50 protein-coding genes and 1 riboswitch (2 of these 51 cut by a window edge) are annotated in these 57,011 nt (G+C 72.1%); of the genes, 23 read left to right on the forward strand and 27 right to left on the reverse strand.

Annotation, left to right across the window (positions count from 1 at the left end):
* From ACIQPR_RS25220 to ACIQPR_RS25240, 5 genes are all read left to right on the forward strand, one after another.
* Positions 1-630, forward strand: partial view of a Ppx/GppA family phosphatase gene (locus ACIQPR_RS25220; protein ID WP_403652154.1) — the 3' portion only. Its footprint begins 396 nt before the window's first position; only the last 630 of its 1,026 coding nucleotides appear in the window; its start codon lies off the left edge, out of view; its stop codon occupies positions 628-630.
* Positions 631-901: 271 nt separating this feature from the next.
* A complete protein-coding gene (locus ACIQPR_RS25225; RefSeq protein WP_403652157.1) occupies positions 902-2,128 on the forward strand; it encodes a PP2C family protein-serine/threonine phosphatase in 1,227 nt (408 codons plus the stop codon).
* 85 nt (positions 2,129-2,213) lie between these two features.
* A complete protein-coding gene (locus tag ACIQPR_RS25230; RefSeq protein WP_403652160.1) occupies positions 2,214-3,860 on the forward strand; it encodes an ATP-binding protein in 1,647 nt (548 codons plus the stop codon).
* Between the two features lies 1 nt (position 3,861).
* Positions 3,862-4,311: a response regulator gene (locus ACIQPR_RS25235; protein WP_403652162.1), complete on the forward strand. Its 450-nt coding sequence runs from the start codon at positions 3,862-3,864 to the stop codon at positions 4,309-4,311.
* A 142-nt stretch (positions 4,312-4,453) separates the two neighbouring features.
* Entirely contained in the window at positions 4,454-4,942 is a 489-nt protein-coding gene (locus ACIQPR_RS25240; RefSeq protein ID WP_403652165.1) for a MarR family winged helix-turn-helix transcriptional regulator, read from the forward strand.
* A 111-nt stretch (positions 4,943-5,053) separates the two neighbouring features.
* Here ACIQPR_RS25240 and ACIQPR_RS25245 read toward each other — a convergent pair whose 3' ends face one another.
* Positions 5,054-6,247, reverse strand: coding sequence for a PP2C family protein-serine/threonine phosphatase (locus ACIQPR_RS25245; RefSeq protein ID WP_403652168.1), 1,194 nt, complete (start codon positions 6,245-6,247; stop codon positions 5,054-5,056).
* 65 nt (positions 6,248-6,312) lie between these two features.
* Positions 6,313-7,464 (reverse strand): PP2C family protein-serine/threonine phosphatase, encoded by a 1,152-nt coding sequence (locus ACIQPR_RS25250; RefSeq protein ID WP_403652171.1) that lies wholly within the window; start codon positions 7,462-7,464, stop codon positions 6,313-6,315.
* Positions 7,465-7,624: 160 nt separating this feature from the next.
* On the opposite strand from ACIQPR_RS25250, the gene ACIQPR_RS25255 reads away from it, so the two are divergent.
* The 3 genes from ACIQPR_RS25255 to ACIQPR_RS25265 all read left to right on the forward strand — a co-directional run bounded on the left by ACIQPR_RS25255 (position 7,625) and on the right by ACIQPR_RS25265 (position 10,073).
* Positions 7,625-8,110, forward strand: a complete 486-nt coding sequence (locus ACIQPR_RS25255; RefSeq protein WP_403652174.1) for a MarR family transcriptional regulator — start codon at positions 7,625-7,627, stop codon at positions 8,108-8,110.
* A 287-nt stretch (positions 8,111-8,397) separates the two neighbouring features.
* Entirely contained in the window at positions 8,398-9,270 is an 873-nt protein-coding gene (locus ACIQPR_RS25260; protein WP_403652177.1) for an alpha/beta fold hydrolase, read from the forward strand.
* 59 nt (positions 9,271-9,329) lie between these two features.
* The gene (locus ACIQPR_RS25265; RefSeq protein ID WP_403652179.1) at positions 9,330-10,073 is read left to right on the forward strand and encodes a class I SAM-dependent DNA methyltransferase; all 744 of its coding nucleotides are present in this window, start codon (positions 9,330-9,332) and stop codon (positions 10,071-10,073) included.
* Between the two features lie 10 nt (positions 10,074-10,083).
* On the opposite strand, the gene ACIQPR_RS25270 is transcribed toward ACIQPR_RS25265, so the two are convergent.
* Positions 10,084-10,581: an ATP-binding protein gene (locus ACIQPR_RS25270; RefSeq protein ID WP_403652181.1), complete on the reverse strand. Its 498-nt coding sequence runs from the start codon at positions 10,579-10,581 to the stop codon at positions 10,084-10,086.
* A gap of 171 nt (positions 10,582-10,752) precedes the next feature.
* On the opposite strand from ACIQPR_RS25270, the gene ACIQPR_RS25275 reads away from it, so the two are divergent.
* From ACIQPR_RS25275 to ACIQPR_RS25295, 5 genes are all read left to right on the forward strand, one after another.
* A complete protein-coding gene (locus ACIQPR_RS25275; RefSeq protein WP_403652184.1) occupies positions 10,753-11,115 on the forward strand; it encodes an STAS domain-containing protein in 363 nt (120 codons plus the stop codon).
* An 85-nt stretch (positions 11,116-11,200) separates the two neighbouring features.
* The gene (locus ACIQPR_RS25280; protein WP_403652187.1) at positions 11,201-11,974 is read left to right on the forward strand and encodes a maleylpyruvate isomerase family mycothiol-dependent enzyme; all 774 of its coding nucleotides are present in this window, start codon (positions 11,201-11,203) and stop codon (positions 11,972-11,974) included.
* A gap of 53 nt (positions 11,975-12,027) precedes the next feature.
* Positions 12,028-13,260, forward strand: a complete 1,233-nt coding sequence (locus ACIQPR_RS25285; RefSeq protein WP_403652190.1) for a 4-hydroxybenzoate 3-monooxygenase — start codon at positions 12,028-12,030, stop codon at positions 13,258-13,260.
* A 296-nt stretch (positions 13,261-13,556) separates the two neighbouring features.
* On the forward strand, positions 13,557-14,657 hold the full coding sequence (locus tag ACIQPR_RS25290) for an LLM class flavin-dependent oxidoreductase (protein ID WP_403652193.1): 1,101 nt from the start codon (positions 13,557-13,559) through the stop codon (positions 14,655-14,657).
* Positions 14,654-16,036 (forward strand): NtaA/DmoA family FMN-dependent monooxygenase, encoded by a 1,383-nt coding sequence (locus tag ACIQPR_RS25295; protein WP_403652196.1) that lies wholly within the window; start codon positions 14,654-14,656, stop codon positions 16,034-16,036. The genes ACIQPR_RS25290 and ACIQPR_RS25295 overlap by 4 nt, the downstream gene beginning before the upstream one ends.
* A 55-nt stretch (positions 16,037-16,091) precedes the next feature.
* On the opposite strand, the gene ACIQPR_RS25300 is transcribed toward ACIQPR_RS25295, so the two are convergent.
* The 4 genes from ACIQPR_RS25300 to ACIQPR_RS25315 all read right to left on the reverse strand — a co-directional run bounded on the left by ACIQPR_RS25300 (position 16,092) and on the right by ACIQPR_RS25315 (position 18,984).
* Positions 16,092-17,069, reverse strand: coding sequence for an ArsR/SmtB family transcription factor (locus tag ACIQPR_RS25300; protein WP_403652198.1), 978 nt, complete (start codon positions 17,067-17,069; stop codon positions 16,092-16,094).
* Positions 17,070-17,210: 141 nt separating this feature from the next.
* Complete coding sequence (locus ACIQPR_RS25305) at positions 17,211-18,035, reverse strand: DUF1684 domain-containing protein (protein ID WP_403652201.1); 825 nt, start codon at positions 18,033-18,035, stop codon at positions 17,211-17,213.
* A 141-nt stretch (positions 18,036-18,176) separates the two neighbouring features.
* On the reverse strand, positions 18,177-18,347 hold the full coding sequence (locus tag ACIQPR_RS25310; protein WP_403652204.1) for a hypothetical protein: 171 nt from the start codon (positions 18,345-18,347) through the stop codon (positions 18,177-18,179).
* A gap of 148 nt (positions 18,348-18,495) precedes the next feature.
* Positions 18,496-18,984, reverse strand: coding sequence for a beta-class carbonic anhydrase (locus ACIQPR_RS25315; protein ID WP_403652206.1), 489 nt, complete (start codon positions 18,982-18,984; stop codon positions 18,496-18,498).
* A 276-nt stretch (positions 18,985-19,260) separates the two neighbouring features.
* Between ACIQPR_RS25315 and ACIQPR_RS25320 the strand changes: the two genes are divergently transcribed.
* On the forward strand, positions 19,261-20,103 hold the full coding sequence (locus ACIQPR_RS25320) for a DUF427 domain-containing protein (protein WP_403652209.1): 843 nt from the start codon (positions 19,261-19,263) through the stop codon (positions 20,101-20,103).
* 84 nt (positions 20,104-20,187) lie between these two features.
* On the opposite strand, the gene ACIQPR_RS25325 is transcribed toward ACIQPR_RS25320, so the two are convergent.
* A complete protein-coding gene (locus tag ACIQPR_RS25325; protein ID WP_403652212.1) occupies positions 20,188-21,237 on the reverse strand; it encodes a hypothetical protein in 1,050 nt (349 codons plus the stop codon).
* A gap of 206 nt (positions 21,238-21,443) precedes the next feature.
* Positions 21,444-21,517: riboswitch (cobalamin riboswitch) on the forward strand.
* Between the two features lie 57 nt (positions 21,518-21,574).
* Here ACIQPR_RS25325 and ACIQPR_RS25330 point away from each other — a divergent pair.
* Together ACIQPR_RS25330 and ACIQPR_RS25335 are read left to right on the forward strand one after the other, a co-directional pair.
* Positions 21,575-21,790, forward strand: a complete 216-nt coding sequence (locus ACIQPR_RS25330; protein ID WP_403652215.1) for a CbtB domain-containing protein — start codon at positions 21,575-21,577, stop codon at positions 21,788-21,790.
* A gap of 36 nt (positions 21,791-21,826) precedes the next feature.
* Positions 21,827-22,693 (forward strand): CbtA family protein, encoded by an 867-nt coding sequence (locus ACIQPR_RS25335; RefSeq protein ID WP_403652218.1) that lies wholly within the window; start codon positions 21,827-21,829, stop codon positions 22,691-22,693.
* A gap of 95 nt (positions 22,694-22,788) precedes the next feature.
* Here ACIQPR_RS25335 and ACIQPR_RS25340 read toward each other — a convergent pair whose 3' ends face one another.
* Complete coding sequence (locus tag ACIQPR_RS25340; protein ID WP_403652221.1) at positions 22,789-25,551, reverse strand: hypothetical protein; 2,763 nt, start codon at positions 25,549-25,551, stop codon at positions 22,789-22,791.
* Between the two features lie 132 nt (positions 25,552-25,683).
* Between ACIQPR_RS25340 and ACIQPR_RS25345 the strand changes: the two genes are divergently transcribed.
* The gene (locus tag ACIQPR_RS25345; RefSeq protein WP_403652225.1) at positions 25,684-27,696 is read left to right on the forward strand and encodes a radical SAM protein; all 2,013 of its coding nucleotides are present in this window, start codon (positions 25,684-25,686) and stop codon (positions 27,694-27,696) included.
* A gap of 70 nt (positions 27,697-27,766) precedes the next feature.
* Here ACIQPR_RS25345 and ACIQPR_RS25350 read toward each other — a convergent pair whose 3' ends face one another.
* From ACIQPR_RS25350 to ACIQPR_RS25365, 4 genes are read right to left on the reverse strand one after another with little or no spacing between them, the layout of a single operon-like run.
* Positions 27,767-28,369 (reverse strand): response regulator, encoded by a 603-nt coding sequence (locus tag ACIQPR_RS25350; RefSeq protein WP_403652228.1) that lies wholly within the window; start codon positions 28,367-28,369, stop codon positions 27,767-27,769.
* Entirely contained in the window at positions 28,366-29,493 is a 1,128-nt protein-coding gene (locus ACIQPR_RS25355) for a sensor histidine kinase (protein ID WP_403652231.1), read from the reverse strand. The genes ACIQPR_RS25350 and ACIQPR_RS25355 overlap by 4 nt, the downstream gene beginning before the upstream one ends.
* A gap of 34 nt (positions 29,494-29,527) precedes the next feature.
* On the reverse strand, positions 29,528-30,265 hold the full coding sequence (locus tag ACIQPR_RS25360) for an ABC transporter permease (RefSeq protein ID WP_403652688.1): 738 nt from the start codon (positions 30,263-30,265) through the stop codon (positions 29,528-29,530).
* A gap of 5 nt (positions 30,266-30,270) precedes the next feature.
* Positions 30,271-31,176 (reverse strand): ABC transporter ATP-binding protein, encoded by a 906-nt coding sequence (locus ACIQPR_RS25365; RefSeq protein ID WP_403652235.1) that lies wholly within the window; start codon positions 31,174-31,176, stop codon positions 30,271-30,273.
* A 270-nt stretch (positions 31,177-31,446) separates the two neighbouring features.
* Here ACIQPR_RS25365 and ACIQPR_RS25370 point away from each other — a divergent pair, with 270 nt between their 5' ends.
* Entirely contained in the window at positions 31,447-34,023 is a 2,577-nt protein-coding gene (locus ACIQPR_RS25370; RefSeq protein WP_403652237.1) for an AAA family ATPase, read from the forward strand.
* Between the two features lie 33 nt (positions 34,024-34,056).
* On the opposite strand, the gene ACIQPR_RS25375 is transcribed toward ACIQPR_RS25370, so the two are convergent.
* From ACIQPR_RS25375 to ACIQPR_RS25440, 14 genes are all read right to left on the reverse strand, one after another.
* Positions 34,057-34,905, reverse strand: a complete 849-nt coding sequence (locus tag ACIQPR_RS25375) for an ABC transporter permease (RefSeq protein ID WP_403652240.1) — start codon at positions 34,903-34,905, stop codon at positions 34,057-34,059.
* Positions 34,902-35,885, reverse strand: coding sequence for an ABC transporter ATP-binding protein (locus ACIQPR_RS25380; RefSeq protein WP_403652242.1), 984 nt, complete (start codon positions 35,883-35,885; stop codon positions 34,902-34,904). Before ACIQPR_RS25380 ends, ACIQPR_RS25375 begins: the two co-directional genes overlap by 4 nt.
* A gap of 14 nt (positions 35,886-35,899) precedes the next feature.
* The gene (locus tag ACIQPR_RS25385; RefSeq protein ID WP_403652245.1) at positions 35,900-37,006 is read right to left on the reverse strand and encodes a thiopeptide maturation pyridine synthase; all 1,107 of its coding nucleotides are present in this window, start codon (positions 37,004-37,006) and stop codon (positions 35,900-35,902) included.
* Positions 37,003-39,432 (reverse strand): lantibiotic dehydratase, encoded by a 2,430-nt coding sequence (locus tag ACIQPR_RS25390; protein ID WP_403652248.1) that lies wholly within the window; start codon positions 39,430-39,432, stop codon positions 37,003-37,005. Before ACIQPR_RS25390 ends, ACIQPR_RS25385 begins: the two co-directional genes overlap by 4 nt.
* A complete protein-coding gene (locus ACIQPR_RS25395) occupies positions 39,429-41,285 on the reverse strand; it encodes a TOMM precursor leader peptide-binding protein (protein ID WP_403652251.1) in 1,857 nt (618 codons plus the stop codon). Before ACIQPR_RS25395 ends, ACIQPR_RS25390 begins: the two co-directional genes overlap by 4 nt.
* A gap of 13 nt (positions 41,286-41,298) precedes the next feature.
* Positions 41,299-42,723, reverse strand: coding sequence for a nitroreductase family protein (locus ACIQPR_RS25400; RefSeq protein WP_403652254.1), 1,425 nt, complete (start codon positions 42,721-42,723; stop codon positions 41,299-41,301).
* A 76-nt stretch (positions 42,724-42,799) separates the two neighbouring features.
* Positions 42,800-43,777 (reverse strand): lantibiotic dehydratase C-terminal domain-containing protein, encoded by a 978-nt coding sequence (locus ACIQPR_RS25405; RefSeq protein ID WP_403652257.1) that lies wholly within the window; start codon positions 43,775-43,777, stop codon positions 42,800-42,802.
* On the reverse strand, positions 43,770-46,409 hold the full coding sequence (locus ACIQPR_RS25410; RefSeq protein WP_403652260.1) for a lantibiotic dehydratase: 2,640 nt from the start codon (positions 46,407-46,409) through the stop codon (positions 43,770-43,772). Before ACIQPR_RS25410 ends, ACIQPR_RS25405 begins: the two co-directional genes overlap by 8 nt.
* Positions 46,409-47,971 (reverse strand): SagB family peptide dehydrogenase, encoded by a 1,563-nt coding sequence (locus ACIQPR_RS25415; RefSeq protein ID WP_403652263.1) that lies wholly within the window; start codon positions 47,969-47,971, stop codon positions 46,409-46,411. Before ACIQPR_RS25415 ends, ACIQPR_RS25410 begins: the two co-directional genes overlap by 1 nt.
* On the reverse strand, positions 47,968-49,620 hold the full coding sequence (locus tag ACIQPR_RS25420; RefSeq protein WP_403652265.1) for a TOMM precursor leader peptide-binding protein: 1,653 nt from the start codon (positions 49,618-49,620) through the stop codon (positions 47,968-47,970). Before ACIQPR_RS25420 ends, ACIQPR_RS25415 begins: the two co-directional genes overlap by 4 nt.
* Positions 49,613-51,619, reverse strand: coding sequence for a hypothetical protein (locus tag ACIQPR_RS25425; RefSeq protein WP_403652268.1), 2,007 nt, complete (start codon positions 51,617-51,619; stop codon positions 49,613-49,615). The genes ACIQPR_RS25420 and ACIQPR_RS25425 overlap by 8 nt, the downstream gene beginning before the upstream one ends.
* A gap of 121 nt (positions 51,620-51,740) precedes the next feature.
* Positions 51,741-51,908: a thiomuracin/GE37468 family thiazolyl RiPP peptide gene (locus tag ACIQPR_RS25430; RefSeq protein WP_403652271.1), complete on the reverse strand. Its 168-nt coding sequence runs from the start codon at positions 51,906-51,908 to the stop codon at positions 51,741-51,743.
* Positions 51,909-51,976: 68 nt separating this feature from the next.
* On the reverse strand, positions 51,977-53,041 hold the full coding sequence (locus tag ACIQPR_RS25435; RefSeq protein ID WP_403652274.1) for an LLM class flavin-dependent oxidoreductase: 1,065 nt from the start codon (positions 53,039-53,041) through the stop codon (positions 51,977-51,979).
* A gap of 181 nt (positions 53,042-53,222) precedes the next feature.
* Positions 53,223-54,002 carry an SDR family NAD(P)-dependent oxidoreductase gene (locus tag ACIQPR_RS25440; protein ID WP_403652277.1) on the reverse strand — a complete coding sequence of 260 codons (780 nt, stop codon included), beginning with the start codon at positions 54,000-54,002 and terminating at the stop codon, positions 53,223-53,225.
* 88 nt (positions 54,003-54,090) lie between these two features.
* Between ACIQPR_RS25440 and ACIQPR_RS25445 the strand changes: the two genes are divergently transcribed.
* The 5 genes from ACIQPR_RS25445 to ACIQPR_RS25465 all read left to right on the forward strand — a co-directional run.
* On the forward strand, positions 54,091-54,327 hold the full coding sequence (locus ACIQPR_RS25445) for a hypothetical protein (RefSeq protein ID WP_381239260.1): 237 nt from the start codon (positions 54,091-54,093) through the stop codon (positions 54,325-54,327).
* Entirely contained in the window at positions 54,327-54,704 is a 378-nt protein-coding gene (locus ACIQPR_RS25450) for a toxin Doc (RefSeq protein WP_403652280.1), read from the forward strand. Before ACIQPR_RS25445 ends, ACIQPR_RS25450 begins: the two co-directional genes overlap by 1 nt.
* Positions 54,705-54,762: 58 nt before the next feature.
* Positions 54,763-55,719: a GlxA family transcriptional regulator gene (locus tag ACIQPR_RS25455; RefSeq protein WP_403652283.1), complete on the forward strand. Its 957-nt coding sequence runs from the start codon at positions 54,763-54,765 to the stop codon at positions 55,717-55,719.
* Between the two features lie 157 nt (positions 55,720-55,876).
* On the forward strand, positions 55,877-56,875 hold the full coding sequence (gene gap / locus ACIQPR_RS25460; RefSeq protein ID WP_403652285.1) for a type I glyceraldehyde-3-phosphate dehydrogenase: 999 nt from the start codon (positions 55,877-55,879) through the stop codon (positions 56,873-56,875).
* A 66-nt stretch (positions 56,876-56,941) separates the two neighbouring features.
* On the forward strand, positions 56,942-57,011 hold the 5' portion of the coding sequence (locus ACIQPR_RS25465) for a P1 family peptidase (RefSeq protein WP_403652288.1). The gene runs 998 nt beyond the window's last position; 70 of the gene's 1,068 nt are visible here — the first part of the coding sequence; the start codon lies at positions 56,942-56,944; its stop codon lies beyond the right edge, outside the window.

Raw genomic sequence — 57,011 nt, forward strand, 5'->3', positions numbered from 1 at the left:
TTCGACATCGGGGGAGGCTCCTTCGAAGTGGCGTTCGGGCGTGGGCGGTTGCCGGACTTCGTGGCGTCCCTGCCGCTCGGCGCGGGCCGGCTGACCCGGGACTTCCTGCCGGATGAGGACCGGCCGCCCGAGCAGACCGTCAAGGCGATGCGGCGTGAGGTGCGGCACCAACTGCGGGACGTGGCGGCGCGGATCCGCTGGGAGGGGCCGCGCACCACGGTGGTGACCTCGCGCACCTTCCAGCAGCTGGCCCGGCTGTGCGGTGCCGCGCCCGGTCGCCAAGGTCCGTTCGTGGAGCGGAGGTTGGTGCGGTCGGAGCTGCGGGTGGGCCTCGACCGGCTGGCCGCCCTCGCGGCCTCCGAACGGGCCCTGCTCCCCGGTGTCTCGGCGCCGCGGGCCGCGCAGAGCCTGGCCGGAGCCGTGGTCGGGCACACGGTGATGAAGCTGACGGGCATCAAGACCGTCACCGTCTGCCCCTGGGGCATCCGCGAGGGAATCCTGCTGCGCTACATCGAGGACGGCGGGGCGTGGTGGACCGAGCTGACCCGCCGCAGCGCCGACGCGGAACCGGCGGGAGGGGCCGCGCTGCGGATCGCGCCGGGGCCGCGCCCGACGAGCGCGGAGGGCTGACGCGCCGGACTCCGCCCACCCGGCCGCCCCTTGGCGCCGAACCGCGCGAACCTCCGCCTCTCCTACGGTTCGGCGACGAAGGAGGCGGTTCGGCGCCGATCCCGGGCGGCCCGTCGTACCCTCGACAACGCCGGTCGCCGGGCGCGTCGAGCGGCTCCGGTGCCGGGCTCGCCGACCGGGTACGGGACGTCCCCGCCTACCGGTATGCTCTCGACAGTTGTCTGACGGCAACTATGTTCACGGGAGCCGGCGCGGTGGGGAGGGCAGGGCCATGGTGGTGCCACGGCCACGGGCCGACGACCTGCTGTCGGTGGGTGGCGAGGGAGCCGGGCCGGAGACCTGGGTCGCCTGGCAGCCCTCCGTCCTGCTGGTCGAGGACGACGCGGGCGACGCGCTGCTGGTCGAGGAACTGGTCGCCGACAGCGCGCTGAAGATACGCCTCCAGTGGGTGCGGTCGATGACCGAGGCCGCCGAGGCGCTCGCCGCCGACGTACCGGACTGCGTCCTGCTCGACCTGCATCTGCCGGACGCCCAGGGCCTGGAGGCGCTCTCCCGGGTACGGGCGGGCGCCGAACGGGCCGCCGTCGTGGTCCTCACCGGTCTCGCCGAGGAGGAGACCGGACTCGCCGCCGTCGCCGCCGGGGCGCAGGACTACCTGGTCAAGGGCCGCGTCGAACCGGGCCTGTTCGGACGCTCGGTGCGCTACGCGATCCAGCGCAAGCAGGCCGAGCGGGCCGCCGTCGCCCTCCAGGCCAGCCGGATGCAGGCCCAGGAGAACGCCCGCCTGGAACGCGGGCTGCTGCCCAGGCCGCTGCTGCGCGGCGAGGGCGTCGAAGCGGTGGCCCGCTACCGTCCCGGCCGCGCGCAGGCGCTGCTGGGCGGCGACTTTTACGACATCGTGCAGAGCGTCGACGGCACGGTCCACGCGATGGTCGGTGACGTCTCCGGACACGGCCCCGACGAGGCCGCCCTCGGCGTCGCGCTGCGGATCGCCTGGCGCACGCTCGTGCTCAGCGGTGTCACGGGCGCCGAACAGGTGGCCCGGCTGGAGGAACTTCTCGTCGCCGAGCGCATCCGCAGCGAGATCTTCGCCACCCTGGTCTGCCTCACCGCCGCCCCCGGCGAGCGCACCGCCCGCGTGGTGCGGGCCGGCCACCACGGACTGCTGATGCGGGACAACGGCGGTGTGGAATGGGTGGAGGTGCCCGGCGGCCCGGCACTGGGCGTGGTCCCCGGCCTCGGGGACTGGCCGGTCGCCGACCTCGACGTACCGGCGGGCGCGGCCGTGGTCCTCTTCACCGACGGACTCTTCGAAGGGCACGTCGGCCGGGGCTCGGAGCGCCTGGGGGAGGACGGCCTGCTGCGGCTCGCCCGGGAGCGGGCCGCACTGGCCCCGGCGCCGTTCGTCGACGAACTGATCGCCAGTGCCGAGGCCCTGGCCGAGACCCGGGGCGGGCTGGCGGACGACGTGGCCGTGATGCATCTGCACTGGACATGAGACAGCCGCCCCGGACGTGATTCACCCGGCCGGGAACGAGCAGGCGGGACGAGAGGGTGCCGGAACGAGACGAACGGTGAGGAACATGGCGGGCAGAACGCGGATCGGGCGCCGGCTGACGGTGCAGGGATGGTTCTTCCTCGCGCTCTCGCTCATGGTGCTGCTGGTGGTCGTCGGCACCGCGATCGGCGCCAACCTGCTGAGCCGGACGGCCGACGTCACCGACGACCTGCTCCAGCGCGTGCAGCCCGCCCAGACCGAGGCGTACCGATTGCAGGCCGCACTGGTCAACCAGGAGACCGGTGTCCGCGGCTACGCGATCGCCGCCGACAAGCAGTTCCTCGCCCCGTACACCAGCGGCAAGCAGGACGAGGCCCGCTCCGCGGCCAGGTTGCGCGCCCAACTCCGCGACCGGCCCGCACTGCTCGCCGATCTGCGGGCGGTGGAGCGCGCCGCCGCGGCCTGGCGGCAGGACTACGCCGAGCCGCTCGCCGCCGCCGTCACCCCCGGCCGGCCGGGCACCGTCGACCAGGCCACCGTGGACAGCGGCAAGCACAGGTTCGACCGACTGCGCTCCCTCTGGGCCAAGCAGAACACCGACCTCGCCGGAGCCGTGAAGGAGGGCCACGCCCACCTCGCCCACCAGCGGACCGTACGCGACCTCGTCCTGAGCGCCTTGGTCGCCGCCTTCCTGCTCACCGGCGTCGCCCTCGCCGTCCTCGTACGCCTGCTGGTGACCCGTCCCCTGGAGGCGCTGACCAAGGCCTCGGAACGCGCCGCGGCGGGCGACTTCGCGCGCCGGATCGACGGCGACGGACCGGCCGACCTCACCGCCGTGGCGGGAGCCGTCGAGGCGATGCGCAGACGGATCGTCGCCGAACTCGACGCCTCCCGCGAGAAGGAGGAGGTACTCGGCCGCCAGGCCGCCGAGTTGGACGCCCAGGCCGTCGAACTGCGCCGCTCCAACACCGAGTTGGAGCAGTTCGCCTACGTCGCCTCGCACGATCTTCAGGAGCCGCTGCGCAAGGTCGCCTCGTTCTGCCAGCTGCTGGAGAAGCGGTACGGGACCAGCCTGGACGAACGCGGCCTGCAGTACATCGACTTCGCCGTCGACGGCGCCAAACGCATGCAGATCCTCATCAACGACCTGCTCACCTTCTCCCGCGTCGGGCGCCTCGACGACATCCGGGAGAAGGCCGGCCTCGGCCTGGCGCTGGACAAGGCGCTGCGGAACCTGGCGGCGTCCGTCGAGGAGTCGGACGCCCGGATCGACCGGCCCGAGACCCTGCCCGACACCGTCGGCGACCCGACACTGCTGGCCATGCTCTGGCAGAACCTCGTGGGCAACGCCCTCAAGTTCCGCCGGCCCGAGCACGCCCCGCACGTGTCCGTCACCTGCGGACCCGACCCCGAGACCCCCGGCATGTGGCGCCTGTCCGTCACCGACAACGGCATCGGCATCCCCGAGGAGTTCACCGACAAGGTCTTCGTCATCTTCCAGCGACTGCACAGCCGCGACGCCTACGGCGGCACCGGCATCGGACTCGCCCTGTGCAAGAAGATCGTCGAACACCACGGCGGCCGGATCTGGATCGACACCACGGTCGGCGAAGGCACCCGCTTCTGCTTCACGCTCCCCGCCGCCGAAGAGGCCGGGGACCCCGCCGAAGGCACCGCCGAAGCCGTCGGCCACCTGAAGATCCCGCAGTCACCGATGACGAGAAGGCCCTGACATGACCCTCCGCGACGCGACCCCGATCGACGTCCTCCTCGTCGAGGACGACCCGGGCGACGAACTGATGACCCGGGAAGCCTTCGAGGACAACAAGATCGGCAACACCCTCCATGTCGCCCGGGACGGCGAGGAGGCCCTCGACTTCCTCTACAAGCGCGGCGTGCACACCGGTGCCCCGCGGCCCGACCTCATCCTCCTCGACCTCAACCTGCCGAAGTACGACGGCCGTCAGGTCCTGGAGAAGATCAAGTCCGATCCGGAACTGGCGCACATCCCCGTCGTCGTGCTGACCACCTCGTCGGCCGAGGAGGACATCCTCCGCAGCTACAAGCTGCACGCCAACGCCTATGTCACCAAGCCGGTCGACCTGGACCAGTTCATCGCCGCGGTCCGCCAGATCGACGACTTCTTCGTGCAGGTGGTCCGCCTGCCCCATCGCTCCGTCTGACGCGCCGCGGTCGTGCGCCGACGGGACCCCGCCGTGCTCCGCCCCGAGCGCGAGTCGGCTGCTTGGGTGCCGGAAACCCGGGTAGAGCAACCGCATGAGCGACGTACCACCACACTGTCGACTTCCGTGAGGTGTCGAAGCAGTGGCAGCGCACGGGGAGGTCGACCAGGAAGGGTCGCGGGCGGCCGTCGCGGACGCCGTCGCGGGCCGGATCGCCGACGCCGTGGACGGGCTGACGGGGCTGTGGACCTCGGCGGCGGCCGACGCGTCGGTGCGGCTCTCGCCGCATCAACTGCGCGCCCTGCACGCCCTGGAGGCCGCACCGGACGCGAACCTGACCCTGCTGGCCGACCGCCTCGACGCGGGACTGCCCACGGTGAGCCGGCTCTGCGACCGGCTGGAGGCGGCCGGGCTGCTCCTCAGGGACCCGGCCCCGCACAACCGCCGGGAGATACGGCTGAGCCTCACCGCGCACGGCCGTGACGTGCTCGCGGAGGTCGCCGCGCTCAGGTCCCGGGCGCTGACGGAAGTCGTGGGCGCGATGGAACCGGACGACCGCGCGGCCCTGGAGCGCGGCCTGCGGGCACTGGCCGCGGCACGGCGGCGCGGGCCGCCCGCCCCGGGCGGCTGATCAGGACGCGGCGGTCAGGTCACGCGGTCAGGACACGGCGGTCAGGACACGGCGGTCAAGACGTGACGGTCAGGACACGGCGGTCAAGACGTGATGCTCAGGACGTGACGGTCAGGACGCGGCCGGATCGCGGCCGTGCCAGTCCAGGCACACCACGGCCGCGTCGGCGGTCAGGTCGGAGCTGCCGAAGTGTGCGACCAGACCCGCCACCACCGACCGCGCGACCTCCTGCGGAGCGCGCGCCGGAGCGGTGTCGAGCGCCCGGCGCAGTGCCTCCTCGCCGAACAGGCCGCCCTCCGGTGAGCGGGCCCCGTGGACTCCGGTGCTCACCGCCACCAGACGGTCCCCCGGCCGTACCGAGAAGATCTGCTCGTCGTAGGCGGTCTCCTCGAACATGCCGAGCGGGAGCTGCGCCTCCAGCTCGATGTGCCGCACGGTGTCGCCGCGGCGGCGGTAGAGGCGGGGCGAACCGGCGTCGACCGCCCGGACCGTGCCGGTCGCGAGGTCGAAGCGGAGCAGCAGCGTGGAGGCGTACGCCTTGCCGCCGAACTGGGCGTACACCGCCTGGTCGGCCAGCCGGGCCTGGTCGGCGAGGCACAGGCCGGCGCGGCGGGCGTTGCGCAGCGCGCCGACCGTGACACCGGTCAGCAGCGCGGCGTCGACACCGCGGCCCATTCCGTCGGTGACCGTCAGGGTGAGGTGGTCGCCGTCGGCGCTCCAGTCGAAGTTGTCGCCGCCCACGGTGTACGCGGGCTCCAGATGGGCGCCGATCTCGAACTCCGGGCGCTCGCAGCCCCGCCCCGGCAGGAGCTGCCACTGCATCTCGGCGGCCAGCGTGAGGCGCCGCGAGCGGCGGGCCAGGAGGTACAGGTCGGTGTCGCGTTCCGCCGCGGCGATCTCGTGGCCCAGGGCGGTGGCGAACGCGGCGATGCGGCCCACCCCGGCCGGACCGGCGTCGGGGAGGGGGACGCGGGCGCAGAGCACGCCGAGGCGGTCGCCACGCACGGAGACCGGCACATGGACGACGGCGGTCCCCTCGGCAGCCGGTTCGACGACCGGCCTCTGACCGGTGAACGCCCGCCCGGCCGGGCCGTCCTGGGCGGACACCGCTTCTTCGGTGCCGGGCAGCGGGTCCACCGGGCGCAGCGTCCGCAGGGCGTAGTCGGCGAGGAGAAGGGTGACCTCGCGGGCCCCGGCGCGGTCGCCGAGGAGACGGCGGGCCGTCGCCACCAGGGCGTCGGACGGAGCCGACCGCAACGCGCTCTCCACCGAGGGGAGCGGCTCAGAAGTGCTCACGGTGTTCACCCTTCCGGCTCAGTGCCTGCACACTAGCGCCACACCGGCGGGCGCGGGACACGGCCGGGGCCACCTCACCGCCCACGCCAGTCCAGGCACACCACCAGAGCGTCGTCGTCGGGGGTGGGGGTGCCGCGGTGGCCGGTCAGTTCGCGCAGGACGGCCCTGGGCACCTGTGCGGCGGGCAGCAGCCGCGTGCGCTGGATCGCCCGCGCCAGGGCCGCGTCCCCGTACTCCTCACCCTTGGGCGAGGCGACGGCGTAGACCCCGTCGCTGACGAAGAGGATCCGGTCCCCGGGCTCGATCCGGAACTCCTGCTCGATGTAGTCGGTCTCCTCGAACATGCCCAGCGGCAACTGCGCGTCGAACTCGATCCGTTCCACCACTCCGTCGCGCAGCCGCAGGGTCTGGGGCGACCCGGCGTCCACCACCCGCGCCCGTCCGGTGGTGAGTTCGAAGTCGAACATCAACACCGACATATGGCCACGGCCCCGGTAGTGGGCGTACACCGCCTGGTCCGCGAGGGCCGCCTGATCGGCCAGGGGGATGCCCGCGCGGCGCGCGTTGCGCAGAGCGTTGACCGCCAGGTTCGTCAGCAGCGAGGCCTCGATGCCCTCGCCCATGCCGTTCGAGACGTAGAGCGTGAGGCGGTCGGCGGTGGCGGACCAGTCGAAGTTGTCGCCGTGGATCGCGTAGGCGGGCTCCAGTTGGGCGCCGAGTTCGAACTCGGGGCGCGAGCACGAGCGGCCGGGCAGCAACTGCCACTGCATCTCGGCCGCGAGGGTGAGCCGGTCCTTGCGCCGGGCCCGCAGATACAGGTCGGTGTCGCGCTCGGCGACCAGCACCTCGTGTCCCAACACCTCGGCCAGCTCGGTCAGTTCGGGCAGGCACTCCCGCGCGTGGTCCCCGCCGGGCATGGTCACCGAGAGCACGCCGATGCGGTCCCCGCGCACACTGATCGGCAGGTGGACGCACACGCTGCCGTCCCCGAAGTTCCCCTCCACGAACGGCTCTTGGGCGCCGAAGGCGCGCCCGGCCGGAGTGTTGTGCAGGGAGACGGGCGGCAGGGTGTGCGGCAGCTCGGTGACGGGTTGCAGCACGGTCAGTCCGTAGTCGGCCACGAGCAGCTCGACGGAGTCCGCCGCGTAGCGCTCGACCAGTTCCCGGCCGACCACGTCGGGCAGCTCGTGCGGAGCCGCGGTCCGTAGGGCCCGTTCGACAGCCATGAATCTGTTCACGATCGTAGATATGCCAATCTCTCGCTGGGAGAACGCGTCGCCCGCTCCGGGCTGGGCCGTGTGGCCCCGGCGCCGCGGTTCGACTCGTCCATCTGTGTCCGTCGCGCGTGCCTAGTAGGCTGGAGGCCGTCCCTGTGCCTGCGAGAGTGTGATCGTGACGTCCATCCACCCCCGCCCCGAATCCGACGAGGTCGCGCGCGTCACCTCGACGGCCGCGGAGCTGCTGGAAGTCCTGTGGGGGCGCGCCTCGACCGCGCCCGCGTCCGCGTCGCAGCTGCGCGTCCTGTTCATCCTGGAGCACCACGAGGGCATCAACCTGCGCACCCTCGCCGACCACCTCGCCTCGACCCCGCCGTCGACCAGCCGGCTCTGCGACCGGCTACAGGCCGCCGGGTTCGTCGACCGCGAGGTGAGTCCCACGGACCGGCGCGAGGTGCGCCTGTATCTCAGCGGTCTGGGGCGGGCCTTCCTGGCGGACCTGCGGGCCCGTCGTGAGGAGGCGCTGGGGGAGGTGCTGGCACAGATGCCGGCCGCGGGACGCAACGCCCTGCTGACCGGCCTGGAGGCGTTCTGCGCGGTGGCGTCGGCGCAGATACACGACCACGACGAGTCCTCCGGCCGCCGCACCGCCTGACCGAGCCGCCCGGCGCACGGAGTGGGCTCCGTGGGGTGAGAGGTACTCGGTCTCGTCGGTCATGGTTCACCTCTGGTCGTCCGGGAAGCGCGGGGTTCCTTACCTGCTCACGGATGCCCGCGTCCGGCGGAGTCAGACCTGCCGTTCCTGCGAGACACGTCACGTGCGCCGACCACGACACTCCGGGCGAACCTCCTGGCCGCTTCCACCGTAACCGCGGGGACGGGCGAAAAACCTCGGACCGTGGTGCGATCTTTGCCGCCCGCACGCTGGCTACCGTTTCGCCCATGCCCGAACAGACAGCGCGCAACGTCGGCCCGTCGGGGATCGACATCGCCTACGAACGCCTCGGTGACCCCGACGCACCGCCGGTCCTGCTGATCATGGGAGCCGGCGCGCAGCTGATCAACTGGCCCGAGGGCTTCTGCCAAGCCCTGGTGGACCGGGGCGCGCACGTCGTCCGGTTCGACACCCGCGACTCCGGCCGGTCGACGCACTGCGCCGACGCGCCGGTGCCGGACTTCGCGGCGGCCCTGGCCGGTGACCTCTCGACGGCCGCCTACACGCTCTCCGACCTCGCCGCCGACACCGTCGGCCTGCTCGACGCGCTCGGCCTCGACGCGGTGCACCTCGTCGGCTCCTCGATGGGCGGCATGATCGCCCAGATGATCGCGATCGAGCACCCGGAGCGGGTCCGCTCGCTCACCTCGATGATGTCCACGACGGGCCGGCCCGGCGTGGGCGAGGCCGACTTCTCCCTGTTCGCCGGACTGGGCGCACCCCCGGCGGAACGGGAGGCGTTCGTCGCATGGCAGGTGAGCGCGCTGCGGCTCGCCGCGTCCCCCGGCTTCGCGTTCGACGCGCGGGCGGCGGCCGACCGCGCCGGACGGGTCTTCGACCGGGGCTACGACCCGCTCGGCATCCAGCGCCAGGGCCTCGCCGTCGTCGCGACCGGCGACCGCACCGAACGCCTTCGCTCCCTGCGGGTGCCCACGCTGGTCGTGCACGGCGCCGCCGACCGCGTGTGCGACGTCAGCGGCGCCCACGCCACCGCGGCCGCCGTACCGGGCGCCGAACTGCTGATCGTCGACGGCATGGGACACCACCTCCCGCAGGAACTCTGGCCCCGGCTCGCCGACCGCATCGGTGCGTTCCTCTAGCCCTCCCCGGGCGGGAAATCGGTTGCACAACGCGCCGCCCGGAGGCGAGCGTTGACGGAATGGAACAGGAGAAGCTCTGGGACACCGACACCGCCCGGCGGTACGACACCCCCGGCACCGGCATGTTCGCGCCCGAGGTCCTGGGGCCGACCGTGGACCGGCTCGCCCACCTCGCGGGCGACGGCGCGGCACTTGAGTTCGCCGTCGGGACCGGCCGGGTCGCCGTGCCGCTCGCCGAGCGCGGAGTCCCCGTCACCGGCATCGAGTTGTCACGGCCGATGGTCGAGCGACTGCGGACCAAGGCGGACGAGGCGACCCTCCCCGTGACCGTCGGCGACATGGCGACCACGGTCGTCCCGGGCACGTACAGCCTCGTCTATCTCGTCTACAACACCATCTCGAACCTGCTCACCCAGGCCGCGCAGGTCGAGTGCTTCCGCAACGCGGCCCGCCATCTCGCACCGGGCGGCCGGTTCCTGATCGAGCTGTGGGTGCCCGAGCTGCGCAAGCTGCCGCCGGGCCAGCGGGCCACCGTCTGGCGGACCGACCCCGACTACATCGCGCTGGACACCTACGACGTCCTCGACCAGCACGTCGTGTCGCACCACTTCCGGCTGGACGGGACCGGGCGGGCGCGGCTCGCCCTGAGCCCGCACCGCTACATCTGGCCCGCCGAACTCGACCTCATGGCCCAACTGGCGGGCTTCGAACTGGAGTCGAGACACGCGGACTGGGAGGAGTCCGCGTTCACCGCGGAGTCGACCTCCCATGTCTCCGTCTACCGCCTCCCGGCCGCGCCCTGACCGTCCCGGCTCAGACCGGGCGCGGGCCCTCGCCGCTGCCGCCCGCCTCCGGGCCGTCCGTCAGCGCGATGCGCGCGGTGATGCGCTTGCCCACCGGCTCGCGCCGCGCCTCGACACCGCGCGCCACCGCCCGCACGATCTCCAGGCCGTGCTGGCCCACCCGTTGGGCGTCGGCGTCCCGGGCGACCGGCAGCACCGGGTCCGAGTCCCACACCTCCACCTCGACCAGGGCGTCGACGATCCGCAGATCCATCAGCACCGGACCGGGCGCGTACTTGCGGGCGTTGGTGACCAGTTCACTGACCACCAGCTGCGTGAGATCCATGGCGCGCGCCGACACCGGCAGCCCGTACTCGGCCCGCGCCCGGGTGAGGAACACCGCGGCCAGCCGCCGGGCCTCGGCGATGCACGAGCCGTCGCCGTCCAGGGCCACGGTGGACCGTATGGGCCGAGTCCTGGCCCTGGCCTGCGGCGCTGTGTCGTCGTCCTCCGAAGAGTCTGGTTCCATCCGGATCGTTTCACCGCCTTCTGCGTGCCCCGCGCATACCCCGTGCGGCAGCACCCACTCCGTCATTCTCCGTCTGCTCCACCGGACGGGGGCATCAACCGTACGATGCGGGGCAGCACTTCGGATGACAGTCCTGATCCGTAGCGCTCGCCGACTTGTGTATGAGGACAGATGGTGGACACCGAACAGCCGGGGCAGCCGGGGCGGTTGTCGGTCAGGACCGACGTCGTCGACGGCGTCGCGGTCGTGGCCGTGGCCGGAGAGATCGACCAGCAGACGGCCGGCTCGCTGAGGGAGGCGCTGGACCTGTCGGCCGGAGCCCCGCCGCATGTCGTCCTGGACCTGCGCCAGGTCACCTTCATGGACTCCAGCGGCATCAACGTCCTGCTCACCGTCCACCACGAACTCGCCCGCGCGGACGGCTGGCTGCGACTGGCCGGGACCACCCCCTCCGTGCTGCGCATCATCCAGCTCGTCGGCATCGACGGAGTCATCGACTGCCACCCGACGGTCCAACAGGCCCTCGCCCCCTGACCGTTGGCGTGGCGCGATGCGCTTCCGCAGGTGGGGCCGGGAAAATTGGTGTCCTGCCGGCGGAGCGCGGTGATAGACATCCGACGTGACGAAGACTCTCGAATTCGCGGACCTGCTGCGGCTGATCGACGAACGCTCGACGGCGTTCCGGGCCGCGGTCGCCGCCGCGCCCGACCTCGACGCCCAGGTCCCGACCTGTCCCGACTGGACTCTGCTCGACCTGGTCCAGCACCTGGGCACCGTGCACCGCCGCTGGGCCGCGATCGTCGCCGCCGGACCCGCCGACAGCCGGGCGACCCCCGCCCCCTCGGAGGCACCCCGCGAGCGCGCCGAACTGATCGCCTGGTCGGCCGAGTCGACGCGGCAACTGCTGGACGCGCTGCGGGAGTTCGGCCCGGACCGCGGCTGCTGGACCTGGTGGGCCGACTCCCAGTCCCCGCAGACCTCCGGCGCCGTCGCCCGGCACCAGGTCCAGGAGGCCATGGTGCACACCTACGACGCCCAGATCACCGCCGGCGAGCCGCAGCCGCTGCCCGAGGAGGCGGCGGTGGACGGTGTCGAGGAGTTCCTGTTCACCTGCTGCGCGACGACCAGTGCCTGGCCGCACGACGTCGCCACCGTCGACTACCACGCCACCGAGGGCCGCTCCTGGCGTCTCGCGCTCTCGGACGCGGGCGCGACGGCCACTCCCGTCCCCGCGTCGGCGCCGATTCCCGCCGGCACCGCCTACGCCTCCGCCCGCGGCACGGCCGGTGAAATCGTCCTCTTCCTGTACGGCCGTACCTACGTCGACTCCCTGAAGTACGACGGCGAGCGACGGCTCTTCGACCAGCTCATCGCCTGGGACCCGGAGGCGTAGCGGAGCGCCGAAAGCCGGACCCGCTCGGCTAGGGTGACTCCGGAGGTGGTCAAGTGGCCGACAGCGCACGGCAGTTGAGCCAGGCTTCGGAGTCCACGACCGTGGTCGTGATCGGCGCGGGTCCAGCCGGGATGACCGTCGCGAACCTGTTGCAGCAGAGCGGCGTCGACTGCGTCGTGCTCGAACGCCGGACCCGCGCGTACGTGGCACAGCGCCAGCGGGCCGGCATCGTCGAGACCCGCGCCGTCCGCATGTTCGACTCCTGGGGACTCGCCGACCGCGTCCTGGGCGGTGTCCCGCACGAGGGCATCCTCGAACTCCGGGTCGACGGCGAACCCCATCTGGTCTCGGACCTCGACGGCTCCGAAGGACCGACCGCCCGCCTCTGCCCCCAGCAGATGCTGGTGCAGAAACTCACCGCCGAGTACCTCGCGAACGGCGGCGACCTGCGCTTCGAGGCCGCCGACGTCTCCCTGCACGACCTGACCGGCGAACGGCCGACCGTCCGCTACCGCACCCCGGACGGCGAACCGCGCACCCTCGCCTGCGAGTTCGTCGCGGGCTGCGACGGCGACCACGGCGTCAGCCGCACCTCCGTCCCCGAAGGGGCCCTCACGCCGTACGCCTTCGACCACGGGATCGGCTGGCTGACGGTCCTCGCCGACGCCCCGCCGCCGGCCCACCCGCTGCTGGCCGTCAGCCCGCAGGGCTTCGCAGCGCACTTCCCGCGCGGCCCGTACACCAGCCGCTACTACCTCCAGTGCCCGCCCGACGACCTCCCCGAGGCCTGGCCCGACGACCGGGTCTGGGACGCCCTGCGCACCCGGCTCGGCGACCCGGGGCTCGGCTCCGGCCCGATCACCGACCGCGAGATCTTCCGGCTCCGCAGCCTGGTCCACGACCCCATGCAGTACGGCCGCCTGCACCTCGTCGGCGACGCGGCGCACATCGTCTCGCCCATGGGCGGCAAGGGCATGAACCTCGCGCTCTACGACGCCGACCTCTTCGCCCGAGCCGTACGGGACTCCGTCCACGGGCACGACGACACGGGCCTGCGTACCTACTCGGAGCGCTGTCTGCGCCGCGTCTGGAACGACCAGGAGTTCTCCCACTGGATGACCGCCATGCTCCACGACGCGGGCGACGCCACCGGCTCCGGCCCGTTCCGGCGCGGCCTGGCCCGCGCCCGGCTCGACCGGCTCTTCACGGCACCCGGCGCGGCCCGCGCCTTCGCCGAACTCATGACAGGCCTCGAATTCACCGAAGGCGCCGGGCCGTCGCGCTGACATCGGCGACGGCGCGGGTGCCGTACGCCGAGCCGCCGCGTATGCGCGTACATCTAATGTTCTTGACATCTTCCGGGCCCGACGACGTAGGTTGAGGCGATCGTTCCCGGACGGGGGGAGGCCCCATGCGCGCATGCGACGCCGCATCTCGCGGTGCCGTCCCGGGCGCGCGGCTGATCACCCGCCGGCACGTCGACTACTGCCGTACCGCCTCCGCCGTCTGTCCTTCCGTACGCCCCTGACCCACGCCGGCCCCACGGGCCGTCCGTCTCGACGCGTTCTCGGAAGGAACACCCATGTCCGGCTCCGCTCTGCGGCTCGCCCTCGAAATCGACGGCGACGGCGCCCATCCCGCGGCCTGGCGCCGCGCCGCCCACTCGCCCGACCAACTGCTGAGCCCGCGCCGGGTGGCGCGCGTCGCCGCCGACGCGGAGAACGCCGGGTTCACCCTGCTCACCCTGGAGGACGGCGCGCTCCCGCCCGGCACCGGCCCGGACCTCCTCGGCCGGATCGGCGCGGTGGAACGGGCCGCGTTCGTCGCCGCCTCGACGAGCGTCGTCGGCGTCGCGCCGGTCGTGCCGCTCACCTACGCCGAACCGTTCCACGTCTCCAGCCAGTTGGCGTCCCTGGACCACATCTCGGTCGGGCGCGCCGGGTGGGTGGTGAGCGAGGAGACACGTCCCGAGGCCGCCTCAGTGTGGGGTCGCCCGCTCGTCGACGGAGCCGCGGCACGCGCCCGCGAATCCCGTGACGGCGTCGAGGTCGTCCGCGCGCTGTGGGACTCCTGGGAGGACGACGCGGTCATCCGCTCCGTCGCCACCAGCCGCTATCTCGACCGCGAGCGGCTGCACTACGTCGACTTCACCGCCGACACGTACACGGTGAAGGGCCCGGCGATCGTGCCGCGCCCGCCGCAGGGCCAGCTCGTCGTCCTCGGCCACCCCGACCGGGTGCCCGCCGGGCAGCTCGACATCGCCCTCGTCGCGGGCCGCGACCGCGCGGACATCGCCTCGGGCGCGGCCGGTGCCGGCACACCCCTCGCCTTCGCCGAGATCGACGTCGCCCTCGACACCTCCCACGCCACCGCCGAGGAACGCGTCGCCGACCTCGAACGCCACGCGCCCTGGCCCGACCGGGGACGGCTGCGCCACATCGGCTCGGCCGCCGGACTCGCGCTGCTGCTCGGCGAGTTGAGGGGAGTGGTGGACGGAGTCCGGCTGCACCCGCTGGTCCTGGACGAGGACCTCCCGGAACTCTCCCGGCTCACCCTGCCCCACCTCTTCGAACGACGCCACGCCCTACGGCCCCTGCCCGCCGCGACCCTGCGCACACACCTGGGCCTCGACCGGCCCGCGAACCGCTACGCCGCCGCGGCCGTCCAGGAGGAAGCCCGATGACCCGCACCGACCCCCTCGATGTGCCCCGCCCGGACGCCCGGCTCCACTTCGGCGTCTTCTTCCAGGGCGTCAACCACTGGACCATCTGGTCCGACCCGGCCAGCGGTTCCCAGATCGACCCCGCGAACTTCCGGCGGGTCGCCCAGACCGCCGAACGCGGCCTGTTCGACGCGTTCTTCCTGGGGGAGGGGCTGCGGCTGCGCGAGGTCGACGGACAGATCCACGACCTCGACGTCGCCGGCCGGCCCGACGCCATCACCCAACTCGCCGCGCTGGCCGCCGTCACCGAGCGGATCGGCCTGGTCAGCACCTCCAACACCACCTTCAACGAACCCGCCGACCTCGCCCGCCGCCTCTCCGGCCTCGACCTGCTCTCCGCCGGCCGGGCCGGCTGGAACGTGGTGACCACCGACAACGCCTGGACCGGCGCCAACTTCCGCCGCGGCGGCTACCTCGACCACGCCGACCGCTACCGGCGCGCCGAGGAGTTCCTCACCGTCGCCCGCGCCCTCTGGGACGGCTGGACGGACGCCGCCGTCGCGGGCGCCGCCGACGCGCCGGCCTGGGCGGCACCCGGTGCCGTACGCCAAGTCCGCCATCGGGGAGCGCAGTTCGACGTCGACCTCGCACCCACCCTGCCGCGCAGCGCCCAGGGACACCCGGTGATCTTCCAGGCCGGTGACTCCGCCGAGGGCCGCGACTTCGCCGCCCGCAACGCCGACGTCATCTTCTCCGCGCACGGCGACGACTTCGACGACGCGCTCGCCTTCGCCGACGACCTCAGGTCCCGGCTGCGGGTCGCGGGCCGCCCCGAGGACGACCTGCGCATCCTCCCCGGCACCGAGATCATCATCGGCGCCACCGAGGCGGAGGCCCTGGAGAAGAAGCGCTGGATCCGCCGCCAACAGGTCACCCCGGCAACGGCGTTGGGCATCGCGGGCCTGCTGTGGGGCATCGACCTCTCCGGCCGTGACGCGGACGGACCGCTGCCCAAGGAGGACCCGGTCGTCGCCGAGAACGACGGCTCCTTCGGCGCCCGGCGCATCGCCGATCCGCGCCAAGTGGTCACCGAATGGCGGGAGAAGGCCGACGCGAACCGCTGGTCGCTGCGCGATACCGTCATCGCGCTCGGCCCCCAGCGCGGCCACGTCGGCACCCCGGCCCAACTGGCCGACAGGTTCACCCACTTCGTCCGGCACGGTGCCGTCGACGGCTTCAACGTCACGCCGTACCTGATCCCGGACGGCCTGGACGACATCGTCGACCTCCTCGTCCCCGAACTCCAGGAACGCGGCGTCTACCGCACCGAGTACACCGGCACCACCCTGCGCGAACACCTGGACCTGCGCGCACCGCTCACCCGCCGCGGGGCGGCCTGACCGACGACCCCGGTGGCCACCGTCTCCCGCCCACGGTGGCCACCGCAGGTCTGCGTCAGCGCTCCAGCAGCCGCAGGCCCAGGGGTGTCGCCGAGTGCCGTACGGACTGGCCCTCCCGGTGACTGGCGACCAGACCGCCGTCGCGCAACACCCCCAGCTGGTAACTGGCGCTGGGCAACGCGATGTTGGCCGCCGAGGCCACCTCCGACGTGGTCCGCGCGCCATGGCTGGCCAGATGCGCCAGAACGACCGTCCGGGTACGGCCGAGCAGCCGCTCCAGCCCGTTCTTGCTCGCGCGGACGATCTCCAGGGGCTGCTTGGCCACCGGATAGACGAGTACCGGCCCGAGCGTGGGGTCCGCGAGCGCGGTCGGTCTGCGCCAGCAGAAGTAGGACGGGACGAGCAGCAGGCCCCGCCCCTCCAGATGCAGTTCGCGGTCGACGGGGTAGTTCACCTCCAGCACGGGAGCGTGCCAACGGGCGTGCGGGCGCAGGCTGTCGAGGAGTCCGGAGGTGCCGCCGTCGAGGAGCGCGCGGGCCCGCAGCTCCACGTCGTCGCAGACGGCGGCCTGGACGTGGGGCCAGTACGGTTCGAGCAGTGTCCCGCAGGACAGTTCCAGCGCGCGGGTCAACGCCCCCAGGGCCCTGGTCCCCGGCCGGTCGAGGGTGGAGACCCACGACGGCAGCGGACGGGACTCGGCGAGCCGGGACAGCTCGGCGGTCAACCGGGTGCGGGAGGTGGCCCGTACCTCGTCCAGACCGCCCGCCAGACTGCCGCCCGTGACGGACGGCGTCAGGAAGTCGGGGATGTAGCCCACCGCCGGAATCAGCGTCTGTAACGGCAGCAGGGCCCGCCCCGCCCGCGGGTCCGTGGCCAGCCGGTCGCGCACCGAACGGCGCCAGTGACCGAATTCGAGCGCCCCCTGTCGGCTGTCCAACCGGCAGACACCGCACACGAGTTCCCACAGCGCGTGCGGTTGACGGGCGATCCGGATGTTCTCCAGATCCCGCGAGGTGAAGTGGATTCGGAGCATACGGCCTCATTCCCGCGCGTGGTCAGGGCGCAGTGATCGGTGGGGGGTCACGGCCGCACCGAACGGGCGGGCCACTGAAAGTGACGGCTCAGAGGCCCGCTTGGTTGTCGGGGCGAGCCGGGTGCCGCCGTGACCCGGCCGTCAGGCCCCGCCGCGCTCCCGCGGAATCTTCTGCCCCGCCTCGACGGCCACCGGCAGCCGGTTCTCCGCCGGCGGCAGCGGGCAGGTGGCCAGGTCGGTATAGGCGCACGGCAGATTGGCCGCCCGGTTGAAGTCCAGGACCACCGTGCCGTCATCGGCGGGCGGGGCGAGCGCGAGGGCCCGGTTCGCGGCGTAGGTCGTCACACCGGAGGTGGCGTCCGTGAACAGGACCAGCAGCGAGCCCGGCCCACGTCCGGGGAACGCCGTGAGGGCCAGCGGCTGCCCGTCCAGTTCGAAGTCGACCCGGCCCGGAGCGTCGTACACATGCTCAAGACCCTCGACCGCCGCGCCCACGGTCGTCGGGCGCGGTGTCTCGAAGGCCGTGTACCGTCCGCGCACCACCCAGCGGGGATCCGGCGCGTACGCGGGGGTACCGGCGAAAGCGGTGCGCAGCGGCGCGTCCGGATGCCGGGGCCGGACGATGTCGTACCCGCCGCGCCGCGCCACCTCGATCACGGCGTCGCCCCACACCGCGTCGACACCGCCCCGCTCGGCCAGCACACCGAACCGGTACTCGCCCCGCACGGTCGTCCCCGCCACGACGAGTTCCTCACCGTCGTCCAGCGCTACGGCCACCCCCTCGGCGTCGGTCCACCAGGCGCCCGGCGCGTCCGGGAACCGCTGCGGCCGGTCGTCCAGCCAGTGCAGTCCGGTGATCGCCAGGAATCCGTGCGGGGCGGCGAGCCGCTCCTCCTGACCGCGATACCACTCCAGCCACTCCTGGGCGAAGGCCTGAAGATCCGTCGCAGTGAGGTCAACGGTCATGGTCGCTCCTTCGTCGCACGAGGCTCTCGGCCGCCTCGCAACCGGGTCGTACCCCTGTCAACCCCGGTGGACCGGCGCGGGATTCCGGCCATGTGTGACAGCTTCGTGTCGTCATGCGGCGCGCCTCGCCCGAGCGGACCGTCAGCTCACGAACCGCTCCACGTCCAGGTCGGTGAGCGAGTCCACCGCGTCCAACTGCTCGGCGGCTGCCACGAGCCGGTCGTACTCGGCGGGGCGGAGGGAGAGGCGGAAGCACACGATCACGTGCGCGAGGTTGTCGATGGCCATGTCGGTCTCGTCGTTCTCGATCATATCGACGACCGTGGTCAGTGAACTCACGGGTCCGCCGGCGACGACCGCCCGACGCGTGAGGCTCTCGGCGACCGAACGGATCAGTGCCTCCGGCGAGTTGGGCGCTTCGACGCGAGGCGGTTGTTCTCGCCGTCTGCGAAGTCGCATGTCAGCCGACCTCGTTGAGCTTCCCGGTGGCCACGTCGAAGACGAAGCCCCGGATGCCGTCCTTGTGGACGATGAACGGGTCGGCCTTGATGCGGGCGATCGACTGCCGTACGTCGGTGTCCAGATCGCCGAACGCCTCCGCCGCCCAGGACGGACGGATGCCGGTGTCCTCCTCGATCGCGGCCTTGAAGCCGTCGTCGGTGAAGGTCAGCATCCCGCAGTCCGTGTGGTGGATGAGGATGATCTCCTCGGTGCCCAGCAGCCGTTGGCTGATCGCGAGGGAGCGGATCTCGTCCTGCGTGACCACCCCGCCCGCGTTGCGGATGACGTGGGCCTCGCCCTCGTTCAGGCCGAGGATCGCGTACACGTCGAGCCGCGCGTCCATGCAGGCCACGACGGCGAGGTGCTTGGCGGGAGGCAGCGGGAGCGGACCCTCGAAGGTCTCCGCGTAACGGGCGTTGTTGGCCAGCAGTTCATCGGTCACGGACATGGTGGACCTCGGTTCTCGTGTGGTGTCACAGGTGCGGTGCGGGAGCGGCGGACGGGACCGGCGCGCAGCGACAGAACACATCGAAAACGTAGGCACGACGCGAGGGCCAGAAGCCCGTGAGCGTGGTGGCGAAGGTCGGCACCCGACCAGTGAACCTTCCGGAGCCGACATCTGGCAAGGAAACGCCGGTGCGGCCCCGCCCGGTCGCCGCCCGCCCGCGCGCCACACCAGACTGACACCGGGGCACGCCCGACCCGAGCCGAAGGAGAAACGCCCATGAGCACCTTCCCCACCGCGCGAGACGTCAGGACCACGCCCGAGGGACTGCTGTGGGAACCGAGCCGGCGCCGGGTCCGCGGCCTCAAGGGAGACGTCACCGTCGTGGACAGCAGACACCCGGTCCTCGTCTGGGAGCCCGGAGTCCCGGTACCGCTCTACGCCTTCCCGCACGACGAGATCCGCGAGGACCTGCTCCGCCCCGCGAAGAACCCCCCGACCGGCACACACACCGGATCGGACATCTTCTACGACCTCGAAATCGACGGCCTGTCGGTCGAGAACGCGGCGTGGACCTTCCCCGGGGAGGACCTCGCCGGGTACATCGCCTTCGAGTGGTTCCGGCGGGTCGGGCGCGGCCTGGACCACTGGTACGAGGAGGACGAGGAGATCTTCGTCCACCCCCGCGACCCGCACAAACGGGTGGACGCCCTCCCCAGCAGCCGCCATGTCCGGGTGGAGATCGACGGCACGCTCGTCGCCGACACCCGGCGTCCGGTCCTCGTCTTCGAGACGGGCCTGCCGACCCGGTACTACATCCCGCGCGAGGACGTCCGCCTGGACCTCTTCGAACCGACCGACCACAGCACGGGGTGCCCCTACAAGGGGACCGCCACGTACTGGTCCTGGCGGAGCGGGAACGGCGGTGCCGGTACGTCCGGTGGGCCCGCTGTCCCGCCGAACGTCATCTGGAGCTATCCGGAGCCGCTGCCGGCGGTGGGCGCGGTCAAGGACCTGCTCGCCTTCTACAACGAGGTGGTCGACATCACCGTGGACGACGAGCCCGTGGAGCGTCCCGTCACACCTTTCACCGAGTCGCTGACCCTGGAGGAAGCGGGATGAGCAGGAGCCGTGCGGTTGCGGGCAGTGGCGTCGTGAACAGCCCCGACGCCACTGCCCGTTGAGCCTTCGGACGGTGGAACGGCCCTAGTGAGATGAACCGTTCGCCTCGGCCGGTGTCCGGTCGGCGGTACGGTCCGGAAGCGCGAGCTGCCGGTCGAACCTCCGCGCGGTGAGGAGGGTGAGCAGCGCGGTGAGTGCCGCCAGCGCCGCGAGGACGGCCATCAGGCCCGCCAACCAGGGCGGCGCGACAGTGATCTTCAGGGCCTCGGACAGTCGCGTGGAGTGGAACCGTCCGTCGAACAGCTGGACCGCCGCCAGCGCGGCCGGCAGCACCGTGGAGACGGCGAGCACGACCGGTCCGCCGTGCACGACCAGCGCCGGTGCCAGCAGGACGCACAGGAGGGAGACCCCGAGCATGAAACCGTAGGCGGCGGACGAGGCCCCGTCCTGGTGCGACGGGAAGTAGGACAGCCCGCACAGGACGAGCGCCGTCGCCGCGAACAGCCGCAGCCAGGTGGGGAGTTCGGCTCGACGCGGCACCGTGGGCGAAGGCCGTGGACGGCGTCGGCGAGCGGGACGGTCACCCGGGGGCTCCGGCTCGTGGCTGCGCTCCGGGACCGGTCCGGTCGCCTCCGAGTCGGCGGTGGCCGGCGCGGGGGACCGGTCCGGGGCGGCTGCGGAGGTCGGGGCGGGGGTGTCCTGGTCCTCGGACAGGCGGCCGATCAGCTGGACGAGTTCCTCGACGGGCCGGCCGGCCGCGGCCCGTACCGCCTCCTCGCCGCAGTGCGGTTCCAGCGGAGCCCGGTGCAGCAGGGCCATCAGCCGGGTGACCTCCTCCACCGGCCGGGACTCGGCCGCCGCGCGGATCGTCTCGTCGGCGGAGTCGGGATGGCGCGGAGGCCGGGTCAGCAGGGTCACCAGGCGTGTCACGTCCTCCACGGACCGGTCCACACCGATCGCCCGCAGCGCGTCGACGGTGGTCTGCGCGTACTTCGGTGACTGCTCCAGCAACGTGATGAGCTGGAGGACCTCTTCCAACGGCCGGTCGGCCACGGCGGCGTGCACCAGGCTGTGCAGGGGATCGTGAGGTATCTCGGGTCGGTCCGGGCTGGGCGGGAAAGAGCGGGTGGTCATGCTCGGCTCCATGAAGAGGGTGATGCTGCTATCGCCCCCCGAAGCGCGATGAACCAGCTGATCCTGTCCAGTAGTAGACGCCCGCCGTCCGCACCGCCACGCGGATACGCCAACCGTGTGACGCCCGCAGGTCACACATCCGGGCACAGGCCTGATTGACGGTCCGGAGAGCCGCGCCGTACGCTCCCCCTGTAGTGATGGCATAAGGAAGCTGGTGGAATTCCAGCACGGTCGCGCCACTGTGAGCCCGCCGCCGCGAGGTGGTGGGCGAGTCAGACACTGAACCCTCACTCGCCCGTACACGCAAGGGACGCACGATCCCGAAGGAGGGCTCACCTTGAGCAGCATTTCCACATCCCGTCCGGTGTCCACGCCGGTTGTCCTGCCGATCTCCAAGTCGATCCTGTGGCTGGTCGGCACCGCGCTGATCGCGCTGGCCGTCTACTACTTCATCGGTGTCGACCAGGGCGCCGTGTCGGTGTTCGGCAACGACATGCACATCCACGAGTTCGTCCACGACGCCCGCCACTTCCTCGGCTTCCCCTGCCACTGACCCTCCGCCGGCACCTGGACGTTCGGACAACTCGACATGGAAAAGAAGCTCATACTGCGCGGCGTCCTCGCCGGCGCAGTCGCAGGCCTGCTCGCCTTCGTGTTCGCGCGGATCTTCGCCGAACCGCAGATCGCCAAGGCCATCGACTACGAGAGCGGCCGTGACGCCGCCCAGAACGCGCTGGACAAGGCCGCGGGCATGCCCGTCGAGGCCGCAGGCCCCGACCTGTTCAGCCGCACCATCCAGGCCAATGTGGGCATCGGCGTCGGCATGGTCTTCTTCGGCATGGCGATGGGCGCGCTGTTCGCCGTCGCCTACACCGTCTGCCTCGGCCGTACCGGCGGTCTGCGGGCACGCAACCTGGCCCTCCTCGTCGCCGGCGGTGGCTTCCTCGGCATGTATCTGGTGCCGTTCCTGAAGTACCCGGCCAACCCGCCCGCGATCGGCCACGAGGAGACGATCCAGCAGCGCAGCGCCCTGTACCTGATCATGGTCGTGTGCTCGGTCGCCTTCCTCGCGGGCGCCGTGTACCTCGGCAAGCGGCTCCAGGCCCGCTTCGGGAACTGGAACGCCACCCTCCTCGCGGGTGCCGCGTTCGTCGTCGCGATCGGCATCGTGATGCTGCTGCTGCCGCAACTGGGCCATCTCTCGTACAACAAGGCCAACTTCGGCAACCAGGCCACCGAGACGCCACTGCCGCTGAAGGACTCGAAGGGCACCATCGTCTACCCGGGCTTCCCGGCCGACGTCCTCTTCAACTTCCGCTTCTACTCCGTCGCCGCGCAGCTCCTCCTCTGGACGACCCTCGGCCTGGTCTTCGCCCCGCTCGCCGAACGCCTCCTCCAGCCCGCGCGTCCGGACGTCGACAGCCCGTCACAGGAGCCGGATCCCGTCCCGGCCTGACCAACGCCCCATGACGAGCGCGGTGATCGCCCCCGATCACCGCGCTCGCCCCGTTCACGAAGCCCCGTACACGAAGCCCCCGTTCACGAAGGGCCTCAGCTCGCGCCGACCGTGACGGGGGATTCGGGCCGATCGTGGAGCATGGCCATGGCCAGTTCGAGCCGCGACCGGTAGCCGGAGCGGGAGAACAGCCTGGTCAGCCGGGACTCGATGCTCCTCCTGCTGACGCCGAGCAGCACCGATATCTGCTGGTTGCCGAAGCCCTGGGCGAGCAGGTCGGCGAGCAGCCGCTCGTTCTCCTCCACGACGGCCTGGCGGTCGGGTACGGCGACACAGTGCTCGCGCATGAGGGTCCGCAGCCGCGCCCGGACGAGCAGCGCGTCGGCCGGGCCGAGCGAGCCGTAGGCCTCCCGCAGCAGCTGTGGGTCCGCCGCGCCGGCGCGCACCAAGTGCTCGACGGCCAGGGCGAGTTCGAAGGGCTGGCCCAGTGCGCGCGCGGAGCGCAGGGCGGCGGGGCCGAACCTGCGGTCGACGCAGGCCCGGACGAGCAGGCTGTGCGCGATCGCGCGGCTCGTGCCCAGTTTGCTCGCGACCGCCGTGCATTCGCGATGGCACAGGTCGAGTCGGTCGCGGTCCCCGGTCGTCATGGCGAGCTGTGCTGCCGCGAACCAGAGTTCGTCCGTGCCGGCCACCGTGTCCGCGGCCGAGGCGTCCTTGACGGCCTGGTCGAGGATGTACTCCGCCTGCGGGTGCTCGCCGAGCGCCAGCGCGGCCCGCGCCTGCGGCACCGCGAGCAGGTGGAGCAGCGCGGTGCGGCCTCCGCCGTGACCGCGGTCGACCAGCTCGCTCGCCCTTCTCAACTGACCGCGTGCCAGCAGGATCAGCGCCGCGGTCTGGATCATGGCGGTCCGGCTGGAGTCAGGCCCGGGTGCCGCACCGGGCGCCAGAGAGCGCCGGGTGAGCGTCAGCGCGCGGGTGAACTCGCCCTGGCGCGCGGCCAGTACGGCCTGGTCGGCGAGGGCCAGCTGCTCGGGACGGCCGCCGGAGCGGGCCAACATCCGTCGCGCCCCGGTCAGTTCCCCCAGGGTGAGCAGGGCCCCGGTGTACGGGAACCCCTGCTGGTCCGGCTGGGACAGCCGGCGCGTGAAGCGTTGGTGCTCGCCCTGCCACAGCGCGGCCAGGGAGCCGAGCACCTCGGCACGCGCGAGCGGGTGCCGGTGGCGCGGCATCCCGGCGAGAAGCTCGCGGACCCGCTGCCATCGGCCCAGCGCGAACGACGCGCCCGCCCTGGTCATGACCTGCACCACCGCATCGGGCGCCCAGGGCCAGGTCTCGCCCCGGGCCAGCCGGTCGAGCGCGGCGTGATCGCCGGTGGCGCGCAGCAGCGCGATGTGGGCCAGGTGGATGTCGATGAGGAGATCGGTGCAACCGCGTTGCACCGACAGCTCGTTGAGCAGCGCCTCCACGGTCGCCAGGCCCTCGCCCGTCCTGTTCCGGTCGGCGAAGGACTGCGCGGATTCCCAGAGGATGCGCAGGCGCTCCGTCTCGTCCGAGGACAGTTCGGCGGCGACCCGCAGCCAGACACCGGCGTTGGCACCCGATCCCGATCCCGAGCCCGAGCCGGTTCCTGATCCCGTTCCCGTTCCCGTGCCCGGAGCCGAGCGGGAAGTGGTGGCGCGGCGGTGGTCCGGGCGGCTCGACGCGCGTGCGTGGGCGAGCAGTTCGGCCTTGGCCCGGCGCTCGTCCAGCAGCCGGCCCGCGCAGGCCTGCTGGTCGGCGAGATAGTCCGGGTCGGCGCAGTGGGCGCGGCCCGCCCAGACCGCTGTGACCGCGACCTGGGCGAGGCGGCGGCGTTCGTAGGGACCGGTCTGGCCGATCAGGATCCGCTGCACCAGGGGCAGCCGGAAGATCCAGCGCCCGCCGTCCCGCGCCTGCCTCAGGAATCCGTTCGCGCACAGCACGCGCAGGGCGTCCGTGACCTCGGCGCGCGACAGCGAGGTTGCTTCGGCAATCAGTTCCGGCAGGGCGGCGCCGAGCGGGTTGAGTACCGCGGCGGCCTTTGCGACCGACCAGTTCGTCGGGCCGAGGCCGCGCAGTTCCTGGAGGAGGCGGTGCTGCGGCCGGAGCGTCGGTATGGCGTCCGGGTGGACGAGATGGGTGCGCAGGTCGACGACGCGGATACCGTCGGCGGCGGTCAGCGCGTCGATGGCGATGCCGACCGCCTTGGGTCTGTTGCGGGTCAATCTGCCCACGTGGCGCACGAGTTCGGGGGTGGGTTCGGCGCCGGAGCGCTCGCCGATCAGCGCGGCGAGGCCGTTGTCGTCCAGCGGCCTCAGCCAGACGACCTCGACGAGCCGGTCGGCGACCATTTCGGAGATCAGCTGGGGGCGGATCGCGGCGGGCACGTCGACGCGTACCGTGCACACACAGCGCGGACCGGCCTCGGCCGAGGCGCGGAGCAGTGAGATCAGCCGCTTGAGGGTGCCCGCGTCGACCCATTGCGCGTCGTCGATCGCGAGCAGCGTGCCCGGCTGACCGGACCGTCCGCTTCCGTGGAGTGCGCGGAAGTCGTTGAGCACGGTGCCGAGCGCGGAGTGCGACTGCCGCGGCCGGGCCGCGACGAACCAGGTGCGGTCCTCGCCGAATTCCCGGCACACCTGCCTGAGCACGGTGCTCAGTCCGGTGCCGCCGGTGCCGAGGATCAGTACGGCTCTCGGCCCGGCGGGATCGGCGACGGCGTCGACGACCCCGCGTACCAGTTGGTCACGGTCCGTACGGAATTGCGCGACATCAGGACGACATCGGCCAGGGGCGTCGGATGAATCGGAACTACTTCTTTCTCTTTTCTCAATGTTCATCGCACAACTCCTCCGTCCGAACAATCAGGGACGAGGTATTCTTACTCACCGAGTGGACAACAAGCTCTACTGAATGAGTCATTTTCGTGTACGGAAAAGCCACCGCGCCCGACTATGTACGGATGTGCAGCTATGATCTCCACCGATAAGAGACCGGTACAGCTCGTCGAGTTCACCGCGATGCACGGTGTCCGATACAGCGTGACCCTCGGATACCTCAAGGCAACCTCAACTGCGGACGCCGACCTTGACAATGCCTGCGATTTCCGGATCAGTGTGCGGGAACAGAGCGGCGGCGAGCGGGCGACGGCGGAGTTGCTCGACTCGTGGGACGAGCCGTTCGTCGTCGCGCTCACCGTGTTCTTCTGGAACCGCGCGCAGTCCCTGGACCTCGCCCGCCAGGTGAAGGAACGCTGGCCGAACTGCCGCGTGGTGGTCGGCGGCAACGACGTCAGCCATCAGCAGGAACCGCTCTTCGCCGAGGCCCCCTGGGTCGATGTACTCGTGCACGGTGAAGGAGAACTGCGTTTTCGTGACCTGTTGCACTGCTTCCTGGCCGACGGAGACCTTGCTTCCATTCCCGGAATCAGCTATTGGGCCGACGGCACTGTCGTCACCAATCCCGACGCGGATCGCATAACCGACCTCGAACAGATCGTCTCGCCGATCCTCACCCCGGTGTATTCCGACGAGGAAATCACCGGATCCTCCATGATCGTCTACGAGACCAACCGGGGCTGCCCGTACCGGTGCGCGTTCTGCTATTGGGGTGGCGCGACCAACTCCAAGGTGCGCCAGTTCGAGCTCGACCGGATCTACGCCGAGCTCGACCGGTTGATCCGGCTGATGCCCACGGACGCGACGCTTTTCATCGCCGACGCCAATTTCGGCATCCTCGCCCGCGACCGGCAGATCGCCGAACGCATCGTCGAACTCAGCAAGCGCTACGACAAGCGGCTGATCATCAGCACCAACTGGGCGAAGAACAGCAATGAACGCATCGTGGAAATCGCGAGCATGCTGCACACCGCCGACCTCACCGGTGCGATCACGCTCTCCGCGCAGTCCTTCGACACGGAAGTGCTGAAGATCGCCAACCGCTCCAACATCCGCACCGACCACTACCGCCGGCTGCTGACCCGGTTCCGTGAACTCGACGTGCCCACCTACACCGACCTGATCTGGGGTCTCCCGGGCGAGACCTACGACTCGTACCTCAACGGGATCGAAGAGGTGCTGAGCGCCGGCGGCTCACCGGTGATCTATCCGCTGCTCCTGCTCAACAACACCGAGTACTCGCGGGAGTCCTTCAAGGACGAACACGCGCTCAGGACCCGCTGGATGCCCGGTGACATCACCAACCCCGAGCTCATCGCCGACGTCGTGGTGGCCCACGAGGCCATGACCCCCGAGGAATGGGTCGACGGCATGGAGTTCCGGGTGACCATGACACTGTTCCAGAAGATTCTGCTGCGCTGCGCACTGCGCGTCATGCACGCCACGACGGGTGTGCGCATGGTCGAACTGTGCGCACGGCTGCGGGAGTTCCTGCTCGACGAGTGCCCCGATCCGTTCCTGCGCGCCGTCGCCCGCAACATCGCCGTCGCCTATCACGACCCGGCGGCCGTGGACATGCCGCTGCTGAAAACGGTCATCGGCGACCAGATCGTCGTCCCCGAGGAAGTGCACTTCCAGGCGCTGCTCTGCCGGGCCGTCGCCACCGAGTCCGGCACGGCGCAGCTGCTCAACGCGGCGGTCGACCACCTGTGCGACTGGCTGGCCGGGTCCGGATTCGACGTCGACCGTGTGCTGGTGGACGGCGCGCTGTCGCTGGACATCGCGGCGACCACGATCCTGCGCGCGAGTCTGCGCGGCGAACTCGTGGAGGCGGAGTTCGCGGTTCCGGCGCAGAGCTGGAAGCTGCTGGTCGAGGCCGGCGACGTACCGTCGAGTCTCGACACGCGAGGCATGGGCAACACCGTGCGCGGCACGGTCTGGGCGCCGCCGCGCTGGGTGCACTACCCGATCAGTGTGTACGCGCTGTCGATCTGGCACGGCACCGGCCGCCCCCTGCACGACCTGCTGTTCGCCCTGCACGACACACGGTTCACGCCGCCCGGCCGGGTCCCGGCCCTGGCCGGCTGACGAAGCGGCCCGACCTGGGACCCGTCCGGCGCGGCCGGTCAGGTCCCAGGTCGGTTTTCGTGACAGGGCTCTAGAGCCAGCCGCGGTTCTGTGCCGTTCTGGCCGCTTCGGTCCGGTTGCGGGCGCCGAGTTTGGCCATCGCGGTGGACAGGTAGTTGCGTACGGTGCCCTCGGCCAGGAACATCCGGCGCGCGATCTCCGCGTTGCTCGCCCCGCCCGCCACCGCCCGCAGCAGTTCGCGTTCCCGGTCGGACAGCGGATCGGCAGCGTCCCACGCGGCCATCGCCAGTTCCGGCGCGACCACCCGCTCACCTGCGTGCACCCGGCGCAGGGCCGCCGCCAGTTCACCGATCGGCGAGTCCTTGAGCACGTACCCGGCGACCTCCGCGTCGACGGCCCGCCGCAGATAACCGCTCCGCGCGAACGTCGTCACGATCAACACCCGTGTGGGATCGCCCAGTTGATTGAGTTCCGCGGCCAGTTCGAGACCGGTGCGGCCGGGCATCTCGATGTCGGTCACCAGCACGTCCGGCCGGTGCTCGCGGACCGCGGCCAGCGCGTCGTCGCCGTTGGTCGCGGTCGCCACCACGCTGATGTCCGTCTGAAGATCCAGCAGGGACGCGAACGCGCCCAGCACCATGCCCTGGTCCTCGGCCAGCACCACCCGGATCACGCGGCCACCTCGATCGGCACCGTGATGGTCAGCGTCGTACCGGCCGAGCCGGTGCGCTGCACCGCGCCGCCGAGCTTCGCCACCCGCTCGCGCAGCCCGGACAGTCCCGTGCCCTCCGGGGCGTCGCCGCCGATCCCGTCGTCCGCTATCACCAGGCGCACCCGTTCCTCGTCCGCGTCCAGTCCGATGTGACAGACGCCGGCCCGCGCGTGCCGGGCCACGTTCGTCACCGCCTCCCGCAACGCGAGCCCCAACTCGTGGTCGGCGCCGGCCACCAGCATCAGCTTGTCGTCGTAGGCCACCCGCAGTGTCACACCCGACCCGGCCAGCGCGCGTCGCGCCGCCTCCAACTCGGCGCGCACATTGGTCCGCCGCCAGCCCGTGACCGTACTGCGCACCGCGGCCAGCGCCTCCCGCGCGTTGCGCTCGATCTCCTCGGCCTCGGCGCACGCCCGCTTCGGGTCGGCCAGCACCAGTTCCTTGGTCAGCTGCGCCCGCATCACGACCGCGGTCAGCGAGTGCCCGAGCAGGTCGTGCAGATCACGCGCGATCCGCTCGCGTTCCGCGATGGTCGCGAGGAGTTCCACCTGCGAGCTGCGCAGGCGTTCGTTCTCCTGTTCCTCAAGGCGGTCGCGCTGTCTGAGTTCGAGCAGCCCGATGATCCAGATCAGCGCCAGGGGCGGCACGAATCCCCACAGCCGGTAGGGCATCGGCACCCGGGACACCAGAACCGTCACGCCGTCCAGCGCGGTCAGTCCGACGAACCACAGCCGCGCCACATGCCGGGACAGCGTGTTGGCCGCGGCTGCCGCCGCGTAGATGAACAGGACACTCGCGTTGGTGTTGAAGGGGGTGGCCAGCGCGCCGAGCACCGCCATCGGCACGATCGACGTCCAGATCTGCCGCCGGGTCCGGCCCCGCAGCAGGGCCAGCGCGTACAGGACGACCGTGACCGCGCACACCGAGATCGCCAGCGGCCATTCCCACCAGTCCCGGTCCGGCGTGAAGTACGGCTGCGCCAGCACGAACAGCAGATAGCCGAGGTGCACCCACTCCCAGGTGCGCAGCCGCTCGGCCACGGACCCGGGAGCGGAATCGTCGGCGGTACCCACGTCTGGACTCATGCTCGGGACGCTACCCATGTCGGCGGCGGCTCCTTCAGATCCGTGCGTGGCGATAGGACATCGCCGCGACGCCGGCCGCCGCGACCGTGGTGAGCAGCAGGGCGAGGACATGGATCATCGTGGTGCCGTGGCCGAGTTGCGCGAGCCCGAGCTGCGCGAGGTGGTAGGTGGGCAGGAACTTCGCGATCTTCCTCACGACCGAGGGCAGGAACTGGATCGGGATCCACAGCCCGGACAGCATCGCCAGCGGGAACAGCACCGCGTTCAGCAGCGCGATGGCCGCGCCCGTACGGAACCGGAACCCGACCGCCACACTGAGCAGGGTGAACGGGACGCTGCCCAGCAGCAGTACCAGCACCACCCGCACCAGCTCCCACGGCGAGGCGTGCAGGGTGCCGAACGCGGCGGCGGCCACGCCCATGAGCACCAGCACCCCGACGCCGTACAGGAGGGCGGCCGTCGCCTTCGCGGCCAGGCTGATGCCGATCGGTACGGCGGACACCCGCTTCATGCGCAGCCAGCCCAGGTCCCGGTCCTGGGCGACCCCGATGCCCGGCTGGATCGCGGCCACGGTGATCACTCCATAGGTGCCGAACGTGGCCACCATCGCCGTACCGGCCGAGAGCCCCTGAGTGGTGTCCTTGCCGTACAGCATGTTGAACAGCACGAAGAAGCCGACCGGCATCAGGATGCCGAAGAACAGCGAGGTGGGCTCCCGTACGATCGCCCGCAGTTCGTCCCGCAGTTCGACCCCGAAGATGCGTCGCATCATCCCGTTCACGCCGCGATCTCCTCGTCGTCGGTCAGCGCGACCACGGCCTCCTCCAGGCCCGCGTCCTGCACCCGCAGCTCGGACAGTGCCGGGTCCCGGTCGAGCAGCACCCGCAGCAGGTCCTCGGGCGAGCGGGTCTGGATCTTCACCAGGTCGTGCTCGCGCGTGACCGACAACACGCCCGGCAGCCGCTCCAGTTCGGCCTGTGCCAGGCCGGTCCGCGCGGTGACCGTGCGGTCCGGCAGCCGTGACACCAGCTCCTGCGGCGGGGCGTCCGCCAGGATCCGGCCGCGGTCGAGCACGACCACCCGGTCGGCGACGGCGGCCGACTCCTCGATCAGATGGGTGGTCACCAGTACGGCGGCGCCCTGGGCGCGGCGGTGCGCCAGGATCTGCCAGAAGTGCCGTCGGGCCAGCGTGTCCAGACCGACCGTCGGCTCGTCGAGCACCAGCAGGGTCGGCTCGGTGACCAGCGCCATCGCGAGCTGCACCCGCTGCTTCTGACCGCCGGAGAGCTTCGACACGCGTCTGGGCGCCAGGTCGGTCAGCCCGAGTTCCGCCAGGATCGGGTCGGCCGCCGCGGCCCGCAGCCCACCGCGCACGGCGGCACCGGTCACCAGCTCGCGCACGGTCAGGGTGTTGGGGAAGCCGAGCGTCTGCTGCGCCACGCCCAACTGCCGCCGCGTCGCCGCCCGCCGGGGATCACCGCCGAGGATGCGTACGGTGCCGTGCTGCGGCACGAGCAGCCCGACCGCGATGGCCACCAGGGTCGACTTCCCGGCGCCGTTCGGTCCGAGCAGCGCGACGCACTCTCCCGGCTCGACCCGCAGGTCGACCCCGTCCAGTGCGACCGTCTCCCCGTACCGGTAGCGCAGCCCTTGGGCCGTCAGCACCGCCTGTGTGGTTCCCATGGTCATCAGGCTCCCGCCCGGGGGCTGTCGAGCGTTAGTGATGTCCCGTCACCGGCTCGGGATGACAAATGTCAACTCCTTCGCCGACCTGCGACCGCCCCCTAGGCATATCCACAGGGCATTGACAGATTTTTGCCGAGCGACCGCGCGTTCGACCGAACCGGCCGACCGGTCGTGCCCTCATGTGGGAGTGGAAGGGGAACGGAGGCCGTGAGGGTTCCGTGGAGTGACCGTCCGCGATGAGGAGGGGCGTTGTCTCGGGAGCGCGGCTTGACCGGCCGACACGAGTTGATTGGCAGACAGAGGGAACTCAGGGCGATCGAGGGCCACTTGGGCAGGCGGGTGCCCATCGTGGTGCGGGGGCCGCGGGGGGCGGGGAAGTCCGCGCTGCTCGACGGGGTGGCGGCCCGGTGCCGGGACCGCGGCGTCAGGACCCTCACCGTGGAAGTGACCTCGGCGGGGGAGGAGCAGTGGGACCTGTTCGGGGTCCAGGACGTGGTGCGGGCACTGCGCGCCGGGTTCGCCGACATCGGCGGCCCGCGGCTGGCGGGCGCGTTGACCACGGTCAACCACCTGTGCACACCCGCGAATTACGCTGCGCCTGCCGCGCGCGGCAGGCTGTTGCACCAGCTTCAGCGCCTGTTCGGCGCCTTCCACGGCGGAGCCGACGCGGTCGTGCTGTTCGACGACGTCGACGCGGACCCGGCCACGGTCGTCACCGCCGCGTCCGCCGCGCTGCGGGCCGGCTGCGACGTGGTCGTCGCCTGCGACGACGAGTCCGTGGCGCTGGAACTGACCGTCTTCGGCGAGGTGGCCGGCCATGTCGTCGAACTCGGGCCGCTGGCCGACCAGCACGTCGGTGAACTGATCGCCGCGGCGACCCGGCAGCGGACCGACCCGGCGGTGGCACCGGCGATCCGGACGGCGCTCGGCTCGCTGGCCGGAAACCCGGGCGCGGTACTGGCGTTGTGCGACCGGCTGCTGGGCCAGGGCCGCCTGACCCACGTCGGCGGCGCCCTGGTCCTGGCCGATCCGGACACCCCACCGGCCCTCCCGCCCGACCACTGGATAGTGCGACTCGGCGCCCGCACCCACGAGTTCGATCTACGGCTGCTCGCGTTGATCGCGGACTCCGAGTGGTTCGGCATGGACGACCTCGTGGTCTTCGCCGCCGCCGTCGACGTCGAACTGGGCGCCTGCGGACGAGCGGTCGACGAACTCACCGCGGCCGGCGCGCTGCGCTGCACACCGGACGGCGTCCTCACACTCGCCTGCCCGGCGCTCGGCGCGACCGCGATCGACACCGTCGGCCCGGACCGGCTGCGCGGACTCCACCTGGCCTTCGCCCGCCACCTCGGGTCCCACGACGGCCAGCCCGGCCACGTCCTGCTCCGGCTCGCCGACCACCTGGCCGCGGCGGGCGGCACGGACATCGACGGCATCGACGCGGTCACGCTGCTGGAGAGCGCGGCCCACCGGATACAGCCGGTGAACCCTCAACTCGCCGCCCGCTGGCGGCGCTCCGCGCTCGCCCGCCGTGCCCCCGCCGCCCGCGTCCGCCGCCTCGGCGCCCTCGTCGCGGAGCTGATCCGGATCGGCCGCTACGACTGGCTGGGCGAGGTGGCAGCCGAAAACACGGACGCCTCCGGGGAGTTGGCGGCGGCGGCCTGTCTGGCCGCGCTCCACACCGGAGCCGCGCCACCCGGCCAGGCCGCGGCCGGGTCGCTAGTCGACCGCTGGTTCGGCGCCCGACGGCTCTTCGGGGCCGAGGAAGCCGAAGAAGTGGCCCGCGCCCTGGCCCCGTTGGGCGGTACACATGAACCACCGACGACCCGGTCCGCGCGTCAGGACGGCTGGTTCGACCCCATCGGCATGTTCGAGTCGGTCCTCGGAGCGGCGTACGGCACGCCCAGCGGCGGACCGTTCGCACTGTGCTCCCGCATCGTCGACGACTACCGAGCCGGCCGGTGGGACGACGCCCTCTCCGGAGCCCGCACCCTGGTGGCCACCTATCCCGCGGTCACGCCCGTCCATGAACTGGCGCGCCTGCTCGCCGCCGAGATCTGCGCGAGCAGGGACGAACTCGACCTCGCCGAGAGCTGGTTGGGCGAGCCGGACCCGCGCGCCGCGTTCCCCACCCTGCGCGGCTGGGTCGAACTGGGCCTGCTGGTGCGCAGGGGCCGTCTCGCGGCGACCCTCGCGTTCGGCCGGCGCGCCTGTACGGCCGCCGTACGCGCCGCCGAGTCCGGCCACACGGCGGGACTGCACCTGTTGATCATCCGGTACGCGTTCCTGGCCATGGTCTTCGGGGAGGGCGGCGGCCTGGTGGAGATCGAGCAGGCGACCAGAGCCTGGTGCGGTCGCTCCGACGCGACCGGACCCGGGGTCACCGAACTCCTGCTGACCGCCGTGACCCGCGACTCGTTCCCGGCCGCCCGCGCGGCGGCGACCGCACTGCGGGCGGGCGGCCACCGGGTCGAACTCGCCACCGCGTGCCTGATCGCCGCGCGCTTCGCCGACGACACGCGCCCGTGGCTCGGCACGGCCGACGAGATCGCCGAAGAACTGGGCGACACCAGGCTGCGGACGTACATCAGGTCCCTCGCCCGCACCCGTGGCGTGACTCTGCCGCGCCGTACGACGAGCGCGCGGTCCAGCGCGGTGGTCGAGGCCCGCATCATCGAACTGGTCAAGCAGGGCATGACCAACCGGCAGATCGCCGTCGCCATCCGGCTGAGCGAGAAGAGCGTGGAGCGCCACCTCACCAGACTGTTCGCGAGAACGGGCTGCCGCTCCAGACTGGACCTCGTCGCCTCCTACGAACGGGGGGTACTGACGGGCGCCTGACCAGGGCCGGGCCTGCCGCCGCGGCGGCAGGCCCTATCCGACCGCCCGCGCCATGAATCCCTTGATGCCGATCGCCGCGGCGACGGTCAGGGCGAACAGGAGCACCAGCGTGTCCGTCCACAGGGGGATCGTCCGCAGATGCGGCAGCGTCGCGGCCCGCAGACCCTCGCTGATGTACGTCAGCGGGTTGGCCGCGGAGATGACCTGGAACCAACGGAGGTGGCCGAGGGACGACCACGGGTACTGGACGGACCCGGTGAACGTCAGCGGGGCGAGCACCAGGGAGAACGTGACACTGATGCGTTCCGGCGGCACGACCGTGCCGAGCGCCAGTCCGATGCCGGCGCCGGTCGCCGAGCCGAGCAGCAGCACGAGCAGCACACCCGGCCAGGCGGTGAGCGGCCAGCCCGTGGTGCCGAGGACGAGGAAGCCGAGCGGTGCCATGACCAGCCCCGCGAACAGCCCGCACAGCGTGCCGAACACCAGCTTGGCCACCGCGACGAGCGGGCCCGGCAGCGGCGCGAGCAACCGGTCCTCGATCTCGCCGGACCACGAGAAGTCCATGATCAGCGGCATCGCGGTGTTCTGGAGGGAGACGAGCAGCGCGTTGAACGCCATGACACCCGGCAGCAGGGTCGCGCCGAAGCCGTGATGGGTGTAGCCCGCCTCGCCCAGCACCTTGCCGAACACGAAGAACAGCAGCAGCGGCTGGACGATCACCTGCACCAGGAAGGAGGCCGGCCGTCGCGCCGTGGTGAACACATCGCGCCACAGCACCGCCAGGAAGGTCCGCGCGACGGGCCGGACGTGCTCCCGCGGTCGCGGGTCGACGGTCGGTCGCGGCTCGACGGTCTCGGCCGGGGTGCTCGTCCGATTGGTCACCGCAGCTCCCTTCCGGTCAGGTTGATGAAGACGTCCTGGAGGCTGGGCCTGGCCATCGACAGACCGACCGGCTCGGCCCTCTGGTCCAGGAGCGTGCGCAGCACGTCCGGCAGCAGCACAGCCGGATCCTTGTCGGTGCGCAGCCGGAAGCGCCGCCCGGTGTCGACCGCCGTCCCGCCCGGCGCCGGGTCGCACTCGACGGTGCCGACCCCTGGCAGCTCCCGCAGCGCCGTGACGATCCGCTCGGCCGGCAGGTCCGCGCCGCGCGCCTGAGCGCTGATCGTGGCGCCACCGCCCAGCGCCTCGGTGAGCGCACGCGGGGTGTCCAGCGCGAGGAGCCTGCCGTGGTCGACGATGCCGACCCGGTCGCAGAGGCCCTCGGCCTCCTCCATGTCGTGGGTGGTCAGGACCACGGTGACACCGCGCTCGCGCAGCTCACCGATCCGCTCGTGCAGGAACAGCCGTGACTGGGGATCGAGGCCGGTCGACGGCTCGTCCAGGAAGAGCACTTCGGGCGCGTGCATCAACGCCCGCGCGATGACGACCCGTTGGGCTTGGCCGCCGGAGAGCCGCTCGACCCGTTGCCCGGCCTGCCCGGTGAGCCCCATCAGATCGAGCAACTCCGCCGCGCGGGCCAGCCGTTCGTCCCGGCCGACGCCGTGGTAGCGGGCGTGGAAGAGCAGGTTCTGCCGCACGTCCAGGGAGCGGTCCAGGTTCTGCCGCTGCGGTACGACCGCGAGCAGCCGCTTCGCCGTGGCAGGCCTGGCCACCACGTCCGTGCCGTAAAGGAGGCAGCGCCCCGAGGTCGGCCGCATCCGGGTGGTCAGTACGCCGACGGTGGTGGACTTGCCCGCCCCGTTCGGACCGAGCAGGCCGAAGACCTCGCCCCGGCCGACCGTGAAGCTCAGTCCGTCCACGGCGGCCGGCGCGTGCGGGTGGTACCGCTTGACGAGATCGCTGACGGTGACCGCGTCACTCATCCGTCCTCTCCCTTCTACAGACGACCGCCGTTGTCGACGAAGCCGATCAGGTCCTGGATCCGGTCCATCGCGGTCACCCCGTGCACGTCCTCGACGGCCCGGGAGACGACATGGCAGACGAGGTTGCGTTCCAACTCGCCGATGCCGAACCGGTACATGGTGAGGTAGAGCCAGTTGAGGACCACCCGGTACTGCTGGAAGGTGTTCCACTCGCCGAGCTGGTCGGCCGCCGCCCGGTGCCCGCCGAGCACCCGGTGGAACGGGCTCCGGTCCGACCACGCGCTCCAGGTCGACCCCCACTCCTCCGGCGCGCCGTGCTCATCGGTGTTGAGCGCCAACTCACCTGCTCGGATCAGCCCGTTGGCCTGGTCGCGATAGCCGCGCAGGGTGTCGAGGAGGCCGCCGAACCGGATCACCGCGAGGGGGTCGGCCGCGGTGGTGATCTCCACGACCCGCCGCCGGAACCGCTCGGCGTTGCCCTCGTAGACCCGGTCGAAGCGGTCCCGTACGCCGTCGGGCTGCTTCGCCATGAAGGCGTCGGCGTGCCCGCGGAAGGACAGATAGCCGTACGTCACCGGCGGCAGGAAGCGGTGCGCCGCCCCGATGAGCAGGTCGACCGCGAGCGCCATCTTCGAACCGCCGCCGCGGATCCAGTCGAGGATGTCGAAGACGATGTCGTTGGTGTCCACGTAGTAGTCGGCGAGCAGATCCGCCGCGCGCGGTCCGCCGAGCACGTGCAGCCGCTGGTCGTGGGCTTCGAGTTCGACGGTGTTGTTCGGTGCCCAGGGGGCCAGCGGTCCACGTTCGCGTTCCTGCTCGGCGAGCCGCAAGTGCGCCGCGTACGATGCCTGTTCGTCCAGGACCACGGTGGACGGATGCTCCCGCAGATACTCCTCCAGCACGTCGGCGACGGCGGGCCGGACGACACCGTCGAAGACCTCGGCGTCGGCCCGGACCGGGACGCGCACGTGCGGGCCGCGCCGCCAGTGCGGCTGGAAGTACACCCGGGACACGGCTGGTGCCACTGTCGTGAGGAACGGCCGTACGGCGTCGAGCAGCAGGTCGGTGCGGTCGCTGTCGTGGTGGAAGACGTTCACGCTGTACCACGAGGAATCCGTCATGTCTCTTCTCCCCGACGTTCCTGACACCCTTGGGATTTCTGGCAGTTGAGCTCGATCACGTACTCGGTCACGCGCGGTGCGCCCCGGTGGTCGAGGATCGCCGTCTCCGGCTGTGGCACGACCTCCTGGAACACCGCCGCGCCGGCCGGGTCACCGGCCAGTCGCTCGAAGGCCCGGACGAGAGGTGGCGAGCCGATGTCCACGAACATCGGCTTGCGGGTGCGGTCGCCCGCGAGGGCACCGGCTGCGACGTCGCGTGGGCGCAGCACCGACACGAAGAACCGGGGCGGGATGCCGTGCTCGGCCAGCCAGGACGTCAGCGTGAACAGGAAGTCCGCGTCGCCGTGACCGGCCGCGCGCCGAGGCAGTGTTCCCGCCTGGGCGACCCAGGTGGCGCGGCGGAGCACCACCTGCCCGATGGTGAGCCGGGGCGCGTGCAGCACCCGGCCCGCCCCGATGCCGGCGCCCGCGTCGTGTTGCAGCGGCTGGTCGGGCCGCAGCAGGATCGGGCTCTCGCCGAACGTCTCGACCAGCAGCGCCATGACCGGGGGCAACTGCCGCTCGAAGGACAGTCCGCCGTGCACGGGCCGGATCACCGACCCGCCGTCGTACAGGGCGGGCAGCCCGTCCTCGCCCACACCGACCGTCAGCCGGGCGGGCGGCGGGTGGTCGAGCCGGTCCGGCAGGGCCAGTTCGCGTTGGTTGAGCGAGGTGGCGAGGGTCTGCGGGAACTCCGCGTACGTCGGGGTGTCCGGGTACGCCGTGTCGACCGGGAGCGGATCGTCCGTGATGTGGGCCAGCAGCCGGCGGACCTGTGAACGGCCCCGGCCGAAGCCGGAGTTGACCGCGTTGACGATCAGCCGGTCGCCGTCGTGCTGGGCGTACACGGCGACCGAGCCGGGCCGGCGCACCCAGGGCGGTGCCGTGTCCAGCACCTTCTCGATCCGCCGCCGGTCGGGCAGCGCGGCGCGGATGTCGGCGATCAGCGCGACCAGTTCCCGTACTTCCGGGACGGGACTCGCGGAGAGGGCCCGGGTCGAGTTCGTCATGTCGAAGGCGAGGGCGGCGGGGTGCAGCCGCATGGCCTCGTGGCCCTCGCGCACGAGTGCGGCGTAGAACCGGTCGAACGGCACCGGGAGTTCGGGGCCGAAGTGTTCCCGGAGGAAGGCGGCGACGGCGAGTCTGAAGGGCAGGGTGCAGTCGAAGACGGCGAGCAGTCGGCAGGCGACGGTGAGGTCGTCCAGGGCGTCTCGCCAGGACGGCAGGCCCGCTTCGACCACGACCCCGGGGATGACGGACTGTTCGGTGACGACGTCCCGTAGCCTGCCGTCGATGCCGAGCGCCGTGAGCCGCTCGCCCAGTGCCGAGCCGAGCGCGATCCGCTGGGTGCCGTTCGCGTCCGCGTATGCGTGCAGTGCCGCACGGAGCGGGGCGAGTTCGGGGAGCCGGTCGGCGAGGCGCCTGAGCGGATCCACGCAGTGCTCGTCGAAGTCCGGTCGGAGCTGGAGCAGGCCGCTCGTCACCAGGGAGCGCAGATAGCCGGCCGCCTTCTCGGACGGCGCGGGGAGGCCGGCGGTGAGTTCGGCGAGCGTCGGCCGGGCGGTGGCGGCGCGCAGGCAGTGCCGTAGCGGCGGGGTCAGTGGCAGGGTGAGGAGTTCCTCGGTCGGCGGGGGGCCGAGGAACTGGACGGTGTCGGCCAGCAGCCGGGCGCTCGGATTGATCCGGACCGTCGCCCCGTCGAGCCCGTCCGTCAGCGGTGTGAGCGCCGACAGGTCCAGCTCGACGATCGAGCGCGGCGGCTCGGTCGCGGTCCAGCGCAGGGCCGGCCCGTCCGCGACGAACCGGCCGAGGCCGCTCGCGGTGAACGTGCTGAACGGGCTGGTCTTGAGGGCCGCTCGGGTGGCATAGACGGCGAGCCGGATCAGCTCCGGCCGGCCGGGCCCGCGCCGCAGCACCTCGCGCAGGGTGGGGCTGGCGTGCGCGAGGCCCTGGTCGAACCGGGCGTCCGCGGCGAGTTCGCGCAGCCTGGCGTGGACGGCGCGGTCCGCCTCGGCGAGAACGGCCGGCAACTCCGCGCGTGCTGCCCGGTACTCGGCCAGCCCGCGGCCGAACTCGGCGATGTCCGCGGCGAGTTCGGTGCCGAGGGCGGCGGCGACCGCAGGCTCGGCGAGCAGCCGCTCCGGCGCGCGCAACCGGTGCACGGTCCGCCGCAGCGCGACCAGTTTCGGTTTGGCCGCGGTGGCGTGCGGCGCGCCGATCACGGTGTGGCAGCGATCGGACAGCGCGGCGGCCTCGGCCGTCAGCCCGGCCGCCGTGCGGGACGCCGAGAGCAGCGCGTGCCGCAGCCGCCCGTCGACGAGCAGCTCGGGCACGGTCGCGGGCAGGGCCGCGACCCGTACCCCGAAGGTGGTGGCGTGGCCGCTCATGGGAAGGGGTGGGGGTGCGGGTTGAGGTCGGCGTCGGTCAGCGGCCGGGACGCGAGGCCGAGCCGGTGGGGCACCTCGCGCAGCCGGGGGAGTCCCGTGGTGCGCCGGTTCTGCTGCCCGAAGGTCATGGACAGGGCACCCGGCGCGATGACCTTCACACACGACAGGCCCGCGGCCTCGTGCAGCGGCGAGGTCTGGTCGACGACCACGACGTCCATGCCACCCGCCAGCATCCGGTCGACGGCCTCGGTCAGATCGTCCCGCAGGTCGGCGTGGCCGGGCCAGGGCCGCCTGCCCAGCCGCTCCCAGCCGGTCCGGCGGTCGCCGGACAGCAGGAAGGAGAAGCGCTCGAACGCCTCCGGGGTGGCGTTGCACAGCGAGTGGTCGGTCATGACCCGCACCAGGTCGGGGTCGGCGGCCATCCGCCGGGCCCGCTCGGCCTCGGCGGGGTATCTGCGGGTCTCCTGCTCGACGATCGGCGCCAGTTCGCCGAGCGCGGTGAGTACGGCGGCGGCCGGGTCCAGCGCCGATCCGCTGGTGCAGACGACTCTCGGCCGGGTGTCGTCGCCGGTGGTGTCCTGCGCCAGCACCCAGAACGCGGGGATCGCCTCGGTCAGCGTCGTGTCGAAGACGCGCAGCCGGTATCCGGTGCGCTCCATGCGTTCGACGACGAGCCCGATGCGCGGGTCGGGCGCCCGGGACAGGTCGACCTCCGGGACGGGCATCCTGGCGTACCAGGTCATCAGGAACGCGTCGCGTTCGACGACCTCCAGGATCCCGTGCAGGATCGCCTCCTCGACGCAGCCGCCGAGCGCGCAGCCGTTGGAGATCTCGAAGGTGAAGGGCTTGTCCGGCGCGGCCCCGGCCGTCGGCTGCCAGGCCGTCCGGTAGTACGCGTACGTCTGGGGGACGAGCACCGGCCGGGCCCGGCGGAACGAGTACGCCCACACCCACGACACCACCACGTCCTCGGTGAACGGCTGGTAGGGGCAGTCCGGCTCCCGATAGCGCTCGGCGGGGAACAGGCCCAGCGAGCGCGGGTCGAGGGCGTCCGCGGCGAGTTCGGCGTAACTCCCGCGCACGGTGGTGCGCTTGCCCCAGGGCCACTGGCCGCCGAGCCGTTCCAGCGCCTCGGCGACCGCGGTGGTGCGGCACGAGGCGAAGTCGCGGGCGCGGCCGAAGCCGGCCTCGCCGCGATAGCCGTACTCGGTGAGGACCGCCTCGGCCAGCGGGAGCAGCGAGTCCCGCAGGCCCTTGGGCGGAGCGACGACACCGGTCTCGGCGTCCACGTAGCGCTCGGTCAGCAGCGCCTCGGAGAGTTCACCGACCCGGGCGGAGCGCACCGAGGGCTTGGGCCGGGGGAGCGGGGAGATCTCGGCGCGGGCCGCGGTGTCGTCGGGCAGCGTGCCGCAGACCGGGCACAGCGGGTCCGGGAGGAACGTGTGCCGGGTCAGGGACAGGTCGCGCAGGCCGACGTACCAGCAGCGGTCCCGCGCGATGCCCGAGTGCAGCACCTCGCGCACGGTCTCGGCCGCGAACGCGGACAGCCAGTCCGAGGGCCGGGCCGCTATCCGCTCGTCCTCGCGCAACTCGCTTGTCCACCGGTCGCGTTCGGGCGCGCCGGACCGCCATCGCTGCACGCACCAGACGCAGCCGCGCTCACCGGGCCGCACCAGCGGCCCGATCACGACCCGGTCGAGTTCGGTCCACACCGGCACCCAGTCCTCGCCCCGTTCGTGCGCCTCGGCCCAGCCGCCCGTGTCCCAGCCGTCGTGCGCCACCACCAGCGCCGACGGCGGCCGGCGGGCGACGGCGGCGGCCAGCAGGCCGGCACCGAGCACCGTCTCGCTCACGCGCGGATCCCCCTCACCAGGTCAGCCGGAACTCGGGGCGTAGCCCGCCGGGGTGCTCCGTGCCGAACTGCGCCACGAGCAGGCTGCGCCGGCGACCCTCCAGGCCGAACCAGGTGTCCAGCAGATGCGTGAGCACGTCGTTCTGGATCCGGCTCGCCACGTCCACGGCCGCGCCGGCGAGACAGGCCCGGTGCAGCGCGGCACCGGCGGCGGCCTGCTGCACCCGGTACCAGCGGGCACCGAACCGCTCCTCGGCCGCCTCGGCGTCGCCCACGGGCAGCAGCCACACGTTCGCCGTGCGGGCGCCCTGCTGGGTCAGCGCGGCCAGCGCCGCCTCGCGCAGCCGCTGCCGGGGATCGCCCTCGCCCACCAGCTCCAGTTCGTGGGCGTCGGGGTGGTAGCGGTAGGCACCGGCCGGGACGCCGGTCACATCGGCGACGACGCAGTAGAACTCGACCAGGTTCGCCGGCAGGTCCCAACGGGCCTGCTGCCCGTAGGCCGTGAGGATCGTGGCCAGCGAACCGGCCGACATGGTCTCGCCGTTGAACCCGCGCAGCGTCGCGTGCCGCGTCCGGGCGCCCGCCGTCAGATCAGGTGCCGCGTGCGGCAGGGCGATCCGCTTCCCGTCCCCGGGCGGCGCGGTCGGCAGCGGTTCCGCGTCGGGGCGGCTCTGCGCGAGAACCGCCGAGTGGGCGCCGTACGCGCGCGGGAACGCGGCCAGCGACGGGCCGCCGTACCCGGCGGGCACCGGCGGGAGCAGTTCGACGACCGCGTGCGCCCCCTCCGCCCTCGGGTCGAGCCCCAGCACCTCGGTGACATCGGCGTCGGGGAAGCACAGCCGGGCCGTGGCGTCCTCCTCGCCCGCCACCACCAGGGCCTGCGCCACCTGGATGCCGGCCTCCAGGCAGGCGAGCCGGTAGTGCATCTCGCCGTACTTGGCGGCCAGCCGCCAGAACACGTTGGTCTGCACGAGGACCGTGGCGGCGGGCCGGGACGCCACCCAACTCCGGTAGTCGCCCTCCCGCAGCCGCACGAGGTCGTGCCGGGCCGGGTCGTAGTAGTGGACGCCGGTGGGCACTTCGGAGTCGGGACCGGCGATCACGTACCACTCGGCGCTGTAGCGGGCGCCGCCCGACGGTGTCGGACGCCGGGTCACCAGCCACTGCAAGGGATCGGCGTCGGGGATGGCCTCGAAGCTGTCGGTGAAGGGCAGCAGGTCCAGCGGGGTCAGCCACTGCGACCGGGTGATGCCACCGAGGTCGGCCAGGACCCTGCCGAGCCGGTGCGCGGACCGCTCCGGCGGCCACGGCAGCGGGTGCCGGGGCGCCCCCGGGTAGCTCTTGACCACGCGGGGCGGGTACGACCCCGGGTTCGCGACCTCGGACGGGGTGTGCACGTCCTCGTGATAGCGGGTCGGCTCACTGCTCGTGGGGCCCATGGACCTCGTCCCACTCGTCCCACTCGTCCAACTCGGTTGGCTCGCCCGGCTCGTTGGGCTCGTCTGAGTCATGCGGTCACACCGCGCACAGGTCGAACGCGGTCCTGGTCAACAGCAGCCGCAGATGGGACTCCTGGGCCAGGCTGATGCCGAGCCGGTTGCACATCAGGTGCGCGCAGCGTTCCACGATCAGCTGCGGTACCAGGTGGTTGATGTGCTCCAGCACGTCGGCGGGGGCCTCGAAGCTGGGGTAGGCGTCCAGCTCGCCCAGCAACTCCAGCTCCACGAGCGTGTCGTTGAGGTCCCGCATGCCCGTCAGCCACTTGCTCGGCACCGACGCGTCCGGCAGCGCCACACCCCGCGTCGACGCCCACACCGCCTCCAGGCTGGTGCGCAGATGCGCCTTGTTCGCGTCGAAGTACTTCTCGAACTCCGCCGACTCCAGGAGCCGCGCCCCGCCGCCGCCGCTCTCCACCAGGAACCGTGCCTGGTAGGCGAGTTCGGGCAGGATGCCGGTGAACAGGGTGCGGTTGGCGGCCAGCATGGCGAAGGCGTCCATGGCCCGCTGTCCCGGGGTGCGCCCGCGGGCGATCAGCTCGACGGCCAGCGCGCTGCTCGCCATGAGCTGCCGCTCGACCGCCTCCAGCGCGCGGCCGGTGCCGAACACCTCGGTCTCCGGCACGTAGTCGATGAACGCGACCGAGTTGTCCGGACGCAACTCCGTGTCGTAGTCGGTCATTTGCTCCAGCGCGGCCAGGCCGGGCGCGGACTCGGCGTAGTCCCGCGCGGAGATCGAGGAGCGTGACGGCGAGGTCCGGAAGAACTCCGCGGCCGTCTCCTCGACGGCCGAGCGGACCTCCTGGACGTGCTCCGGCGAGGTGAGCACCCGCAGCCGGAGGTGCGGACCGCCCTCCCAGTAGCGGAGGAAGAAGAAGCCGTCGGCGAGTTCCGCCCGGCGCAGCCGTTCGGCCACCGGTCTGACGACGCCGGTGACCGGGGCGTCCTGATCGCCGTGGTAGAAGAGGTGGGCGCTGACCCAACTGCGCTCAGACATAGGTGACTCCGGGCTCGTTCAGTTCCACGATGTACTCGGCGACGTGCCCGCCGCGGACGTGGCCGGGGTCCGGCACCATCTCGCTGATCTGCACGATCGAGTTCGGCTCGGCGAGCCTGCGTTCCAACCCGAGCAGCAGGAGCATGCTCGCGAAATCCACGTAGTTCGGTTTGGTGTCGTTGCCCGGCACCTGCCCGTTCGCGCCCTGGCCCAGGACGGCCGGGTCGAGCAGGGTGACGAAGCAGCGTTCGGGGATGCCGTGTTCGGCCAGCCAGCCGGCGATCCTGAGCATCCAGGCCGCGTCGGTCGGCGCGTCGGCCCGCCGGGGCAGCCGGTCCGCGCGGGTCATCCACATCGCGCGCCGCAGCACCACGTCTCCGACCATCAGCCGGGGCAGATGGAGCACGCCGTTGTCCGCGCGCGGGTCCGAGGTCATCCGCAGTTCGGTGTGCGCGCCGAACCAGGTGTTGGACTCGCCGAACGCCTCCAGCATGAAGCGGGCGGCGGGCGGCAGCAGCCGGTCGGCGCCGAGCCCCGGGTGCACCGGGCAGATCCGTCGGCCGAGCCGCCGCGAGACCAGAGCGGGCAGCCCGTCGTCGCCGCGCCGCACATACAGGTCGTTGACCGGCAGCAGGTCGTCCGACGCGCGCACGCTGCGCACCCCGGGATAGTCGACGGCCAGCCGGACACCCGGCCTGCGGACGTTGACCGCGGACCGGGCCACGGCCTCGAACTCGGCGAAGAGCACCTTGCCGTGGCTCGCGGCCGGCCCCGCCTCGGCCGGCCGGTCGGCGGGCAGGTCGAGCACGTCCAGGATCTGCCGGACCCGGTTGCGGCCCCGGCCGAAGCCGCTGCCGACGCTGTTGACCACCAGCTGCGGACCGTGCGCGGCGTCGGTGAGCTGGCAGTAGACGGCGACGGACGTCGGGGTGCGGACCCAGTCCGGCCAGGTCCGGGCCAGCGCGCGGATCTCCCCGGGGAGGACCCGGACCACACCGTCCGGGTCGGGTCTGCGCTCTCCCAGCAGCCGCTTGCAGGCGGTGCGCAGCCGGTGCAGCTCGCGCAGCGCCTCGACGGGACTGTCCGGGCCGGCGAACCGGCTGTGCGCCGCCGCCGGGAGGCTCCCGGCGGACTGCTCGGCCAGCACGTCCCGGTAGAACACCAGCAGCGGCACCTCCGCGTCGGCGGGGTACCGGCTCCGGAACAGCGAGCCGAGCGTCAGCTTGAACGGCAGATCCGGCCCGATCAGACCGAGCAGCGTACGGACCGCGTCGAGATCGTCCAGCAACGGCCGCCAGCTCCGGCGGTCCAGCACCGCCGTCGTACCGGGGTGCACCGCGTTCTCGTAGAAGCTGTACCGGGCGAACTCCTGCGCCAGTTTCGGGCTGTCGGCGTGGGCGTGGTCGCCCACCTCGCGCAGTGCCGTGTCCAGGCCGCGGATCACGGCGTCGCGGACGGCGACCCGGTCGGCCGGCGCGGTGATCGTCGGATACGTCGACAGGGCCTCGTGCACCGCGTGCAGGGTCCGGTCCAGGCGCTCCAGGCCGGGCCGCCGGTGCTCGCGCAGCCAGCCGCGCAGGTCGGCGACCGGGTCCGGGGCCTGGTCGGCGAGCGGCGGGACCAGCTCCAGCAGTCCCAGCGCCACCAGCCTGCCCACGAACACGTCGGCCTGGCGCCCCTCCCCGGCCAGGGCCCGCAGCGCGCCGAGCAGATCGTCCAACGTGCTCTCGCCCGTGGTCAGTTCCATCACCCGGCGCAGGGTCGGGGTGAGCGCGAGGGTGTGCACGTACTCGGCCGGACGCCGGCCCAGGAACACCAGCGCGCCGTCGACGGCCGTGGCGCTCGGGTTGATCCGGACCCGGCAGCCGCCCACGAACTCCGGGCGCTCGCACAGGGCGCGCGCGATCCGGTGCAGCGATCCGACGCTGATCTCGGTCGCGGTGGCCGCGACGAGCCGTCCCTCGCCCGGCCGCCCGGACCACTCGACGAGGTCGTCCGCCCGGCCCCAAGCGGCCAGACCGCTGCTGGTGAACGTCGAGTACGGGCTCGTCTTCGCCGCCGAGCGGGCCAGGTACTGCGCCAGCCGCAGCACGCTCTGCCGCTGCGGCGCGCGCCCGGTGTCGAACCACTTGCGCAGGGTCAGGAACATGTCCGGGTTGGCGTGCACCAGGCCCAGCTGGAACGCGGGCACCCGGGCCGCGTCCCGCAGCGCGTCGTAGCTCGCGGCCCAGTCCCGCTCCAGCTGCCCCGGCAGGTCCGCGAGCAGCCGGTCGCGTTCGGCGACCCGCGCCGTCCACTCCCGCAGCGGACCGAGCACCTCGTCCGGTACGTCGGCCAGCCGGGCGGGGTCGACGCGGCGACCGCGGTGCACGGCCCGGCGCACCGCGACCAGCCGGGCCTTGGGCTCCCCGTCGCCCGCGGCGCCGATCGCCGCGTGCAGCAGGTCCGACAGGCCGCCGGCCGTGTCCGCGATCTCGGCGCGCAGCCGCACCAGCTCCCGGGCGGTGTGCCAACTCCGCGCGCACCGCAGCCCCTCCAGCGCCGTGACCGGACTGCCCGCGAGCCGCACCACGGCGGCCGGTCCGGGCACGTACCCCAGCGCGCCGGGGCCGGCTTCCCACAGCGTGTCCATCACTCCACCGCCTCGGGTTCGACGGGCACGATGACGCGCCCTCCCGGTCCCGTCCTGGCCAGCAGGATCTGGAAGACCGGGGTGTGACGTCGTTCGGTCAGTCCGAGCGCCGCGCGGACGCCCTCGGCGTGGTAGGCGTTGACGATCCGGCCCGACAGGCCCTGGGCCGCCGCCGCGACGCACACGCGGTGCGCGAGCAGCCCGGCCTCCTGGCTGATCACCCGGTAGCCGCGGTCGCCGAAGGTGTCGAACGCCCAGTCCCGGTCGCCGACGAGATGGACCACCGCGTTCATGTGCTGGAAGACCGGCCCGGGAATGGTGACCCGCTCGATCGCCGTGATGGCGTCGGTGCCGGGGTCCGCGGGGCCGGCCGGCCGCAGCGCGCGGGTGTCCTGGTCGAGCCGGTAGCAGCCCGCCGGTATCCCGGAGAGGTCACCGACGGTCAGATAGATCTCCAACGGGACCGACCCGCCGGCCGGCACCGCGTCGCTGGTGACACCGGTGCGCACCCGGGCCAGCCGCGTCCACAGTTCGACCCCGTCCACCCGCGAGGCGACCGGCCGGAACACCCCGGGCCCGGAGTCCCGCGCCCGCAGCACCTCCGCCAGATCGATCCGCGGCACATCGGCCGACGGCAGCGGCAGTCCTACGGCACCGGGTGCGCGGGAGTCGCCGTGCGCGCCCGGTTCGGCCGCCGCGAAGGTCGCGGTGTTGGTGCGCAGGGACGCCCGGTTGACCTCCGTCAGCGTCGGGCAGGCCTGCGCGACCTTCAGCCCGCCGGAGACCACCTCGGGGTCGATCGGGTCGATCGTCGCGGCGAGCGCCGAGCCGCTGCGCGGGACGGTGGCCCGCCGGATACCGGCACGGGTGTTGCCCGGGAAGTGGAGGGGCAGGACCACGAGGGCCGGTTCCTCGTCGGCGTCGAGCCCGAACAGCTTGTGCACCGGCTCGTCGACGAACTGGTGGTGCACATGCGCCCACAGGCCCATGGCCCCCGCGACCAGATCGATGTTCCCGGCGAGCAGCCCGGCCTCCTGCGTGCACAGCCGGTAGGTGTAGTCGCGGTAGATGTACGCGGTCTTCGCGAACAGCCCGGAGAGCACGAGCACGGCTTCCGGCACCGCGCCCGTGGTGCCGCTCGCCCTGGTCAGCAGCCGCCGGTGATCGCCCTCGCGCAGCAGCACCAGCGCGTGGTGCGGGGCGTCGTAGTGGTAGACGCCGTCGGCCAAACACACGTACAGCTGGACGCCGAACAGACAGCGCGCGGAGGCGACCATCCGGTGGTAGGGCCAGGTGCCGTTGGTCTCGAACTCCTGCCGGGAGATGCCGTAGCCGTAGCGCAGCAGTGTCGAGAGCGCCGGTTCGTCGAGCGCCGTGACCTTCGTCAGCTCCCTGGGCACCCTGGTCGTCAGCGGGCGGCGCGGCCGGCCGCGGTAGATCTTGAACTTCAGCGGTTCGTCCGGGTTGCCGTACTCGGACTGCCGGGTCTCCATCGCGACGGCGAGGTCCTCCAGGCTGACCCGCCAGAACTCCCGGCCCACGCCCTCCTTTTGCCCGGTCACGGAAACGGGTGCGGGTGCGGATTGCGCACCTCGGGCAGCCGGGGCAGTCCGGTCACCCGCCGGGCCGCGTGCCCGAAGGTCATCGGCACCGAGCCCGGTGCTATCACCTTGACGCATCTGAAGCCTCCCGCTGTCTGTTCCGTGGAGGTGGTGTCGACGGCCACGACGTCCATCCCGGCCGCGGCGAATCGCCGTACGGCCTCGTCGAGATCCGCGCCGATGTCGGTGTGGCGCGGCCAGCGCCAGCGTTCGAGCCCCTGCTCCCAGGCCAGCGGGACGGGATCGTCGAGGAGGAAGGAGTACCGGTCGAAGGTGTCCGGGCCGGCCGCGCACAGCAGGTGGTCGGCCATCGACACGACGTCGTCCGGATGCTCGGCGAGATGCCGTGCGCGCTCCCGCCAGCCCGGGTCGAGCGCGAGGACGCCCACGTACTCCACGGTCTGGCTCAGTTCGTGCAGCGCGGCGAGGATCGCCTCGGCCGGGTCCAGCCCGCTGCCGCCGGTCGACACGGCCCGGGGCCGTCCGCCGCCGGTGACGTCCTCGGCGAACGTCCAGAACGACGGGATGCCGTGGTCGAGCGTGGTGTCGAAGACACGCACCCGGTAGCCCTGCCGCTCGACGCGCTCGGCGACGAGCCGTATCCGGTGGTCGGGGACGGTGGCCGGGTCGATCTCGGGCAGGGGTGTGCGCCCGTACCAGGCCATCAGGAACGCGTCCCGCTCGGCGACTTCGAGGACGCCGTGCAGCACCGCCTCCTCGTAGCACCCCCCGAGCGCACAGCCGCTGGAGATCTCGCACGCGAACCCGGGGCCGCCGCCGGACACCGTGTGCAGCCGGTAGTAGACGAAGCTCTCCGGCACCAGGACCGGACGCTCGCGGCCGAACGAGTACCCCCACACCCAGTCGGTCACCGCGTCCTCGGTGAACTCCCGGTACGGGAAGCCCGGGAGCCGGTACCGGTCGGCGGGGTACAGGCCGAGCGAGCGGGGATCGACCGCGGCCTCGGCGACCTCGGCGTAGCCGGCCCTGACCCCGGTCCGCTTGCCGGGCGCGTACGCGGCGAGCCGCTCCAGCGACTCCGCCACCGCGATGGACCACGCGGAGGCGAAGTCCCGGGTACGGCCGTAGCCCGCCGCGTCCTTGGAGACGCCCGGTACGGCCAGCACGGCCTCGGTGAACGGGAACGAGTGCTGTGTGTAGGAGGTGACCGACGGGACCAGACCGCTCTCCGCGTCGACGTAGGTCGTGGCGAGCCCGTCCCGGTCCAGCGGACGGACGCGGCTCGAAGCCGGCGAGAGCTTGGGCCGCGTCCGCCGGTCCGGCTCCGCGCCCCGCGCGGTGTCGGCCGGGAGGGCCGAACAGCGCGGGCAGCGCGGGTCGTTGAGGTACCCGTGCCGGGACAGCGCGAGCGTGGCCGTCCCCACGGTCCAGTACCGCCGCTCCTCGGACCGGGCCGAGGCCAGCGCGGCGACGGTGTCCGCCAGGAAGGTCGGCAGCTCCCGGTCCGGCGTCTCGACGGCCATCTCGGCGATCCGCTCGGCGGACGCGGCGGCGGTGCGGCGCGTCCGCAGACACTCGGGGCAGCCCGGCGGCCACGGCCCGACCACGACCCGATCCGGTTCGAGCAGCACCTGCGGCTGGTCAGCCATGGACGACCACGGCTCGCACCACGAAGGGGCACGTCCGGGCCAGCACGGGATCGTGGTCGAGCGGTACGGCCACCACGCGACCGCCCTCGCGCGTCAGGGCCGCCACGACCTCCTCGACGCCCACGGACGCGACCGACGTTGCGCCCCCGTCGCTCTCCCCGGCCTTTCCGCGCAGGTTCGCGGGCAGGTCGGGCACGGGCGGCGGCGCGTAGACGGGCTGTCCGGCGGCCCGGGACTGATAGGCGAGCAGGACCAGCTCCAACCCCCGCTCCAGCGCCGGGCCGGCGTCCAGGTCGCTCACGTAGGCGACGGTGCCCTCCGGGGTGCTGAACGCGAACGTGGGCAGCCCGGCCCGGCCGGACAGGTCGTGGACCTCGAAGGGCTGCTCGACGATGCCCAGCAGCTTCAGACAGCGCGCGCCGCGCGCGGTCTGCGCGACGTCGTCCATGTCGAGCCGGCGGAACGGTTCGGTCGCGGTCGACAGTGCCGCTACGGCGGCCTCGTTGGCCGCCGCGACCACGGCGGCGCGCACGGCCGCCGGCCAGTCGCTCCCGGAGGTCGCGGTCGTCGAAGTCGCCGCGTTCGTCCCGGTGTTCGGGGGGAAGACCGCCGCCGCGTCGACCGCGACCGGTTCGCCGGTCAGCACGTCCAGACCGTGCAGCCGGTCGCCCCTGCGGTGGTCGACCATGACGGCCGCGTAGCGCTCCAGCGCGTGCCGCACCGCCCGCTGCCGGGACTCCACCACGCTCTCCCCGCAGCCGTGCACCGGGAAGGGACCGCCGGCCAGACCGACCGGGTCGGAGACCACGACCTCGCTGACGAACAGCGGCAGTTGCTCGTAGTCGCGCTCGGTGATCTCGGCGAACACACCGGTCCGCGGGTCGACGCAGTCCACCGCGCGGCGGGCCAGCTCCTCGTCGTCCACGGGCGCCGAGGCCGCCAGCGCGGACAGCCGGTCCGGGTCGTCGGGTACGGCGGGCAGCGCGAGCGGGTGCGGGAGGAAGGCGTGGTTCGTGGTCTCCAGCGTCTCCAGGTCGAACCGGACCACGTGGTCGGGGTCGGTGCCCTCGTCGATGCCGGTGAGATGCCGGAACGCGGCGAAGCACAGGTGGTTGGCGACCAGCGCGACCGTGGGGCCGCGCAGGAACTCGCTCGGCGCGACCTCCGGATGGTCGCGCAGATCCGCGCCCACCGTGTCGGGCGCGAGCGCGCACAGCCGGCGCCAGGCCGACTCCCAGGCCGTGGGGTCGCCGTCGGCGCCGATCACCGGGCCGATCCACGCCTCGTCGCCCACCACGACCACCTGCCCGGACGCGGCGCCTGCGGCACCGGCGGCCAGGGACAGCAGCCGGGCACGTTCGATCATGGGGCGGTCGGCGACGTGCAGGACCATGGCCGCCTCGGCGGCCAGCCGGTCGAGGGGTTGGCCGTCCAGGTGGACGACGCGCTGGTGCGGGTCCTGCCGCTGGGCGTCGGCCAGGTGCTCGGCGACCCGGTCGCGGTCGAACGGCGACTCGGCGAACGGTACGAGCACGGGCACGCGGACACCGGCGCGCAGCTGCGAGTTGGCGAGGGCCTGGAGCAGGGGACCGGACCCGGTCAGGACGACGGCGCTGTCGCGGTAGTTCTCGAAGCGCAGTTCCGGCGAATCGGTGAAGTACTCGATGAAGGCGATGTTGGCCGCGTACGCCGTGGCCAGGTCGGCGGTCAGGGTGTGCGGACGGTCGTCCAGCACGTTCTTGACGTACCCCTTGCCGTGCAGCAGCAGGATCAGCTTGGCCAGGGCGGCACGGCTGGACTCCGGTACGGCGGCGCACAGTTCGCCGAGGGTCCTGGTGCCGTCGAGCATCGGGGCGATCCGCTGGATCCACTCGTACGTCGACGCGCCCTTGAGCATCGAACCGCCGAGGTTGCTGCGGATGTACGCGCCTTCCGGGACGCGCATGACGTAGACGTCCCCGCGCAGTCGTGGCCGCACCCGTTCGACATCTACTTCCATGACCACCGCTTCTTCATGAATTCGTTGATGACTGGTCAGCGGGAGGACCGAGAGCCACCCGGTCCCCTTTCACGTACACGCACCGGCTAGAGCACATGTGCCGAAAGGAACAGCACCCGGATCAGGTGCAGGAGCAGCACGGGCAGCAGCAGCAACAGCTGCTCGCACCACCGGAAGCGGACAGCTCCGTGAGGCCGTAGCCGGCCGTCACCGAGGCGGGCACCACCGTGCCCAGGTCCACCAGCTCGAAGGCGCTGTCGTCCAGCACCAACTCGTCGAATTCCTCCATGTCTTGCACCTCCTTCCCCTGTGTGTATTTTTTCTGCGAGTGAATTCGCGGTGACAACTGTGCTCACGTCACAGCGATTTCACCTCGGGCAGCACCTTGTCGCAGAAGAGCTGCAAGGTCCGCCGAGCCTCGGGGAGCGGCATCGCACCGAAATCGATCTGCCAGAGGATCTGGTCGACGCCGCCGATATGGTCGTTGAAGGCGCGGATGCGCTCGATGACGGTGGCGGGCGATCCGACGATCGCGCCGCCTTCCGTGTAGAGCTGGGCGGCGCGCAGACCGCGCAGCATCCAGCCGAAACCGGAGTAGCCGCGATAAGCGGACGACTCCCGTCTGTCCCACGGGCTCACCGCCTCCGCCCACACGTCCAGGTAGCGCCGCAGATAGGTCTCGGCGATCTCCTCGGCGCGTTCGTCGGTGTCCGCGACGACGAGCGGCAGACTGGCCGCGACCCTGGGCCGCGAACCGGAGTCGGCGTGCGCCGCCCGGTACGCGTCGCGGTAGAGCGTCAGGTGGTCACGGAACTCGTGCGGCGAGATCAGCGGGGTGATCAGCAGCCCCAGCCCTTCCGCGCCCAGCCAGGTGAAGCTTTCCGGGGTGCGTACCGCGGCTCCCCACATCGGCGGATGGGGCCGCTGGGTGGGCCGCGGCAGTCCGGTCACGTCACGGTAGGAGAAGTACGGCGTCTCCTCGCTGACCTTCTCCTCGGTCCAGATCCGCTGGACGGCGCGAATGGTCTCGCGGAACCGGTCGGTGCTCTCGTCCATCTCCAGGCCGAGGGCGTCGAACTCGTCGGGCAGATAGGCCCGGGCGAATCCCACGTCGAGCCGGCCGCCGCTGATCGCGTCCACCTGAGCGGTTTCCGCGGCCAGTTGAATGGGGTGATGGAAAACCGGCAGCACACAACCGGTGATCAGCCGGACCGACTTCGTCCGGGCCGCCACGGCGGACAGGAATCCCAGCGGGCTCGGGCAGTAACCGCCGTAGCTGTGCAGATAGTGCTCGGTCATCTTGACCGAATCCAGACCGCCCATCTCGGCCTGGACCGACAACTCCAGCGCGTCACTGAAGTAGGCCTGCGGAGATTTCGTCTCCGGTGTGCAGTCAGGAAGAAAGGAAAGTCCGAAGCGCACCGATACCACTCCCTACCAACCGGATCCCCATCGGATCGACGCGGGATACGCCCCCATGCGGTCCCGGGTCTGCCTGCGTCACCGGGGTGTTTCAGGGGAGACGTTACGTCGGGCCGCCGACACGGTTGAGTCGTGGCACCTTTCCTTTTCGAGGATGAGGGTTCTCACGCACGAGCCGTCGCTAGTGAACGGAGAACCCGCCGTCCACGAAGAGCGACTGCCCGGTGACATAGGCCGAGGCGCGGCTCGCCAGGAACACCGCGGCGCCCGCGAAGTCCTCGGCGAGTCCGTTGCGCCCGACCATCGTCCGGGCCGCCAGCGCCGCCACCTTCTCCGGGTCCGCCGACAGACGCGCGTTGAGCGGCGTCATCACGAACCCCGGCACGAGCGTGTTGCAGGTGACGCCGTACGGCGACCACGCCTCGGCCTGCGAGCGGGCCAGCGACTCCAGCGCGCCCTTGGACACCCCGTAGGCGCCGCTCTGCACGAACGCGCGGTGCGCCTGCTGGGAGGTGATGTGGATGATCCGCCCGAAGCCCCGCTCGGCCATGCCGGGACCGAAGCGCTGGCCCAGCAGATAGGGCGCCTCCAGGTTCACCGCCATCGTGGTGTCCCAGGTGTCCTCGCCCAACTCGCCCATCGGCGGCCGGAGGTTGATCCCGGCGCTGTTCACGAGAATGTCCGGCTCACCGAACACCTCGGCCGCCGCCTCCGCCGCCGTACGCACCCCGTCACGTGACGCCAGATCACCGCTCACCCACGCGGCCCGGCCGCCCTCGGCCACCAACTCGTCCACGGTGGCGGTCAGTTCCGCCGCCTTGCGGGCCACCACGACGACCTGGGCCCCGGCCCGCGCGAGCGCCCCGGCGACCGCCCGGCCGATGCCGGAACTGCCACCCGTCACCACCGCCACCCGGCCGTCCAGCGAGAACATGTCGAAGAGATAGTCACGAGAGATCATCCCCGCAGCCTAGGCGCGCGCTCCGTGCTCCGGGGTCACCCGGGACGGGCCCCTCGCACCCGTGGCACCAACTAGGTACCATCGACGCATGCCATCACTGAACGTGTCCTTCACCGAAGAGGAACTCGACGGAGTACGCGCCGCCGCCGCGGCCGAGGGAAAGAGCCTCAAGCAGTACCTGCACGACCTCGGCGTCCGCGAGATGCAGCGCGGCCGGTTCGTGGCCGGCGCGTCCGCGTGGGCGGAGCGACTGCGCGGCGAGTTCGACGACGCCTTCCCCGAAGAGGTGCCGCCCTCCGAGCGCGGCGGGGTCGCAGCCGCCTGATGCACCTGTATATCGACGTCTCCTGGCTGCTCGACGTCCAGGAGGCCGCCCTCTCCGACGAGGACATGTCGGTCTCGGACTACTCCGCGCTCGTGGCGGCCGTGGCCCGGCACCGGACCAAGCTGCCGACCCTCGCCGCCGCCGACCCGGACGCCGCTTGGCGGGCCGCCGCGCTCATGCACACCATCGTGCGCCTGGAACCGCTGCCGCACCGCAACAGCCTGTACGCCGCGTTCGTCGCCGCCCAGTACATGGGCCAGTCCGGCGAGGGCATCGACCCGCCCTACGGCGCCCTCTCCGAACTCGTGCGCAAGATCCGCGACACCCGCGTCGGAGTCACGGCGGTCGCCGACCAGCTGCGCTCCTGGAAGGTATGACCTGGTCGGCCCCGGATCCTCGCGACCGCGCGGGCGTACCGCTGCGTAGGCTGGTGCCGTGTCAGCCGCCCGCCTCCGCCGTGTCGCCGTCCTCGTCCTCGAAGGCGCCAAACCGCTCGACGTCGGCATCCCCGCACAGGTCTTCACGACACGGGCGAGCATGCCCTACGAGGTACGGCTGTGCGGCGCGGCCCCCGGTCTGGTGACCGGCGGCGACGGCCTGTCGTACCACGTCGCCGACGGCCTCGACGCGCTCGCCTGGGCCGACATCGTCTTCGTGCCCGGCTACCGGTTCCCCGACCGCGAGGACCCGCCACGGACCGTCCTCGACGCGCTGAACACCGCGCACGACCGGGGCGCCCGGCTCGCCGCGATCTCCACGGGTGCCTTCGCGCTCGCCGCCACCGGGCTGCTCGACGGCAAGCGCGCGACGACCCACTGGCACTACACGCGGGCGCTCGCGGCCAAGTACCCGCTCGTGAAAGTGGACGAGAACGTCCTGTTCGTCGACGAGGGCACCATGCTGACCTCGGCGGGCGCCGCCTCCGGAATCGACCTGTGCCTGCACATCCTGCGCGGCGACCTAGGCGTGGCCGCGTCCAACCACGCGGCCCGGCGCCTGGTCGCGGCCCCCTACCGCAGCGGCGGCCAGGCGCAGTACGTGCCGCGCAGTGTGCCCGAGCCGCTCGGCGAACGGTTCGCCGCCACCCGCGAGTGGGCCCTGCACCGGCTCGGCGAGCCCCTCACCCTCGAAACACTGGCCCGGCAGGCGGCCGTCTCACCGCGCACGTTCTCCCGGCGGTTCGTCGACGAGACCGGCTACACACCGATGCAGTGGGTCATGCGCGCCCGAGTCGACATGGCCCGCGAACTCCTCGAACGGTCCGAGCGCAGCGTCGAGCAGATCGCCGCCGACGTCGGCCTCGGCACCGGCGCGAACCTCCGGCTGCACTTCCACCGCCTCCTGGGCACCACACCGAGCGAATACCGGCGCACCTTCGCCCAGGGGGAGTAGCCGAGGCCCCGCGAAGGCCTTGGGCGAAGACCCCGCGAGCAACCTTCGAAGACCCCACGGGCACCTTGGCGAAATCCTTTTGAACCGTGGCGATCACGCCACTGTCACCGACGGTCGCCGCGCGCGAGCCTGGTGGGGAACCGAAGGGACTTCACCTATGACTCGCATCGCCATCAATGGATTCGGCCGCATCGGACGCAATGTGCTGCGCGCCCTGCTCGAACGCGACAGCGACCTCGAAGTCGTCGCCGTCAACGACCTCACGGAGCCCGCCACCCTCGCCCGGCTGCTCGCCTTCGACACGACGTCCGGCCGCCTCGGCCGCCCCGTCTCCGTGGACGGGGACACCCTTGTCGTCGACGGCCGGCGCATCAAGGTCCTCGCCGAGCGCGAGCCCGCGGACCTGCCCTGGGCCGAGCTGGACGTCGACCTCGTTCTTGAGTCCACCGGCCGTTTCACCTCCGCCAAGGCCGCCCGCGTCCACCTCGACGCGGGCGCGCGCAAGGTGCTCGTCAGCGCGCCCTCGGACGGCGCTGACGTGACGCTCGCGTTCGGGGTGAACAACGACGCCTACGACCCGGCCACGCACACGATCGTCTCCAACGCCTCCTGCACGACCAACGCGCTGGCCCCGCTCGCCGCCGTGCTCGACGAACTCGCCGGTATCGAGCACGGGTTCATGACCACGGTGCACGCCTATACGCAGGAGCAGAACCTCCAGGACGGCCCGCACCGCGACGCCCGCCGCGCGCGTGCCGCCGCGGTCAACATCGTGCCGACCACGACCGGTGCCGCGAAGGCGATCGGCCATGTCCTGCCGAACCTCGACGGCAAGCTGTCGGGCGACTCGATCCGCGTCCCCGTGCCGGTGGGCTCGATCGTCGAACTCAACACCACGGTGTCCCGCGACGTGACGCGCGAGGACGTGCTCGCGGCCTACCGCGCCGCGGCCGAGGGACCCCTCGCGGGTGTCCTCGAATACTCCGAGGACGCGCTCGTCTCCTCCGACATCACCGGCAACCCGGCCTCGTCCATCTTCGACTCCGCGCTCACCCGCGTCGACGGCCGCCATGTGAAGGTCGTCGCCTGGTACGACAACGAGTGGGGCTTCTCCAACCGGGTGATCGACACCCTGGAACTCCTCGCCGCCGGCTGACAGCGACGACGCGGGGCGGGTGGCCTGCTTCCGCCGGCGTGACCGGTGCTGCCGTAGGGTCTGGCCATGCCCGAGTCGCTCCGCCCCGCTCCGCCCGTGCCCGCCGCGCCCCGCCGGGCCCGTGAACTCGGGCTCG

Origin of the sequence: Streptomyces sp. NPDC091280 (assembly GCF_044768565.1) — a bacterium.
In the GTDB taxonomy this organism is placed as follows: Bacteria; Actinomycetota; Actinomycetes; order Streptomycetales; family Streptomycetaceae; genus Streptomyces.

Bases quoted from the DNA above. Each gene is read 5' to 3' on its own strand.
- ACIQPR_RS25225 (WP_403652157.1), top strand. From the start codon at position 902: ATGGTGGTGCCACGGCCACGGGCCGACGACCTGCTGTCGGTGGGTGGC.
- ACIQPR_RS25230 (WP_403652160.1), top strand. From the start codon at position 2,214: ATGGCGGGCAGAACGCGGATCGGGCGCCGGCTGACGGTGCAGGGATGG.
- ACIQPR_RS25235 (WP_403652162.1), top strand. From the start codon at position 3,862: ATGACCCTCCGCGACGCGACCCCGATCGACGTCCTCCTCGTCGAGGAC.
- ACIQPR_RS25250 (WP_403652171.1), bottom strand. From the start codon at position 7,464: ATGGCTGTCGAACGGGCCCTACGGACCGCGGCTCCGCACGAGCTGCCC.
- ACIQPR_RS25260 (WP_403652177.1), top strand. From the start codon at position 8,398: ATGCCCGAACAGACAGCGCGCAACGTCGGCCCGTCGGGGATCGACATC.
- ACIQPR_RS25265 (WP_403652179.1), top strand. From the start codon at position 9,330: ATGGAACAGGAGAAGCTCTGGGACACCGACACCGCCCGGCGGTACGAC.
- ACIQPR_RS25270 (WP_403652181.1), bottom strand. From the start codon at position 10,581: ATGGAACCAGACTCTTCGGAGGACGACGACACAGCGCCGCAGGCCAGG.
- ACIQPR_RS25275 (WP_403652184.1), top strand. From the start codon at position 10,753: ATGGTGGACACCGAACAGCCGGGGCAGCCGGGGCGGTTGTCGGTCAGG.
- ACIQPR_RS25290 (WP_403652193.1), top strand. From the start codon at position 13,557: ATGTCCGGCTCCGCTCTGCGGCTCGCCCTCGAAATCGACGGCGACGGC.
- ACIQPR_RS25295 (WP_403652196.1), top strand. From the start codon at position 14,654: ATGACCCGCACCGACCCCCTCGATGTGCCCCGCCCGGACGCCCGGCTC.
- ACIQPR_RS25300 (WP_403652198.1), bottom strand. From the start codon at position 17,069: ATGCTCCGAATCCACTTCACCTCGCGGGATCTGGAGAACATCCGGATC.
- ACIQPR_RS25305 (WP_403652201.1), bottom strand. From the start codon at position 18,035: ATGACCGTTGACCTCACTGCGACGGATCTTCAGGCCTTCGCCCAGGAG.
- ACIQPR_RS25310 (WP_403652204.1), bottom strand. From the start codon at position 18,347: ATGATCGAGAACGACGAGACCGACATGGCCATCGACAACCTCGCGCAC.
- ACIQPR_RS25315 (WP_403652206.1), bottom strand. From the start codon at position 18,984: ATGTCCGTGACCGATGAACTGCTGGCCAACAACGCCCGTTACGCGGAG.
- ACIQPR_RS25320 (WP_403652209.1), top strand. From the start codon at position 19,261: ATGAGCACCTTCCCCACCGCGCGAGACGTCAGGACCACGCCCGAGGGA.
- ACIQPR_RS25325 (WP_403652212.1), bottom strand. From the start codon at position 21,237: ATGACCACCCGCTCTTTCCCGCCCAGCCCGGACCGACCCGAGATACCT.
- ACIQPR_RS25335 (WP_403652218.1), top strand. From the start codon at position 21,827: ATGGAAAAGAAGCTCATACTGCGCGGCGTCCTCGCCGGCGCAGTCGCA.
- ACIQPR_RS25340 (WP_403652221.1), bottom strand. From the start codon at position 25,551: ATGAACATTGAGAAAAGAGAAAGAAGTAGTTCCGATTCATCCGACGCC.
- ACIQPR_RS25345 (WP_403652225.1), top strand. From the start codon at position 25,684: ATGATCTCCACCGATAAGAGACCGGTACAGCTCGTCGAGTTCACCGCG.
- ACIQPR_RS25355 (WP_403652231.1), bottom strand. From the start codon at position 29,493: ATGAGTCCAGACGTGGGTACCGCCGACGATTCCGCTCCCGGGTCCGTG.
- ACIQPR_RS25360 (WP_403652688.1), bottom strand. From the start codon at position 30,265: ATGATGCGACGCATCTTCGGGGTCGAACTGCGGGACGAACTGCGGGCG.
- ACIQPR_RS25365 (WP_403652235.1), bottom strand. From the start codon at position 31,176: ATGGGAACCACACAGGCGGTGCTGACGGCCCAAGGGCTGCGCTACCGG.
- ACIQPR_RS25380 (WP_403652242.1), bottom strand. From the start codon at position 35,885: ATGAGTGACGCGGTCACCGTCAGCGATCTCGTCAAGCGGTACCACCCG.
- ACIQPR_RS25385 (WP_403652245.1), bottom strand. From the start codon at position 37,006: ATGACGGATTCCTCGTGGTACAGCGTGAACGTCTTCCACCACGACAGC.
- ACIQPR_RS25390 (WP_403652248.1), bottom strand. From the start codon at position 39,432: ATGAGCGGCCACGCCACCACCTTCGGGGTACGGGTCGCGGCCCTGCCC.
- ACIQPR_RS25400 (WP_403652254.1), bottom strand. From the start codon at position 42,723: ATGGGCCCCACGAGCAGTGAGCCGACCCGCTATCACGAGGACGTGCAC.
- ACIQPR_RS25405 (WP_403652257.1), bottom strand. From the start codon at position 43,777: ATGTCTGAGCGCAGTTGGGTCAGCGCCCACCTCTTCTACCACGGCGAT.
- ACIQPR_RS25410 (WP_403652260.1), bottom strand. From the start codon at position 46,409: ATGGACACGCTGTGGGAAGCCGGCCCCGGCGCGCTGGGGTACGTGCCC.
- ACIQPR_RS25420 (WP_403652265.1), bottom strand. From the start codon at position 49,620: ATGGCTGACCAGCCGCAGGTGCTGCTCGAACCGGATCGGGTCGTGGTC.
- ACIQPR_RS25425 (WP_403652268.1), bottom strand. From the start codon at position 51,619: ATGGAAGTAGATGTCGAACGGGTGCGGCCACGACTGCGCGGGGACGTC.
- ACIQPR_RS25430 (WP_403652271.1), bottom strand. From the start codon at position 51,908: ATGGAGGAATTCGACGAGTTGGTGCTGGACGACAGCGCCTTCGAGCTG.
- ACIQPR_RS25440 (WP_403652277.1), bottom strand. From the start codon at position 54,002: ATGATCTCTCGTGACTATCTCTTCGACATGTTCTCGCTGGACGGCCGG.
- ACIQPR_RS25445 (WP_381239260.1), top strand. From the start codon at position 54,091: ATGCCATCACTGAACGTGTCCTTCACCGAAGAGGAACTCGACGGAGTA.
- ACIQPR_RS25450 (WP_403652280.1), top strand. From the start codon at position 54,327: ATGCACCTGTATATCGACGTCTCCTGGCTGCTCGACGTCCAGGAGGCC.
- gap (WP_403652285.1), top strand. From the start codon at position 55,877: ATGACTCGCATCGCCATCAATGGATTCGGCCGCATCGGACGCAATGTG.